Origin of the sequence: Maribacter sp., assembly GCF_039974175.1 — a bacterium.
Lineage (GTDB): Bacteria > Bacteroidota > Bacteroidia > Flavobacteriales > Flavobacteriaceae > Maribacter_C.
This window is the reverse complement of record NZ_JBDWJN010000009.1, coordinates 1-57,671: the sequence shown is the minus strand read 5'-3', so window position 1 is coordinate 57,671 and position 57,671 is coordinate 1. Positions and strand designations below refer to the sequence as shown.

51 protein-coding genes (1 of these 51 running past the window's edge) are annotated in these 57,671 nt (G+C 39.0%); 30 read left to right on the top strand and 21 right to left on the bottom strand.

Annotation, left to right across the window (positions count from 1 at the left end):
• Positions 1 to 20 carry the 5' portion of a hypothetical protein gene (locus ABJN95_RS06730; protein WP_348369537.1) on the bottom strand. The gene continues 115 nt to the left of window position 1, outside the view, so the window shows 20 of its 135 coding nt (coding positions 1-20); it begins with the start codon at positions 18 to 20; the stop codon falls past the left edge of the window.
• A gap of 495 nt (positions 21 to 515) precedes the next feature.
• On the opposite strand from ABJN95_RS06730, the gene ABJN95_RS06725 reads away from it, so the two are divergent.
• Positions 516 to 1,430, top strand: a complete 915-nt coding sequence (locus tag ABJN95_RS06725; protein ID WP_348369535.1) for an OmpA family protein — start codon at positions 516 to 518, stop codon at positions 1,428 to 1,430.
• 22 nt (positions 1,431 to 1,452) lie between these two features.
• A complete protein-coding gene (locus ABJN95_RS06720; RefSeq protein WP_348369533.1) occupies positions 1,453 to 2,025 on the top strand; it encodes a hypothetical protein in 573 nt (190 codons plus the stop codon).
• 82 nt (positions 2,026 to 2,107) lie between these two features.
• On the opposite strand, the gene ABJN95_RS06715 is transcribed toward ABJN95_RS06720, so the two are convergent.
• The 4 genes from ABJN95_RS06715 to ABJN95_RS06700 form a co-directional block, all read right to left on the bottom strand.
• A complete protein-coding gene (locus ABJN95_RS06715; RefSeq protein WP_348369531.1) occupies positions 2,108 to 3,103 on the bottom strand; it encodes an acyl-ACP desaturase in 996 nt (331 codons plus the stop codon).
• 62 nt (positions 3,104 to 3,165) lie between these two features.
• The gene (locus tag ABJN95_RS06710; protein WP_348369529.1) at positions 3,166 to 3,903 is read right to left on the bottom strand and encodes a metallophosphoesterase; all 738 of its coding nucleotides are present in this window, start codon (positions 3,901 to 3,903) and stop codon (positions 3,166 to 3,168) included.
• Positions 3,900 to 4,985, bottom strand: coding sequence for a DNA helicase PriA (locus ABJN95_RS06705; protein WP_348369527.1), 1,086 nt, complete (start codon positions 4,983 to 4,985; stop codon positions 3,900 to 3,902). Before ABJN95_RS06705 ends, ABJN95_RS06710 begins: the two co-directional genes overlap by 4 nt.
• Before the next feature lie 4 nt (positions 4,986 to 4,989).
• Positions 4,990 to 6,120, bottom strand: coding sequence for an SPFH domain-containing protein (locus tag ABJN95_RS06700; RefSeq protein WP_348369525.1), 1,131 nt, complete (start codon positions 6,118 to 6,120; stop codon positions 4,990 to 4,992).
• 180 nt (positions 6,121 to 6,300) lie between these two features.
• Between ABJN95_RS06700 and ABJN95_RS06695 the strand changes: the two genes are divergently transcribed.
• The 3 genes from ABJN95_RS06695 to ABJN95_RS06685 all read left to right on the top strand — a co-directional run bounded on the left by ABJN95_RS06695 (position 6,301) and on the right by ABJN95_RS06685 (position 11,617).
• Positions 6,301 to 9,975: a T9SS type A sorting domain-containing protein gene (locus ABJN95_RS06695; RefSeq protein ID WP_348369524.1), complete on the top strand. Its 3,675-nt coding sequence runs from the start codon at positions 6,301 to 6,303 to the stop codon at positions 9,973 to 9,975.
• Between the two features lie 188 nt (positions 9,976 to 10,163).
• Positions 10,164 to 10,607: a hypothetical protein gene (locus ABJN95_RS06690; protein ID WP_348369522.1), complete on the top strand. Its 444-nt coding sequence runs from the start codon at positions 10,164 to 10,166 to the stop codon at positions 10,605 to 10,607.
• A gap of 41 nt (positions 10,608 to 10,648) precedes the next feature.
• Positions 10,649 to 11,617 carry a carbohydrate kinase gene (locus ABJN95_RS06685; protein ID WP_348369520.1) on the top strand — a complete coding sequence of 323 codons (969 nt, stop codon included), beginning with the start codon at positions 10,649 to 10,651 and terminating at the stop codon, positions 11,615 to 11,617.
• Here ABJN95_RS06685 and ABJN95_RS06680 read toward each other — a convergent pair.
• Genes ABJN95_RS06680 through ABJN95_RS06670 form a run of 3 tightly spaced genes read right to left on the bottom strand, consistent with a single transcriptional unit; the run spans position 11,614 to position 14,393 of the window.
• Positions 11,614 to 12,750 carry an ATP-binding protein gene (locus ABJN95_RS06680; protein WP_348369519.1) on the bottom strand — a complete coding sequence of 379 codons (1,137 nt, stop codon included), beginning with the start codon at positions 12,748 to 12,750 and terminating at the stop codon, positions 11,614 to 11,616. The two genes, ABJN95_RS06685 and ABJN95_RS06680, sit on opposite strands and share 4 nt — an antisense overlap.
• The gene (locus tag ABJN95_RS06675) at positions 12,747 to 13,502 is read right to left on the bottom strand and encodes an SDR family NAD(P)-dependent oxidoreductase (RefSeq protein WP_348369517.1); all 756 of its coding nucleotides are present in this window, start codon (positions 13,500 to 13,502) and stop codon (positions 12,747 to 12,749) included. Before ABJN95_RS06675 ends, ABJN95_RS06680 begins: the two co-directional genes overlap by 4 nt.
• Before the next feature lie 15 nt (positions 13,503 to 13,517).
• Complete coding sequence (locus ABJN95_RS06670; RefSeq protein ID WP_348369515.1) at positions 13,518 to 14,393, bottom strand: aldo/keto reductase; 876 nt, start codon at positions 14,391 to 14,393, stop codon at positions 13,518 to 13,520.
• Between the two features lie 383 nt (positions 14,394 to 14,776).
• Between ABJN95_RS06670 and ABJN95_RS06665 the strand changes: the two genes are divergently transcribed.
• The 14 genes from ABJN95_RS06665 (at position 14,777) to ABJN95_RS06600 (ending at position 30,152) form a co-directional block, all read left to right on the top strand.
• The gene (locus tag ABJN95_RS06665; RefSeq protein ID WP_348369513.1) at positions 14,777 to 15,778 is read left to right on the top strand and encodes a MoxR family ATPase; all 1,002 of its coding nucleotides are present in this window, start codon (positions 14,777 to 14,779) and stop codon (positions 15,776 to 15,778) included.
• A 73-nt stretch (positions 15,779 to 15,851) separates the two neighbouring features.
• A complete protein-coding gene (locus ABJN95_RS06660; protein ID WP_348369512.1) occupies positions 15,852 to 16,718 on the top strand; it encodes a DUF58 domain-containing protein in 867 nt (288 codons plus the stop codon).
• Between the two features lie 2 nt (positions 16,719 to 16,720).
• Positions 16,721 to 18,382, top strand: coding sequence for a hypothetical protein (locus ABJN95_RS06655; RefSeq protein ID WP_348369510.1), 1,662 nt, complete (start codon positions 16,721 to 16,723; stop codon positions 18,380 to 18,382).
• Entirely contained in the window at positions 18,382 to 19,380 is a 999-nt protein-coding gene (locus ABJN95_RS06650) for a VWA domain-containing protein (RefSeq protein WP_348369508.1), read from the top strand. The genes ABJN95_RS06655 and ABJN95_RS06650 overlap by 1 nt, the downstream gene beginning before the upstream one ends.
• A gap of 3 nt (positions 19,381 to 19,383) precedes the next feature.
• Positions 19,384 to 20,427, top strand: a complete 1,044-nt coding sequence (locus ABJN95_RS06645) for a VWA domain-containing protein (protein WP_348369506.1) — start codon at positions 19,384 to 19,386, stop codon at positions 20,425 to 20,427.
• Positions 20,428 to 20,540: 113 nt separating this feature from the next.
• Positions 20,541 to 21,386: a tetratricopeptide repeat protein gene (locus ABJN95_RS06640; protein WP_348369505.1), complete on the top strand. Its 846-nt coding sequence runs from the start codon at positions 20,541 to 20,543 to the stop codon at positions 21,384 to 21,386.
• A gap of 5 nt (positions 21,387 to 21,391) precedes the next feature.
• A complete protein-coding gene (locus tag ABJN95_RS06635; protein ID WP_348369503.1) occupies positions 21,392 to 23,170 on the top strand; it encodes a BatD family protein in 1,779 nt (592 codons plus the stop codon).
• A gap of 42 nt (positions 23,171 to 23,212) precedes the next feature.
• Complete coding sequence (locus ABJN95_RS06630; protein WP_348369501.1) at positions 23,213 to 23,971, top strand: tetratricopeptide repeat protein; 759 nt, start codon at positions 23,213 to 23,215, stop codon at positions 23,969 to 23,971.
• Positions 23,972 to 24,033: 62 nt separating this feature from the next.
• On the top strand, positions 24,034 to 24,327 hold the full coding sequence (locus ABJN95_RS06625) for a hypothetical protein (protein ID WP_348369499.1): 294 nt from the start codon (positions 24,034 to 24,036) through the stop codon (positions 24,325 to 24,327).
• Between the two features lie 69 nt (positions 24,328 to 24,396).
• Positions 24,397 to 25,971, top strand: coding sequence for a SulP family inorganic anion transporter (locus ABJN95_RS06620; protein WP_348369497.1), 1,575 nt, complete (start codon positions 24,397 to 24,399; stop codon positions 25,969 to 25,971).
• Between the two features lie 45 nt (positions 25,972 to 26,016).
• Positions 26,017 to 26,643 (top strand): carbonic anhydrase family protein, encoded by a 627-nt coding sequence (locus ABJN95_RS06615; protein ID WP_348369495.1) that lies wholly within the window; start codon positions 26,017 to 26,019, stop codon positions 26,641 to 26,643.
• A 106-nt stretch (positions 26,644 to 26,749) separates the two neighbouring features.
• Positions 26,750 to 28,615, top strand: a complete 1,866-nt coding sequence (locus tag ABJN95_RS06610; protein WP_348369493.1) for a SulP family inorganic anion transporter — start codon at positions 26,750 to 26,752, stop codon at positions 28,613 to 28,615.
• Positions 28,616 to 28,729: 114 nt separating this feature from the next.
• Positions 28,730 to 29,749 (top strand): phenylalanine--tRNA ligase subunit alpha, encoded by a 1,020-nt coding sequence (locus ABJN95_RS06605; protein WP_348369491.1) that lies wholly within the window; start codon positions 28,730 to 28,732, stop codon positions 29,747 to 29,749.
• Between the two features lie 7 nt (positions 29,750 to 29,756).
• Positions 29,757 to 30,152 (top strand): hypothetical protein, encoded by a 396-nt coding sequence (locus ABJN95_RS06600; RefSeq protein WP_348369489.1) that lies wholly within the window; start codon positions 29,757 to 29,759, stop codon positions 30,150 to 30,152.
• Here the strand turns inward: ABJN95_RS06600 and ABJN95_RS06595 are convergent, their stop codons facing one another.
• Positions 30,153 to 30,647: a YciI family protein gene (locus ABJN95_RS06595; protein ID WP_348369487.1), complete on the bottom strand. Its 495-nt coding sequence runs from the start codon at positions 30,645 to 30,647 to the stop codon at positions 30,153 to 30,155.
• A gap of 3 nt (positions 30,648 to 30,650) precedes the next feature.
• Complete coding sequence (locus ABJN95_RS06590; RefSeq protein ID WP_348370074.1) at positions 30,651 to 31,118, bottom strand: CYTH domain-containing protein; 468 nt, start codon at positions 31,116 to 31,118, stop codon at positions 30,651 to 30,653.
• A 63-nt stretch (positions 31,119 to 31,181) separates the two neighbouring features.
• Between ABJN95_RS06590 and dinB the strand changes: the two genes are divergently transcribed.
• Positions 31,182 to 32,282 (top strand): DNA polymerase IV, encoded by a 1,101-nt coding sequence (gene dinB, locus ABJN95_RS06585; protein WP_348369485.1) that lies wholly within the window; start codon positions 31,182 to 31,184, stop codon positions 32,280 to 32,282.
• Between the two features lie 147 nt (positions 32,283 to 32,429).
• Entirely contained in the window at positions 32,430 to 32,573 is a 144-nt protein-coding gene (locus tag ABJN95_RS06580; RefSeq protein ID WP_348369483.1) for a hypothetical protein, read from the top strand.
• Between the two features lie 69 nt (positions 32,574 to 32,642).
• Here the strand turns inward: ABJN95_RS06580 and ABJN95_RS06575 are convergent, their stop codons facing one another.
• From ABJN95_RS06575 to ABJN95_RS06565, 3 genes are all read right to left on the bottom strand, one after another.
• Positions 32,643 to 33,047 carry a plastocyanin/azurin family copper-binding protein gene (locus ABJN95_RS06575; protein ID WP_348369482.1) on the bottom strand — a complete coding sequence of 135 codons (405 nt, stop codon included), beginning with the start codon at positions 33,045 to 33,047 and terminating at the stop codon, positions 32,643 to 32,645.
• Positions 33,048 to 33,146: 99 nt separating this feature from the next.
• Positions 33,147 to 33,695 (bottom strand): carboxymuconolactone decarboxylase family protein, encoded by a 549-nt coding sequence (locus tag ABJN95_RS06570; RefSeq protein WP_348369480.1) that lies wholly within the window; start codon positions 33,693 to 33,695, stop codon positions 33,147 to 33,149.
• A gap of 385 nt (positions 33,696 to 34,080) precedes the next feature.
• Positions 34,081 to 34,929 carry a helix-turn-helix domain-containing protein gene (locus ABJN95_RS06565; RefSeq protein ID WP_348369478.1) on the bottom strand — a complete coding sequence of 283 codons (849 nt, stop codon included), beginning with the start codon at positions 34,927 to 34,929 and terminating at the stop codon, positions 34,081 to 34,083.
• 248 nt (positions 34,930 to 35,177) lie between these two features.
• Here ABJN95_RS06565 and ABJN95_RS06560 point away from each other — a divergent pair, with 248 nt between their 5' ends.
• Entirely contained in the window at positions 35,178 to 35,699 is a 522-nt protein-coding gene (locus ABJN95_RS06560; protein ID WP_348369476.1) for a PAS domain-containing protein, read from the top strand.
• Positions 35,700 to 35,774: 75 nt separating this feature from the next.
• Here the strand turns inward: ABJN95_RS06560 and pyk are convergent, their stop codons facing one another.
• The 5 genes from pyk to ABJN95_RS06535 form a co-directional block, all read right to left on the bottom strand.
• The gene (gene pyk / locus ABJN95_RS06555) at positions 35,775 to 37,217 is read right to left on the bottom strand and encodes a pyruvate kinase (RefSeq protein WP_348369474.1); all 1,443 of its coding nucleotides are present in this window, start codon (positions 37,215 to 37,217) and stop codon (positions 35,775 to 35,777) included.
• A 2-nt stretch (positions 37,218 to 37,219) separates the two neighbouring features.
• The gene (locus ABJN95_RS06550; protein WP_348369472.1) at positions 37,220 to 37,684 is read right to left on the bottom strand and encodes an IPExxxVDY family protein; all 465 of its coding nucleotides are present in this window, start codon (positions 37,682 to 37,684) and stop codon (positions 37,220 to 37,222) included.
• A 109-nt stretch (positions 37,685 to 37,793) separates the two neighbouring features.
• Positions 37,794 to 38,531 carry a ribonuclease III gene (gene rnc / locus ABJN95_RS06545; protein ID WP_348369470.1) on the bottom strand — a complete coding sequence of 246 codons (738 nt, stop codon included), beginning with the start codon at positions 38,529 to 38,531 and terminating at the stop codon, positions 37,794 to 37,796.
• A gap of 7 nt (positions 38,532 to 38,538) precedes the next feature.
• On the bottom strand, positions 38,539 to 39,789 hold the full coding sequence (gene fabF, locus ABJN95_RS06540; RefSeq protein WP_348369468.1) for a beta-ketoacyl-ACP synthase II: 1,251 nt from the start codon (positions 39,787 to 39,789) through the stop codon (positions 38,539 to 38,541).
• Positions 39,790 to 39,891: 102 nt separating this feature from the next.
• Positions 39,892 to 40,125, bottom strand: coding sequence for an acyl carrier protein (locus tag ABJN95_RS06535; protein ID WP_008269813.1), 234 nt, complete (start codon positions 40,123 to 40,125; stop codon positions 39,892 to 39,894).
• Positions 40,126 to 40,418: 293 nt separating this feature from the next.
• Between ABJN95_RS06535 and ABJN95_RS06530 the strand changes: the two genes are divergently transcribed.
• The 4 genes from ABJN95_RS06530 to ABJN95_RS06515 all read left to right on the top strand — a co-directional run bounded on the left by ABJN95_RS06530 (position 40,419) and on the right by ABJN95_RS06515 (position 44,633).
• Positions 40,419 to 40,991 carry a phosphoribosylglycinamide formyltransferase gene (locus ABJN95_RS06530; protein ID WP_348369466.1) on the top strand — a complete coding sequence of 191 codons (573 nt, stop codon included), beginning with the start codon at positions 40,419 to 40,421 and terminating at the stop codon, positions 40,989 to 40,991.
• A gap of 28 nt (positions 40,992 to 41,019) precedes the next feature.
• The gene (locus ABJN95_RS06525) at positions 41,020 to 41,655 is read left to right on the top strand and encodes a ribonuclease H family protein (protein WP_348369464.1); all 636 of its coding nucleotides are present in this window, start codon (positions 41,020 to 41,022) and stop codon (positions 41,653 to 41,655) included.
• A gap of 108 nt (positions 41,656 to 41,763) precedes the next feature.
• Positions 41,764 to 42,690 (top strand): PfkB family carbohydrate kinase, encoded by a 927-nt coding sequence (locus ABJN95_RS06520; RefSeq protein ID WP_348369462.1) that lies wholly within the window; start codon positions 41,764 to 41,766, stop codon positions 42,688 to 42,690.
• A gap of 44 nt (positions 42,691 to 42,734) precedes the next feature.
• The gene (locus ABJN95_RS06515) at positions 42,735 to 44,633 is read left to right on the top strand and encodes an amidophosphoribosyltransferase (protein ID WP_348369460.1); all 1,899 of its coding nucleotides are present in this window, start codon (positions 42,735 to 42,737) and stop codon (positions 44,631 to 44,633) included.
• Between the two features lie 1,274 nt (positions 44,634 to 45,907).
• Here the strand turns inward: ABJN95_RS06515 and ABJN95_RS06510 are convergent.
• Positions 45,908 to 46,516: a superoxide dismutase gene (locus ABJN95_RS06510; protein WP_348369458.1), complete on the bottom strand. Its 609-nt coding sequence runs from the start codon at positions 46,514 to 46,516 to the stop codon at positions 45,908 to 45,910.
• Between the two features lie 132 nt (positions 46,517 to 46,648).
• Between ABJN95_RS06510 and ABJN95_RS06505 the strand changes: the two genes are divergently transcribed.
• From ABJN95_RS06505 to ABJN95_RS06490, 4 genes are all read left to right on the top strand, one after another.
• A complete protein-coding gene (locus ABJN95_RS06505) occupies positions 46,649 to 49,738 on the top strand; it encodes a UvrD-helicase domain-containing protein (protein ID WP_348369456.1) in 3,090 nt (1,029 codons plus the stop codon).
• Between the two features lie 7 nt (positions 49,739 to 49,745).
• Complete coding sequence (gene kbl / locus ABJN95_RS06500; RefSeq protein ID WP_348369454.1) at positions 49,746 to 50,939, top strand: glycine C-acetyltransferase; 1,194 nt, start codon at positions 49,746 to 49,748, stop codon at positions 50,937 to 50,939.
• A 113-nt stretch (positions 50,940 to 51,052) separates the two neighbouring features.
• Positions 51,053 to 52,393 (top strand): OmpA family protein, encoded by a 1,341-nt coding sequence (locus ABJN95_RS06495; RefSeq protein ID WP_348369452.1) that lies wholly within the window; start codon positions 51,053 to 51,055, stop codon positions 52,391 to 52,393.
• Between the two features lie 67 nt (positions 52,394 to 52,460).
• Positions 52,461 to 55,208 (top strand): PD-(D/E)XK nuclease family protein, encoded by a 2,748-nt coding sequence (locus tag ABJN95_RS06490; protein ID WP_348369450.1) that lies wholly within the window; start codon positions 52,461 to 52,463, stop codon positions 55,206 to 55,208.
• A 1-nt stretch (position 55,209) separates the two neighbouring features.
• On the opposite strand, the gene ABJN95_RS06485 is transcribed toward ABJN95_RS06490, so the two are convergent.
• Both ABJN95_RS06485 and ABJN95_RS06480 read right to left on the bottom strand, forming a co-directional pair.
• Positions 55,210 to 55,923 carry an SDR family oxidoreductase gene (locus ABJN95_RS06485; protein ID WP_348369448.1) on the bottom strand — a complete coding sequence of 238 codons (714 nt, stop codon included), beginning with the start codon at positions 55,921 to 55,923 and terminating at the stop codon, positions 55,210 to 55,212.
• 8 nt (positions 55,924 to 55,931) lie between these two features.
• A complete protein-coding gene (locus ABJN95_RS06480) occupies positions 55,932 to 57,260 on the bottom strand; it encodes a Gfo/Idh/MocA family oxidoreductase (protein ID WP_348369446.1) in 1,329 nt (442 codons plus the stop codon).
• Positions 57,261 to 57,671: the final 411 nt, after the last annotated feature.

Genomic DNA, 57,671 nt, shown 5'->3' with positions numbered 1-57,671 from the left:
TTTATTATCTCTGTTTTCATATCCATGCTGTTCTAGGTTCAAATCTTTTTCAAATATAGTGTGAAGGTGTATTTATCTTTTTCAACATTGTACTGTTGGACAGTTTTCTTGTGTAAATGGTAAATAATAGCTATTTGTTTCCTTTCTTATATATGAATGTCTTAAAAATTAAAAGGTAAACACCATTATTTAAAAACATTTTCCTTTTTCCAACATTTTCCTAAAGATGCACAAAAACAAAACCCTATCGCAATGCCGGATCTTTGTCGGGAGTGATAGGGCTTCATTAAATATTTTCATGCAATATCAAAAATTCTTAAAAAATCTGATACCCTAATTATATGAATGGTATCAAAAACTGTATAAATAACATAAAGATGACGGCTAAGCCATGTATTACTTACACAAATTCAAAATACTTACTTACCGATACATAAGATTTAATTCACATTTATTTAACATTTTAAGGATTTTTTTTAATACATTGTAGATTCAACACTTAATCATTTTTAACAATGACAAAAACAACAACAAACCTGTTGCTGATGCTCATTACCATTCTTGCTGGCACGTATTTCTATATTACGTGCTGCAGTTCATGCGGTGCTCCCGTAGAAAAGGAGCCTGTAAAGGAAGCGGTTACTCCAGCACCAGTAACTCCCGTAGCTACATCATATCCCTTCGCTTTTAGTGATGGCGATTATGCGTACAATGAAAACGACAATTACAACTTTAATATGTCGTCCTCATCGATTTTGATGCCAATTTCCTCAAAGGTCACTGATGGCATAGCAAGCTTAAAAACTTTCCTAGCAGAAAACGCAGGTAAGGTCATTAATCTAACTGGATATTACAAGAGCGATGAGACCAATGAATCTATGTTTCCGAATCTTGGCTTAGCACGTGCGAATGCGGTTAAGAACCACTTCGTAGATAACGGAATCCCATCAGCCCAAATCAACACTATGGGCCAGTTGATGGATGACATGGTTGCAAAAGACCAAATATTCTTAGGTCCTATTGCATACGGCCTTGCTGACAAAGCGGCTGATGCTGAGGATGCAATGAATGCGCTGTATGATAAAATAACGGCCAACCCTCTTGTACTTTATTTTGAAACAAATCAAGCTTCAATTAATCTTAGCGCGGAACAGCGTCAAAAAGTTGCCGATATTTCAAGATATCTAGATAAGGTAGAAGGCGCCATGTGTAGCGTTGTCGGCCATACAGACAATGTGGGTCGTCGTGCTCCAAATGTTCGCTTAGGTCAAGAGAGAGCCGATTTTGCAAAGTCTTATTTGGCACAAAATGGAATCGCCGAAGCAAAAATCAAAACCTCTTCTGAAGGCCCTGATTCACCTGTAGAGAGCAATTCAACTGAAGCCGGAAGAGCCAAGAACAGAAGAACTGTTGTCACATTAAACAAATAATTAACTTATAAAATAATAGAAAATGGATTTTGAAAATATGAACATTTGGTGCTGGTTAATTCCCCTACTTGTAGGTGCAATCTGTGGAATTCTTGGTTACCTCATTGGTAAAGGTTCAAGTACTACTATCGACAATTCAGCAGAACTCAACGCTTGGAAAGATAAGAATGCCAAGCTTCAAGCTGATCTCGACGCTTGTAATGGGAAGCTAAAAGCGGCTGGAACAGTAGCGGCAGCTGGTGCAGCAACGGCAGCGGCTTCGTTAGCGGCAAGTTCACCTGAGGAGGCGAAAATTCCTTTTGACGCCGCGGCAGCTAAGGCGGCAATGGGCAAGGCCATCAAAGAAGATGATCTTAAAGTAGTTGAAGGTATTGGACCCAAAATTGCAGGTATGTTCCATGACGGAGGTATCACAACTTGGAAAGCCCTATCTGAAACAGCAGTAGCCAGATGTCAAGAAATTCTTGACGGCGGTGGCGATCGCTACAAGGTTCACGACCCTGCTTCTTGGCCAATGCAAGCCAAAATGTGTTATGAAGGCAAATGGGCCGAACTTGCAAAATGGCAAGACGAGCACGACCATGGAAAATTATAATCAAATCATTCTTCCATAATCGAAAAGGTGGGCCGCAGAAACTTCTGTGGCCCACCTTTTTTAGTGAAACTTTATTCGGTTTTTAAATCATTCCGTTGGCTTCTACCCATTTGAAGCGATATTGATCTTCTGGAAATTGCATACGTTCCGAGATGCGCAATAGTCTCGAAGGTAGTTTCATCAAATAGTCTCTAGCTTTTTCGGCTTCATCAGTTAAACCGCGTAAAGCATCTAGCTCCCAATAGGAGTTTAGTTTGCTTAATATATCTATATAGTCTTGAGCGGTATATACCCCCAAACGCTGTGCACAATTCGAAAAATTCTCAAAAGCAGTACCTATGCTTCCTCCAGATTCGCGTAAGAAGTGAGCTGGCATAACAATTTTCTTTTTCATCATATCGGCAAAGGCCAACATCATTCCAGAGGGATCTTCTCCAATTATTGTTTTTACAAACTCGCGATATGCCAAATGATGGCGCATTTCATCACCAGCGATAATGGTGCACATTTTTCCAAGTAGCGCATTGCCTTTTTTCTTAGCCATTTGGCCCACTCTTTTATGCGATATATTTGTTGCCAATTCTTGAAAGGAGGTATAAACGAAATTCTTGTATGGGTCTCTATCTGTACCGATATCAAATCCATCAGAAATTAAATGCTGGGTTGTAATTTCCACTTCACGCATATTCACTCTTCCCGATAGGTATAAATACTTATTCAGAACATCACCGTGACGATTTTCTTCTCCGGTCCAGGCACGTACCCATTTAGACCAACCATTTTTCTTGCCATCATGCTGATTGATACCTTCAACATCCATCAACCAAGATTCATAGGTTGGCAGCGCTTCCTCAGTAATTGTGTCAGCAACCATGGTGACCCAGAAGTCATAACCCAATTCTTTTGATTCTCCGCGAAGTGTTTCAACGGCATCTAAAAATCCGTCACTTTGAGAATCTGGTAAAAAATCGGTCGGCTGCCATATGTCTTCAATTGGGATAAGGAAAGAGTCTATAAACCCTTCAACCTTATGCTCAATTGCTTGCATAACCTCTAACCTTATATTCTTTTCTACCATTCTTTAAGTTTTTACAAAGTTCGTAAATTATAAGTCGTTATTCACAGAACCTCATAGCTATTTTAATTTCTTCCTCTTTCATTTTGATATAAGGTATGCACTGGGTCACTTTGCCATACTTCTTTCGTATTGACATCCATAATGGAAAGCGGCCCTTTAAACGCGGCACCGGTATCCATGTTCCAGACATTAGCACCCTTTTTCGGAACCAGCTCAGAACGTACTTTTGATATGGGTGTATGCCCGATATAAATTTCCTTATAATGCGTTAGCCTACTCGGATAGTACTGGTCATCTTTCGACAAATTTGGGTTAAGCGACTGTGCCAACTCCCAAAGTGTTCTATCCCAATACAAAGTTTTGGTAAAGTATTCGTGTTCTACTCCTTTAAGGTTGGTAAACCCAGCGTGCAAAAAAAGTCTGTTACTCGAATCTAGGAAATAGTTTTCAAGACCTTCGTAAAAAATCAAATGCGCTGCTATAGTTTTGGCATCTGCCTTTTCATAGGAGGCCCTTGTAGCTTCACCGCCATGCTTAAGCCAAACCGGATTGTCTTCCCCTGCTTTAAGCCAATCATAACCAAGTTCATCATGATTGCCCCTAATAAATATGCACTTATGGGTTTTCTTAAGTGCCAAGAGGAAATCGATTGTTTCAACAGCTGTACTCCACCCATCAATGTAATCTCCCAAAAAAATAAGGGTATCTTCAACGGTAACCTCAGCTCTTGTCAACACTTGCTCTAAAGCCTTTAATGCGGAATGGATATCGCCAATAACCAAGGTTCTGTGTTCGCTCATTCTGCAAAAATCGCAATTACCGCAATGATTACAATGATAAAAAGAACCAAAAAGAAAATCTTCCAAAAAGAATAGGGGCGAGTTCCGCTCAAAGCGCCTGTCTGCCCATTGATATAGAAGTGATATTCCTTGCCATTATACCGATAGGAACTTATATAAACTGGGAGTAAAATATGCTTAAAGGTTTCATCAGACAACTTGATATCTGAATGTGAGATACGCTGGGTATCGCCACCAATGTCTCGCCGAATCCAATTGTGGGCAATGTGTTTGGCTTCTTGAAAAGACTGATGATGACCTTCCTTTAAGGAGATCGTATACTTTTCAGTTACAAACCCTGAAAGGTACTTTGAATTAAACGTCACTAACTTATTGGTATCCCAAAAAGCTATTTTAGAAGGAATATCTCTTCTTTTCTTTTGGGATGCATTGATCAAAATATCGTCGACGAACCCTTTTACTGAACCCGATGCTTGCGACCACCTCGTTTTTTGAACCCGTTGGTTGCGGTATCCATTTTTTGTTCTTACCCGTCTATTCTCGTAATAATAGTCACCCCGTTGCCCTTGATAAGCCGCATACAGGTTGGCGTCAAAAGTCCAGTAGGGTACATAAAGTCCGTGTAAGCCTTCGGGGTCTAAAGCCGCTCGTTTTAAATTGGAGGGTGCAAACCAAATGCTGCTAACCCAGTTCTTGAAAATACCCCTTGCTTTTTTTGCATCTAACTGAAAAGGAACCAGTGCCCCAGGTAAGATCCAACCTTCTTTTTCAATATCTTCTCTTATCAGTGGCTCACCACAATACACACAGCTTAATGATTTGTAGTTTTCCTCTACATGTTGGTTGGCACCGCAATGTTTACAGTTGAGTAAATCAATGGTATTGGTATAGGCGTTCTCGCCAACGACCTTTAAATAGTGTTGTAGCTCAAGTTCTTCGAAACTACTTTTATTCTGCTCAATAAATTCCTCATACCCACAATACTCACATTTTAGTTGATGCGAGCCTGGTTTAAACTTCAGTTCTGCGCCGCAATTGGCACAGGCCTTTTTATGTTCGGAATTTAACTTTTCTTCCTGCATTGAATTATGCTGTAGGCAATGGTGGTGGTGCACTACCTCCTAAGAATGATTTTAGTTCTTCAACATCTTTTAAGGCTGCCCAATTTGGCATACCCTGCTTCCAGACCAGTGAATCTTTGTTGATAGCTCTGCTTGCAAATAACTCCTTTAACTTATCAATAGATACCGGACCCATTTGTTGCCCATTGCTAGCATAGTGGTACATTACCTGCATTGGCATGGGTGGAGGCGTGGCTTGTTGAGGAGCACCAAAACCTTGCTGTTGTCCTTGTGTATTCATCATACCTCCCATTTGTTGCGCCAACACAAAGCCCATTCCCATGCCCATACCAGCACCTGCTGTTCCACCTTCATTTTTTGCTGCGGCTTCCATAGCTTTGGCAGCTTTGAATTGTGCCAACTTAGTCATATCAAGTTTGTCTAATCGACTGTACTCGAAGATTTCTTTTTTTAGTTCCTCAGGCATTGATACATTTTCGATATAGAATTTTTCCAACTCAATACCTACCCTACCGAATTCAGGCTGCATAACCTCTTGACAAGTTTCTGAAAGTTCAGAAGTATTTGCAGCATACAATTCAACAGGAAGGTTCGCCTCTCCAACCGTATCTGTAAAACGAGTAACTATTAAACTTTTTAAATGTTCATTGACTTCATAGTTGGTAAAATTTCCATCTGTGCCAACTACGTCAACTACAAATTTGCCTGGATCGCTAATTCTAAAACTATAAGTCCCAAAAGCACGTATCTCTACCAATCCAAAACGCTCATCGCTAAGCATAAAAGGGTTTTTGGTTCCCCACTTCTCATCTGTAAACAATCTTGTATTTACAAAATACACCTCAGCTTTAAACGGGCTATCAAAACCGTACTTCCATCCCTTAAGGGTAGCTAATATTGGCAAGTTTTGGGTTGTCAAATCGTAGGTGCCAGGGGAAAAAACATCGGCAAGCGTTCCTTCGTTTATAAAAACGGCCGTTTGTCCTTCGCGAACGATTAATTTCGCATTGTTCTTTATTTCATTTTGATAGCGCTCAAAGCGGTGAACAATGGTGTCGTTGGTATTATCAAGCCACTCTACAATGTCAATAAATTCATGACTGAGTTTCTTTTTTATTTCATCAAATAAGCCCATTACTTTTCGTTTTTAATAGTTTCTGAAAAGGTATGAATTTCTTTGAAGGGGTGCAAAAAGGAGAATTTAACAGGAGGTGAAAAAATAAGTATGTATTTCATCGAAATTGAGGAAAACAGTTTAGTTCTTTAACATTTTATTCATACTTTCTTCCCAACTAATTAATTTAAAGAACTCTCTATGAAAACAAAATTACTCAAAAGCGTTTTTGGGTCTGTTTTGCTAGTTGGAATGCTAACTTTTTCTTTCCAAGGGCAAGCACAAGATTTGAAAACAACGCATGACGAAACCGCCAAAAATGGGCGAGCCGTCTACAAGCAAGGTAAAATTTATGATAGTAAAACGGGGCCGACCGATGCCAAAGCAAAACGAATTGCAGATCGCGCGCTAGATAGGTTGGAATACGAAAGACAACTGATTCAAAATCCGTTTACCAAAGAGATTCCGGAAAGCATTAAGTTGCTGGAAGCTGAATTCTCTGACAAGATTCTAGAAAGGAGTCTTGAATCGGAAGCTTCGAAGAAATCTTCCGAAATGTCAGCTAGAAGCAGGTATTCGTATTGGAAGAATAGAGGACCTGGTAATGTTGGTGGTCGTACGCGTGCATTAGCTCTTGATCGTCGAGACGAAAATATAGTATTCGCAGGTGGTGTTTCAGGGGGTCTTTGGAGATCTACGAATTTAGGTCAGAGCTGGAAAAAAGTAACACGGCTTAGTCAATCACCAAGTATTACGGCTATAGTTCAAGACCCTAGAAAAAACAGAAGTAATGTTTGGTACTATGCATCAGGAGAACGTTACGGAAATTCCGCAAGCGCTGGCGGCGCTTTTTACACGGGTACGGGTATTTACAAATCGGTCAACAAAGGACGTTCTTGGTTTCCACTACGCGATTCCAATGATAACGACTTAACGAGTATTACTTCTTTAGACATTATCAATAGCATAGCTATTGACCCTGCTACCGGTGACTTATATGCTGCTACCTTTGATGGCTTGTTTAGATCGAAAAAGGCAAGAGGTGAGTTTGAGCAAATACTTCCAAGTGCTTTCGATAGTCAAACCGAGGTGATGATTACCCCAAATGGGAAAATCTACGCCACAGTAGACATTTTTGGAGCTGAAAATGCAGGTTTCTATGTGCTAGGTGACGATGATGTATTTGTTAATATAACTCCAGAAAATATCGTACCTGCTTTCGGTAGAACGGTAATGGCTTATGACCCATCTGATGAGAATCGTATATACTTTTTCTCTTACAACGCTGCTGATTTTTCCGAAGCGTTCTTATGGAGGTATCAAGCAGACGCCGAAACTCCTGAAGAACAATGGGTTGATTTAAGCGCAAATTTACCAACAACAATTGGTGGGCCTGTTGGAAATTTAAACCTCCAAGGTGCTTACAACATGGTAATCAAAGTGCATCCGACAAATCCTGATTTGATCTTCCTAGGCGGAACAAACCTATATCGATCGACAGACGGGTTTACGACGCCTATTGGTGCTGAGAGTTGGATAGGAGGCTATAACACTACAAACGACATCACACTTTATCCGAACCAACATCCTGATCAACACAACTTGGTATTTTTACCTTCTGACCCAAACAGGGCAGTTTCATCTCATGACGGTGGGTTGTCTTTGACAGATGATATTACCAATACCGATCGCGTGGAGTGGACTTCACTGAACAACAAGTATATTACCACACAACCTTATGCAATTTCTTTTGATCCGGAAGCTAACAGTGATGATTTGTTAGCCGGTTTTCAAGATAACAGTACTTGGTTTACCAATTCGAAAAGTATTGATGAACCTTGGGTAGATCAATTCAGCGGTGACGGAGCTTATAATGCTATTGCTGATGGAGGATTAACGCAATACGTTTCTGCTCAGGGCGGCTTTGTATACCGACTTAATTTTGATGAAGCTGGCGCTTTTGTTTCCTTTACTAGGGTACAACCAGCAGGGGCTACAGGATTTAGCTTTATTGCCCCATTCATACTAGATCCGGTAAATGATAATATTATGTACATGCCAGCTGGTGACCGTATGTGGCGCAACAGTAATTTGGACGAAATTCCATTGTTTTCGAATGCTCCGGCATCTGTAAATTGGTCAGAACTTACACAGACTGCAACACCCGATCAATCTCAGATCACAGCTTTGGATGTTTCCAAATTTCCAATCGCTAATCGTTTGTATTACGGCACATCTTCAGGAATGATCTTTAAGATGGAAAACGCCAATATAGATGATCAAGAAGCTATTGACATCTCTACAGGCAAAGGATTGCCTCCAGGAAACGTCAATAATATTTATGTAGACCCTAAAAATCCAGATCGTGTTTTCGCTGTGTTCTCTAACTATGGAATTCCTAGTGTATTCGTCACTAGAAATGCAGGAGATACCTGGAAAGATATTAGTGGAAATTTAGAAGAAAACAAAGACGGTACAGGAAACGGACCTTCTGTTCGCTGGTTTGCTATGAACGGTAATAACGATGGTTATTTCGTAGGAACCAGTACTGGGCTTTATTTTACCTATAAACTTCAAGGTAAAAACACACGTTGGTATCGCGAACCATTGCGTATTGGCAACGGCGTGGTCACACAAGTTAAGACCCGGTCAGATGGTTTCGTCGCAGCGGGAGTTCATGGTAACGGAGTTTATAGTGCGAACTTTTATGTTCGTGAAAGGCCAGAGCCGAACTTGAGTGTTGCCTATTTATTGGCTGATAGAACAGTGCCTATTAACAGTGATCCTTTCGAAGTAGATATTACTGGTTTGTTTGTAAACGAGAGGAAAAGAAGAGAAATCAACATCGAGCTTACGAACAGCAATCCTGAGCTTATTGCTGCAGAATTGGATGGCAATACCTTAAAAATTTCAATTATTGCTGCCGATACGGAAGGAAGTGCAGCCATAGGATTGATTGCAACTTCTGGGAAAGAGCAGGTATCAGAAGGGTTTACAGTAAATGTGCTTGAATCTGCAATTTATCAGCAAGTTGATCCGATTTCAAGTTCAAGTCCCTCTCAATTCTTTACTGATTTTGGAGCATTGGCGCAATCAGCCGATGATTTCATTGTTCCCGAAGGAAGTTCGTGGAAGGTTAGAGAGATTGTTGCTTACGGAGCGGCCAACAATGGCCCTCAATTAACAGATGCCACAGTGGTTATTTACGCTGATAACAACGGTGCACCAGGTCAAGAGATTTACAATAGCGGTTCAATAGTTCCTACCTCTGAACCTTTAGATACCAACCTGCAATTAGAATTGCCGGAGGTGGTTGAACTATCAAGTGGGTCATATTGGCTTTCTGTATACACGAATTTGGCCTTTGGGGCTAACCAAGAACAGTGGTTTTGGTTTACCCAGGCTAATGTTATCGGAAACGAAGCTGCTTTTAAAGATGAATTTGATCTATTTGGAACAGGGGCAACGGATTGGACAGCTCAATCGGTAGCTTTCGTGGCACCACCTGAGGATATGGTATTCCAGATTTTCGGGATGGTGAATCAAGCTGGGGAAGAAGAAACTGTAGCTGAAACGGCCCGTGTACTAGACGCTCCTTTGGGAAGTGAAAATCTGGCCGAGGTTGAAACCAATATTATTACCACAGTTTGGCCTAATCCTTCTTCATCTGAATTCTTCTTTTCATTAAAGGATAATCCAGATGCCCGGGTTTCCACCAGAGTTTATAACATCATAGGGCAGCTGGTATATGAAAAGTCAGACATTGATGCCACGCGAACCTTCTCATGGGATGCTTCCGGTAATCCTACTGGATTGTATCTAGTGAAAATTAGCGGTGCAAATACCAATAAAAGTTTTAGTATCGTAAAACGTTAATCAAAAAGGTTAATCAATAACTAAAAAGGTCTGGAAATTCCAGACCTTTTTTAATTGGTTATCATCCGAAATCATTAAAAATTACGTATCTATGGTTAGAAGGCCAAGACAACATTTGATTTTTTGCTGTTAAAATTTCAGTTCGTCGACAATCAATTTCTTATTTTAAATACTATAAATCCGTACCAATGAAAGCTTTAATCGTAGTGTTACTATTTCTTGTCGGAAATAGCTGTGACCCAGTTACCAAAGAAGCCCCTCTTGAGGGTGGTGAAAATCCTGTTGAGTCTGTTGATCATACCGAGACAAATACCACTCCTCCTATACAAGAAAGTATGAATCCGGGAGAGATTACCTTAAAAGTCAAAGTAATGGAGGTATATGATTCTGGAAAGGATATTTGTGGTTTATCAAAAACAAATGTCATGAAAATGCAAATTCAGGAGGTCGTGGAAAGAGGCTCAAGCATAGTTAACTCACCTAACAAAGACGATGAGGCTCTGATGAATTTTATGTTGGCTCCCAAAGATTTATCCGCAGACAATCACATTGAAGTCAAAGCTAAAGAATCGCTTTGTAGAGATGCTTCAAAAACCTACTTCACCATAATTTCATATAAGATTTTAGAGTAAGCTTATTTTTGTCATTATCTTGCCGCATCTAAATAATTGACATGAGCATGCGGAATGTGTATTGCATTGGTGAACTTCTAATTGACTTTGTAGCAGAAAAACAAGGCAACAACCTTTCAAAAGCAATGGAATTTACCAAAAAAGCAGGCGGGGCACCGGCAAATGTAGCTTGTGCCATTGCCAAATTGGGTGGTAAAAGCAAGTTTGTTGGCTGCGTGGGTAACGATCCTTTTGGAGACTTTTTACTTGATGTTTTAGAGGAAAATAAAGTCGATATTTCATTAGCTCAGCGGTCTAAAACCTTTACAACACTTGCATTTGTTTCTTTGGCAGAAGATGGTGAGCGTGATTTTGTGTTTAGTAGAGGTGCTGATAGAGAACTGGTGTATGATTCGTCTTTAAAAAACGATTTTAAAGATAGCATAGTTCATCTAGGGGCCGCAACAGCTTTACTGGGCGGTGACTTAGAAAAAGCATACGGGCGTTACTTTTTCGATGCGCTTACCCAAGGTACGTTTATTAGTTTTGATCCCAACTTTCGGGGTGATCTGTGGCGCGATGAAGAGGAATCGTTTGTAAAAAAGTGTATGCCATTTGTTGAAAAAGCACATTTGTGCAAGTTCAGTCAAGAAGAGGCAGCACTGCTTTCAGGAAAGTCAGATCTTTATGAGGCCAGTGATTTTCTTCATGAGGTAGGTGCAAAAATCATTGCCATTACGCTCGGTGGCGAAGGTACTTTTGTCAGTACTCCCGAATTCAAAGAAACTGTCGCAAGTATTGCCGTAAAACCCGTAGATACGACAGGGGCAGGCGATGCATTTATCGGTTGTTTGTTGCAGCAAATAGCTAGTCTTCAAAACCCATACGAAATATTGGAAAACACAGATCTTTTGGTGAAAATGGTCGGAAATGCCAATAAAGCAGGGGCAATAACCACCACAAATTACGGAGCTATCCCTTCATTACCATCACGAGAAGCTGTTTTCGATTCTTCCGAACCTCACCTTTAATTATATTTTACCTTTCTCAAAATGCGCAATGACTCTTTAAGGGTTTGATAAATCGTTTTATCCTGCTTTTTAAGAAGTGTTCTCGCATTTTCCATTTGCTCTTTAGCATCTTCGAATCCATTCAAATAACAGATTAAATACGTATCTGGAAGGTGTTTCAAATCGGCAAGTTCAGATCTATTCAGCGCGATTTTTTTCTCCAATTTTCGCAATAGTGCGTTGTTCGAATTCAATATATGATGTAATGTTTTCTTATCGTATTGAGGTGGTTCAAAAATCAAATCACTTTGAATTTGATAGGTGCCATTATCAGAAAAAGTAATGACCACTTTTTCCAATGGATAGTATTTCTGCTTACCCCCTAAACCCAGTTGTACATATTCTTTTGTTGTAAAGGAATGTTCATCATAACATATAGTAACTTCATCTAAGGCAGAATAAAACAGCTTGACCTGCTCATTGATCAACTCAATATCAACTCTAGAAAAATAGATATCACCCTTAACCTTCTTTTGATTTCCAGCCCAGCAAACCACAAACTGCTCTTTAAAGACTTTATAACTACTCTCTAAATCTCGATGCCTGTTATTAATAAAGTCAATTACGCCATCTAATGTCAATTGAATATTGTTTCGGGCGTGGAGTTCTATCGTGGCAACGGCATCACTATTAATATCCTTCAGTTCGATATCATAGGCCTTTGGCATACTAATGCTTCCTTCACGAAAGAAAACCATGCCTCCGTAGTATTTCCAAATATTCTTGCGCAGAGCGCATACTTTTCCATTAGACTTAATCGTAACCAACCCGACTACTCTACCCTCCGCAAGATGCGGAAATGGAATGTTTTCGTACGAAATCAAAGGGGCATTTTCCAAATACGCATTTACGAGGTTTTGAATCTTACTATCATCAAAAAAGTCAACTCCTACAATTTTGTTATCCTCATCTTCAACACCAACAACTATGAAAGAGTTGTTTTTCGGATTGCTGTTCGCCAAGGCGCAAACATGTTTCAAAAACTTGGCTTTACCCTCTTTTTGCCCAATGGCTATAAAACGCTTTTTGTCATAAAAACTGTTCTCGTCATTGTGCGCGAGCAGGTTTTTGACCAAAAGGCGTTTATTTATCATAGTTTTTTATTGATTATTGTAGATGATGCCTGAGCCGTTGGCATAACCACCAAATCTGCGATATTTACATGCCGGCGCCGGGTAACCACAAAATGAATAATATCGGCTATATCTTCTGCTAGCAAGGCTTGAAAACCTTTGTAAACGGTATCGGCTCGCGCTTCATCGCCTTTAAAACGAACATTGCTAAACTCCGTTTCAACTAAACCCGGATTAACCGCACCTACCCGAATTCCATGGGCATTCAAATCGATACGCATACCCTGGTTTATGGCATCTACCGCATGTTTACTAGCGCAGTACACATTCCCCCTAGGATATACTTCCTTACCTGCAGTGGATCCAATATTGATAATGTGTCCAGCTTTTTTTGACACCATTTGTGGAATAATAGCTTTTGAAATATATAGCAATCCCTTCACATTGATGTCTAGCATGGCGTCCCAATCTTCTAGGTTTCCTTCATCAATAGTATCTAGACCATGGGCGTTTCCGGCATTGTTAATCAGAATATCAATATTTGAAAATTCATCAGGTAAAGAATCTATGGCATTTGCAACCGCCGCTTTATCTCTAACGTCAAAATTCAGAGTGTAGATTTTTGTTTTCGCACCAAGTGTAATACGAAGTTCATCTAACCGTTTCTGCCTTCTTCCACAGAGAATTAAATGCATGCCGTGCTCAGCAAATAGTTCTGCCGTAGCCTTTCCAATTCCACTTGTAGCTCCTGTTATTAATGCTGTTTTATTCATCTTGTTAAATTTCTATTATGGAACTTCATGCCCTGTACTTGCTTCTAATAATACAAACCAATCTTCCAATTCTAAGTCTATCTTGGTGGCTTCCATCGATGCGCTTAAGCGTTTTCTTGATGATGTGCCCACTACTGGATATACCTTCGCCGGATGTTTTAATACCCAAGCCAAAAGTAACTGATCAGAAGTAGCATTATATTTTATAAGCATCGGTTCCATAGCTTGTTGAATACGCTTGGTTTGCGATGTATCTTCTCGAAAATAAGATCCCAGCGGACTCCATGACATTGCCATTCGATCTCTTGCCGAGCAATCATCTAAAGAACCATCATACATAACCTGATTTGCGGTCAAGGAAAACTCCACTTGATTTCCAGCAACAGGAACAGCGGCCTCTAGGAATGCTATTTGTGCAGGACTAAAGTTGGATACTCCAAACGATTTGATTTTACCCCCCTCCAAAAGCGTTGAAATAGCTTCAGCGATAGGTTCAGCTTGCATCAATGGACTTGGCCTATGTAGTAGAAAAAGATCTATATAGTCTGTTTTTAGGTTTTTTAGCGATTGTTCTGCTGACCAGACTATATATTCCTTAGAATAGTCATAATGCTTTACCCTATTTGATCTGGACTCATCCACCATTTGAATACCACATTTTGTGATCAACTGAATCTCATCTCTGTTTACTTCACTTTCGACATAAGCTTTACCAAAAGCTGCTTCGGTTGAATATCCCCCATAAATATCGGCATGGTCAAAGGTAGTAATACCCTCCTGCACACAATAGCGCATAAGCGCTGTCATTTCTTGGCGTGAAAAATTCTTCCCCCAGCTACCCCAAGTCATTGTACCAGCGATAATCTTTGAAAATTTTTTTTTGTTTTGCATAGGTTGGTGAAATTAAAAAATAATTATGTCAATTTTAGGTAGGAATTCATTGATTTCAAGCTTCCTGATTTTTTCCTATCTTTCGCCAGAACGGTTAAAGACAAATCTATTCTTGAATGGTTAAAAAAGCAAAGTTGAATCAACAGCATGTTTGTCAATTTGGAAAGTATATTTTAAACGTTATTGATGGTCATCATGAGTGCCCACCTGAAGGATAAGGTCGGGCAGGTAGTCGATGGGCTAGAAATCACTTAAAAACTTCATAAAAATAGGGCCTTGAACAATTTTTTAACCAATCGTTAACAGCTACTCAGTGAATAAATTTTCAATTTGCACCACCATTAATATATAAACCAACCAGTACCGAAATTTTAAAAGAATATATGGAAGAAAATACTACTGTTGACATTAGTGCAGTAAACGAAAAAATAGAGCAAGAAAGCGCTTTTATCGATTTATTGATGCTAGAGATAAACAAGGTTATTGTAGGCCAAAAACATATGGTCGAACGATTGCTTATCGGGCTCTTGGGTCAAGGACATATCCTATTGGAAGGCGTGCCTGGTCTTGCAAAAACGTTAGCAATCAACACGCTTTCAAAAGCAGTGAAAGGTGACTTCAGCCGTATTCAATTTACGCCTGATCTTTTACCGGCTGATGTTGTAGGTACGATGATATACAATATGAAAGTCAATGACTTTTCTATTAAAAAAGGACCTATTTTTGCCAACTTTGTTTTAGCTGATGAGATTAACCGTGCCCCTGCTAAAGTACAATCTGCTTTGCTTGAAGCGATGCAGGAAAAGCAAGTTACCATTGGTGATGAAACTTTTATTTTAGATAGGCCGTTTTTAGTTATGGCAACGCAAAACCCTGTAGAACAAGAGGGCACCTATCCATTGCCAGAAGCACAAGTAGACCGATTCATGCTAAAAACTGTTATTGATTACCCTAAAATGAATGAAGAGCAGTTAATTATGCGACAAAACCTTTTGGGAAACTATGATGAGGTAAAGCCGGTGGTAACCTTGAAGCAAATTCTTAGTGCGCAACAGGCCGTCCGCGACGTATACATGGATGAAAAAATAGAAAAATACATATTGGACTTGATTTTCGCCACCCGTTATCCTGAAAAGTATAATCTTGAACATCTAAAGCCGCTAATTAGTTTTGGAGCTTCCCCACGTGGAAGTATTAATCTAGGTACAGCTGCCAAGTGTTATGCGTTTATCAAAAGAAGAGGTTATGTTGTACCTGAAGATGTTCGTGCTGTTGTGCATGATGTGCTGCGACATAGAATAGGTATAACCTATGAAGCGGAGGCGGAAAATATCACTTCAGAAGAGATTATCAACAAGATAGTAAACGAGATCGAAGTACCTTAAAAAGGTTCGAGGTTTAAGGTTAGAAGGTTCAAGGTTAATCCTCTGAATTTTGAGCTTTACACTTTAAATACCCATGGATACCAAAGAATTACTTAAGAAAGTTCGTAAAATCGAGATAAAGACGCGCCGTCTTTCCGACCATATTTTTGGTGGGGAGTACCACTCTACTTTTAAGGGCCGTGGAATGACTTTTAGTGAGGTTCGGCAGTATCAGTTTGGTGATGACGTGCGCAGTATCGATTGGAATGTTACTGCACGCTATAATGAACCTTTTGTAAAAGTTTTTGAAGAAGAACGCGAACTCACCATGATGTTGATGGTTGATGTTAGTGGTTCAGAACTCTTCGGAACTTCCAATCAGTTCAAAAAAGAAATCATTACGGAGATATCTGCTACTTTGGCTTTTTCAGCACTTCAAAATAACGATAAAGCGGGGCTAATTCTATTCTCTGATGAGGTAGAACTTTTCATTCCACCGAAAAAGGGAAAAAGTCATGTGCTGCGCATAATTCGTGAACTATTGGAATTTAAACCAAAAAGCAACAAAACCGATATCGCAGGTGCCTTGAAGTATCTGACCAACGTGATGAAGAAGAAGGCAATTGTATTCGTCCTTTCTGATTTTATTGCCGAAGATTATGAGCGTACGATGAAAATAATTGGTAATAAACACGATGTTACCGGTATTCGTGTTTACGACGAACGTGAAGAATCAATCCCCAACTTAGGAGTGGTTCAAATGCAGGATTTTGAAACGGGAACGATTCAACTCGTAAACACAAAATCTAAAAGGGTTAGAAATGCTTACGCCAAATACCATCGCGAGAGAGTTGATTATTTCAAAGAAACTTTTACCAAATCGGGTTCTGGCGTTCTTGATTGCCGTGTAGATGAAAGTTATGTGAGAAAGTTACTGGGTTACTTTAAGCGAAGAGGATAATAATGATAGTTAAGACTTATGCATTAAGAGTTACGAGTGACACGCTAAGGAAGCGTGTTTTTCTGTTGCTCTTACTTTGTTTTGCTTTCGTAGGATATGCCCAAACCTCCCCTACGGTTACTTCTGAAGTCGACACCACATTTATCAAAATCGGTGAGCAAATTATATGGACAGTTACCGTAGATGTTGATACTACTGCCAATGTAATATTTCCTGAGGGCCAGACGTTTTCCCCCTTGGAAACCGTTGAGTCATTCAAGACAGACACCACACGAAAAAAAGACCGGCTACTGCTAGAAAAATCATACGCGCTTACACAGTTTGATTCGGGTTCTTACAAATTACCGAAACAGTTTATTGACATTAACGGGCAAGGTTTTTATACAGATTCATTGCGAATCGATGTGGCAACGGTTGCTGTTGACACTATCAACCAAAAAATGTACGACATCAAAGATTTGATTTCCGTAGAAAAAAGCCACTCGGGCTGGTGGAAAATAGTGCTTGGGGTGTTGTTGGCACTAGCGGTTTTAGGAGGATTGCTGTATTGGTTCGTATTACGCAAAAAACCCTTAACGGAAGAAGAGAAAGAGGCCTTACTTGCTCCATATGACCGTGCTTTACTAGAGTTGAAAAAACTTGAAAATTCCAAATACCTCATTCAAGACGAATACAAAAAATACTATTCCGAATTAACCGATATTGTGCGTTCCTATTTGGAAGAAGATGTTCATGTTTCCGCTCTGGAAAGCACTACTGATCAGTTGATCGATAAGTTAGAATTAATGACCGATTCTGGAGAATTGGAGCTTGATAAAGACACGATTTCCCAATTCAAAAGAATTTTGCAAACTGCCGATTTGGTAAAATTCGCCAAATCAAAACCAGAGACTTCGGTGGCCGAACAGGACCGAAAATCGATAGAACAAATCGTTGTAAAAACACATGATGCGCTGCCCGAGCCCACAGAAGAGGAGCTAATGCAGCAAGCTGAATATCTTGAAGAATTAGAACGCAAAAAACAGAAAAAACGAATCGTTATTGCGGCCGTAAGCTTGGCCGGGTTCTTATTGATATCGGCCGTTGCAGCAACTGCTTATTATGGTTTTCAATATACCAAGGACACCATTTTCGGTCACCCTACCAAAGCACTTTTAGAAGGCGAATGGGTAAGAAGTTCATACGGTTACCCGCCTATTATTTTAGAAACACCCCAAGTTTTGGTCCGTCAAGAATTCAAACTTCCGCCCGAAGCGCAAGCCAATATCAAAGAGCTACAAATGTTTACTTATCGAAGCTCTGAAGGGCTTTTTACCATAGCCTCATCTTCAACTACCCTAGCGAACCCTGAGCAAGAACCTGAATTTGAACAATCCATTGAGGCTGGCATCAAGCAATTTGAGCAGAAGGGGGCAAAAAACATTATCACTAAGCAAGAAGAATTTACAACCATCTCTGGCGTCTCAGGAATTAAGGTATTCGGAAGTGGTAAGTTCGCGGTTCCGGAATCTGATGAACTTGTTCGCGGAAAATATACCTTTATTATGTTTGGTGGTAAAGGTTTTCAACAACAAGTAATTCTTTCGTGGTTGGAAGATGATACTTATGCCCAAGAAATAGTTGACCGAATTTTAACAAGCCTCGAAGTTAAAACAGATGTATAATGTTTAGAGATATCCAATTTGCGAATCCAGATTTTTTTTGGTTGCTATTCCTGCTTCCGATGGCCGCACTATGGTATTTTTTTAAACGCAAAGAGCAAATTCCGTCTCTTAAAATATCAAGTATTAAAGGCTTCTCTTCGCAAGGATTTCTTCCAAGACTAAAACCACTTTTATTCCTATTACGCTTGTTTGCATTGGGCGCTATAATTGTCGCCATGGCTAGACCACAAACCAAAGATGTATCTACAAGAACCAAAACCACCAAAGGAATAGATATTGTTATGGCTATTGATGTATCATCGAGTATGTTGGCCCGCGATTTGAAACCAAACCGCTTGTCGGCCTTGAAAAAGGTAGCCGCAGATTTTATTAGAAAACGTCCAAATGACAGAATCGGATTGGTCGCTTATGCAGGTGAGGGTTATACAAAAACTCCGATTACAAGCGATAAATCAATTGTTTTAAGCGCATTAAGAGAAATTACATACGGGCAATTGAATGACGGTACGGCCATCGGAATGGGCCTAGCTACTTCTGTAAACCGCCTTAAAGAAAGCAAGGCTATTAGTAAGATTATCATTTTATTAACGGACGGAGTCAACAATTCTGGCTTTATTGAACCCCAAACGGCAGCAGATCTAGCGATTGAATTCGATATTAAGACCTACACCATAGGTCTTGGAACTAATGGAAATGCACTATCTCCCGTCGCTTACAATGCAGATGGGTCGTTTAGATATGGCATGCGCCAAGTGGAAATTGATGAAGTTTTGTTGCAAGATATTGCGAAAGTAACAGGAGGAAAATATTTTAGGGCAACCAACAATGAAAAGCTCGAAGAGATTTATGACGAAATCAACAAATTGGAGAAAACAGAAATCGAGGAGTTCAGATACACCAGATACGAAGAAAAATTTCGGCCCTGGGTACTTTTAGCAGGGGCATTTTTGATCTTAGAATGGATCTTAAGGAGTACGTTGTTCCGAAGTTTTATATAGATTATGATTCAGTTAGACGAGAAAATATATTTTTATTTACTGGGCATCATTCCTGTATTGATGGTCCTTTTCATACTGCTACAAATCTGGAAAAAGCGGACTCAGAAAAAGTTTGCCAATCTTTCGTTGCTAAAGCAACTTACCCCTGATAAATCAGATTATAAAGCCAGTTTAAAGTTGATTTTATTACTGTTCGGGCTGGCATTTTTAACACTCGGATTGGTCAACCCTAAAATTGGCACAAAATTAGAGACGGTAAAACGGGAAGGTGTTGATATCGTTTTTGCGGTTGATGTTTCTAAAAGTATGCTAGCGGAGGACATTGCGCCCAACCGCCTAGAAAAGTCAAAACGACTGGTTTCAGAAATTATTAACCAATTGGCGAGTGATCGCATTGGAATCATCGCCTATGCCGGACAGGCTTTTCCGCAACTTCCCATCACTACCGACTATGGGGCGGCGAAGATGTTCTTGCAAAGTATGAATACCGACATGCTAACCTCACAAGGAACAGCTATCGATCAAGCTATTGAATTGGCAACTACTTACTATGACGATGAAGATCAAACAAACCGAGTATTGTTCATTATATCAGATGGGGAAGACCATTCTGAAGGAAATACTTTAAAAGCTGTTGAAGCTGCCAGAGAGGAAGGAATTAGAATCTTCACCATTGGTGTGGGAAAGGAGAAAGGAGCCCCTATCCCCATAAAAAGAAAAGGGGTTGTTGAAAGTTTGAAAAAAGATGCACAGGGAGAAGTCGTCATTACCAAGTTGAATGAGGAGGTTCTTCGAGATATTGCTGACGATGGAGACGGAGAATATATTGATGGCACGAATACCGACGATGCTGTAGAATATATCAAAGAACAGCTCAATCAAATGGATAAAACAGAATTCGAGGCCAAACAATTTGCAGAGTATAAAGACCAGTTTCAGTGGTTTTTGGGCGGAGGCCTATTATTGCTATTTTTAGACGTCTTTGTTTTAGATAGAAAAACGCAATGGTTGCGAAAGTTGAATTTGTTTAACGAAAAAAGAAGTTGATTACATAGAGAAAGGAACAGGGGAAAAAGAGAAAAGATGAAATACGTTGCTGCAAAAGCCTGTTTTTCTTTACGCTATTCCATTCATTTTCTTCTTTGAAAAACATGTCACATATGAAAAAGGTAGTCATAGCATATATTTTCCTATTTCTAGGATGCCTTACCTATGCCCAAGATGAGGAAAAAGAAAAGACCAAGGCTTTAGAAGCTTCCACAAATCTAACTTGGGATGCCAATAAATCGCTATCTGAATCGAAGTTTATAGATGCCGAAGTAGATTATAGAAAGGCAATTGCCAAAAGTGATGAGAATGTGGCAGCCCCTTACAATTTAGGTAACGCATATTATAATAAAGAAACTTATAGCGAGGCTTTTGGACGTTTTAAGGAAGCAGGCGAAACAGCAACCGATAAAAACAGTAAACACAAAGCCTACCATAACATGGGTAATGTTTTTATGAAGCGCAAAGAATATGAAAAAGCAGTCGAAGCCTATAAAGAAGCACTGCGCAATGACCCAACTGATGAGGAAACGCGGTACAATCTGGCATTGGCAAAAGAGCTATTGAAAAAACAACAAGACGAGCAGAAGAACGACAAAAACGACGAGAATAAAGACAGCAAAGACCAAGATAAGAAGGAGAACGAGAATAAAGACAAAAACGAGGGCGACGACGATAATAAAGACAATAAGGATCAAGACGAGAAGGACCAAGGCGATAAAGGTGATGAAGAGAAAGAGGATAACAAGGAAGGTGAGGGCGATCAAAAAGAAAAAGAAGAAAAGAAGCCTGAAGATCAAAAAGAAGGAGAACAAAAACAGCCTAGACCCAATCAACTATCGAAACAGCAAATTCAAAATTTGCTAGAAGCCATGCAGAACGAGGAAAAAAAAGTACAGCAGAAAATTGACGCCCAAAAAGTTAAAGGGGTTAAAGTCAAAAACGAAAAAGATTGGTAATACCCATGATGCTTAAAAAATACATACTAATAACACCCTTGTTGTTGCTCGCTTTTTTATCAAAAGCGCAAGACGCAGAAGAGGTGACTTTTGAAATGTTGGTAAGCAAAGAAAAATTAGGTATCAATGAACGGCTCCGCGTTGATTTCACCATGAACAAAGATGGTGACGATTTTAACCCCCCAGATTTTTCAGGTTTTCGAGTTTTAATGGGCCCTTCACAATCGATTAGTTCTTCTTGGGTAAACGGAGTACGTAGTTATTCTAAGACCTATTCCTATACATTAGCTCCTACGGCCCGCGGTAAATTTACCCTTAAGCAAGCATCTATTGTAATCGCTGGAAAAACCTATAAGTCGCTTGCAAAACAAATTGAAGTTACTGCTGCTGTTGATAAGCCCAACAGCCAGAAAACGGTTGATGATGTTGCTGATGAGAGCCTACATTTGGTAGCAGAAGTTTCCAAGACTAACCCTTATATGAATGAGGCTATTAGTGTGGTTTATAAGCTTTATGTGAGTCCGTCTATAAGTGTATCCAATTATCGCCCTTTAGACAATCCGAAATACAATAATTTCTGGAGTCAAGATATTCCCGTTTCGGTCAGAAATGCCAAAAATGGCACCTACAAGGGCAAGCAATATCGCTATGTCATTTTAAAGCGGGTTGTGCTCTATCCTCAGAAATCTGGAAAACTAGATATCGAGCCACTTTCATTGGATGTTACGGTTGATGTTCCTACCAGTAAACGTGATTTTTTCGGTGGTCGAATTTATTCTCAAACCAATAAAACTGTATCCGCAGGAAAACGAACCATTAACGTAAAAAGTTTGCCGATTCAAGGAAAGCCAGCAGATTTCAGCGGTGCTGTCGGAAATTTTGATTTTTCGGTAACGGCTAGCAAAACCAGTTTGAATGCTTCTGAATCGTTGCAAGCAAGAGTCGAAGTTAGTGGAAAGGGGAATTTGAAATTGTTCCAGTTGCCTGAGCCAAACCTTCCTGGTTCGTTGGAAGTTTATGAACCGGAGTTCGATGAAAAAGTAAGGACTACCTTATCAGGAATGCAAGGGAAAGTGGCCAATAGCTATACCATAGTTCCGTCGTTTCGTGGAAAATATCCAATTCAACCTATTTCTTTTAGTTATTTCGATCCTAAGGAAGGTAGTTATAAAACACTCTCTTCCGATGAAATTCTTATCAACGTTCTAGAAGGACCAACCAGTGCAGATGGAAGAAGTACAAGCTCTCCCTTAGGAAATCGACAAACCGTAATAGCCACTGGCGACCAGTTCAACTTCATTAAATTAAAACCTAATTTAACCAACATTGGCACTAGGTATTTTCTAGGCTCTACGCGTTTTTATCTTTGGTTGTTATTGCCCTTGCTTTTAATTCCTTCGGCCATCATTTTTGGAAAAAAACGCGATGCGATAGCCAGCGATGTTGCAGGAAATAAAATTAGAAGAGCCAATAAATTAGCCAGAAAATATCTCTCAGCCTCCAAAAAGGCTTTGGGCAACAAAGAAGCGTTTTACATTGCCTTGGAAAAAGGTTTACACAACTATTTAAAGGCAAAATTGAAAATAGAAACCTCGGAATTCAGTAAAGACAAAATTGCCACCTTACTAATTGAAAAACAGGTAGACGAAGGCACCAAAGACGGATTTGTTGCTCTACTTAAAAATTGTGAAATGGCGCGTTACAGTCCGTTTTCAGATGTTCAAATGCAACAAGATTATGACAAAGCCAGTGAAGTAATTTCGTATTTAGACAAACAATTGTAAAAAGAGAATCAAGAAAATAGCGTCTAGATGTTAGACTTAAACATGAAAAAAATTGCATTTCTATTCGCATTGCTAGTGGGGTTCACAATCTCAGCCCAAAACGACGCTTTGTTTAGCAGGGCTACAGATGCTTATAACGAAGGTGATTACAACAAAGCAATAGAAAACTACCTTGAGATTATAGCATCAGGGCAGCACTCTGCAGCGCTATACTTTAATTTGGGTAATTCGTATTATAAATTAAATCAAGTAGCGCCGAGCATTTACTATTATGAAAAAGCGCTTTTACTAAAACCAAATGATGCTGAAATAAAAAACAACTTGGCGTACGCTCAAAATATGACCTTAGATGCAATTGAGACCATGCCAGAAACGGGTTTATCGAAGATTTACAAAGACATAACGGGTTTCTTGTCTTTTGACCAATGGGGGTATGCGGCAGTTGCATTTATGATACTGTTTGTCGTACTGTACATCTGCTTCTATTACTTGAAATTTGCGACACATAAACGAGTTGCCTTTATTGTAAGTATGATATCAATACTTTTGGCCGTGATTTCGGTTGTTTTTGCTTTTCTACAATATGCTGACTTCAAGGCAGATCAGCCAGCTATCGTCTTTGACAATGAAGTGAAAGTTACTTCGGAGCCCAATGAGAGAAGCCAAGCTGTTTTTACTTTACACGAGGGTACAAAGCTTAAGGTATTGGAAGAGCTGAAAGACTACAAAAAAATTCGTATCGCAGACGGACAAACGGGTTGGTTGACCTCAGAAAGCATAAAACTGTTGAAAGATTTTTAAAACTTCATTAACAGAAATATGATATTTTTAACATTATATTCGCGTTTCATTTCATAATACTTATGAAGTCATCAGTCCTCATCATTTTAGCAACCTTATTAGCAACGGCTATTTTGGCCCCGTCGGTTATTACGCTGGCAAATATTGAAGAGCAAGTGATTTCAATAGATTTAAATGAGGAGGAAAAAAATGAAGAAAAAAAGGAAGCGAAAGAAAAAGACTTTTTTCTCGACTTTAACCGCATTTATGTGGCGCAGCTTGAAGGGGGAAAAGCCTTGACTTCATGTTTTCATATCGAAAGCGATTACAGCGCTTCGATAGCTGTTTTACTCCCGCCTCCTGAACTTATTTTCTAGTTACCTTCCATTCCCATATTTAATTAACTAATCGATCTTCAATATTGAAGACCTAACAACAATTGTTTTATGTTCAAATATTTAAAAAGCGACTTGCCTGCAAGTATCGTTGTGTTTTTTGTTGCTTTACCCCTGTGTTTGGGTATAGCGCTCGCGAGTGGAGCCCCCTTATTTTCAGGATTAATAGCAGGTATTGTAGGCGGCATATTCGTGGGAGCAATAAGTGGATCACATATTGGGGTTAGTGGCCCTGCAGCTGGTCTTGCAGCTATTGTTTTGGCCGCAATTGACCAACTTGGTTTTCAGATATTTCTTTCAGCCGTAGTAATCGGTGGGGTAATTCAAATCATCTTTGGTATTGCTCGACTGGGAATCATCGGATATTATTTTCCAAGTTCGGTCATACGTGGTATGCTTACCGGTATTGGTATCATTATAATTTTAAAGCAGATACCCCACTTTTTAGGAGATGATGAAGATCCGGAAGGAGATTTTGCCTTCTTTCAAATTGATGGTGAAAATACATTTTCTGAAATCGTAAATGCAATTGGAGATCCGAGTTTAGGTCCCACCATTATTGGTTTTATCGCATTGGCAATATTAATCCTCTGGGGTAATGTACTATCTAAAAAAGGGAAATTCTTTGAGTTAGTTCAAGGACCATTGGTAGCTGTTGTCATTGGTATCGTTTACTACCTGACCACCCAAGGCACAGATTATGGAATAGCAGAACAGCATTTAGTGTCTTTAAGCGAAGATAGGTCTACTTCTGGTTTGCTAACACAATTTGTAACTCCAGATTGGAGTCAGGCATTTACCACACCCGTCTTAATTACCGCTTTTACTATTGCCCTAGTTGCAAGTCTTGAAACACTGCTCTGTGTTGAGGCTACAGATAAACTAGATCCAGATAAACGTGTTACTCCAACCAACAGGGAATTGCTTGCACAAGGCGCTGGAAACGTAATCTCAGGTTTTATTGGTGGCTTACCTATTACACAAGTTATTGTGCGTTCGTCTGCAAATGTGCAATCGGGTGGTAAGACCAAAATCTCAGCAATAGTTCATGGTTTTTTACTAGTAGCTTCGGTAGCAGCAATTCCGTTTCTGCTACAAATGATTCCACTTTCTGTGCTAGCTGCGGTACTCTTTATAGTTGGATACAAACTAGCTAAACCGTCTACCTTTAAAGCGATGTATGATGGTGGCTGGACACAATTTGTACCGTATATGGTAACTGTATTAGGCATCGTGCTTACCGATCTACTAAAAGGTCTCGCCCTTGGTTTGATTGTAGGAATCGTAATTGTACTCTATAAAAGCTATAAAAACTCCCATTTTCTTCACAAGGAGAATGATGATCCTACAGACGGAAAAGTAAAAATGACCTTGGCAGAAGAAGTAACCTTCATCAACAAAGGCGCCATTTTAAAAGAGCTTGATGCCCTTCCTGAAAATTCTTATTTAGAGTTAGACGTGCGCAAAACACGTTATTTAGACTATGATATTATTGAAATTCTTGAAGACTTTGCACATAAAGCCAAACAACGAAATATCGATATCAAATTGATTTCGGAAAGAGGGGTAATTGAAAACCCTCCGAGCTATATTGAGTTTTTCAAACTCCGCCCAAAATTAAACTAGTGGGTATTCAAACACTTAAATTTTTGACCTAAAACCTTATATTATATGAAAGCACTTACGAAAGAAACTCAGGCTGCAATTACGCCTGACAAAGCCATTCAACTTTTGAAAGAGGGAAACCAAAGGTTCGTAGAGAACAACAAAGCCTCTCGTGATTTGTTAGATCAAGTTAAGGATACCGCCTCTGGGCAGTTTCCCTTTGCTACAGTGCTAAGCTGTATCGATTCAAGAGTATCTGCAGAACTTGTTTTTGACCAAGGTGTTGGCGATATTTTTAGCGCGAGAGTGGCTGGCAATATTGTAAACGAAGACCTTCTAGGAAGTGTCGAATTTGCCTGTAAATTAGCCGGAACCAAGGTCTTTGTAATACTAGGCCACACGGCATGTGGTGCAGTCAAAGGCGCCTGTGACGATGCCAAAATGGGGAATTTAACCACCTTATTGCATAAAATTAAGCCTGCGGTAAGAGCAACAGCTGAACCTTCAGACCCCAGTCAGAGAAATTCTAAAAACACCGATTTTGTGAATGAGGTTGTACATAAGAATGTGCTTTTGACCATTGAAGACACTCGGAGTCTAAGCCCTGTATTAAAGGAGATGGAAGACAAAGGTGAAATCAAAATAGTGGGAGCTATTTATGATATCAGCAACGGTAAAGTCAATTTTTTATAGGCTGTACCGGCAACCGTACTGAAAAGCCAATGCTATCGCGTTGGCTTTTTCTTTTATTAAAATATAGTACCTTTCAATGAATCAAAAATACACTTAAATACTACCTATGAAAAATCTCTTTTCTAACCTTCGTGGTGACCTCTTTGGCGGTATTACAGCCGGTATCGTCGCATTACCATTAGCACTTGCCTTTGGAGTAAGTTCAGGACTCGGACCTAGTGCAGGGTTATATGGAGCAATTTTTATTAGTTTTTTCGCGGCTCTTTTTGGAGGAACCCCCACCCAAATCTCTGGCCCCACGGCACCCATGACAGCCGTAAGTATGGTGGTCATTGCCGGAATTATTGCGGCTAATGACGGAAGTGTGGCGCAAGCCCTCCCTACAATTTTAATCGTTTTTCTTGTAGCAGGGTTGATACAAATTGTGCTAGGTCTAACAGGTATTGGTATGTATATAAAATATATACCCTATCCGGTAGTTTCAGGATTCATGACAGCAATTGGTATTATCATTTTAGTAACTCAATTACTTCCGGCAATTGGTTATTATCCGAAAGAGGATGCCGAATATGTCGCTCAATTTCAACCAGAAGCACAAGAAGTAATTCTAAAAAATATTTTGAAAGAAGAGGTAGGTGACGATGTATTGGGTATTCAAGATTTTATCGGCACCGTTGATAGGCAAAATGAAATCGACGTACAACGTCTGACTAAAGAAGCAAGAACCCTAGCACAAAAAGAGGCTTCGGGCGTCATAGGTACCATTAAAATACTACCACGAGCCTTAAAAAATATACAATGGCTTGAACTCCTTCTTGCACTGGCAACCATTATCATAATATATGGCTTCAAGCGCATTACAACCACAATACCAAGCACACTCGTGGGCTTATTGTTGGTGTCAGGGGTGGCCTATGCGTTTAATCTTAACTATAAATCTATCGAAGAAATTCCTTCAAGCTTTCCCACCCCCAACTTCGACATGTTTACCCAAATCGATCTCAATTCAATTTCGCCTTATTTGGTAGCTGCTTTAGCACTTGCACTTCTAGGGTCTATAGATTCCTTGTTGACATCGGTCATTGCCGATAACATGACCAAAACAAAACACAAACCAAACAAAGAATTAATAGGGCAAGGTATTGGAAACAGTATTGCGGCTATTTTCGGTGGAATTCCCGGAGCGGGCGCCACTATTCGAACGGTAGTGAACATTAACGCCGGTGGTAAAACAAAGTTATCTGGCATGATTGCGAGTATTATTCTACTTATTGTTATGCTTTCGTTGGCCCCAGTCGCTTCACAAATTCCTGCTGCTGTGTTAGCTGGTATTTTAATAACCGTTGGTATTGGCGTTATGGATTACAAAGGCCTTAAAGCGATACCAAATATGCCTAAAGATGTCAAAATAGGCCCCATTCGATTAAGCTCAGAGGTTATTATTATGCTTGTCGTTCTCGTATTATCATCGGTATGGGATTTGGTTTATGCGGTTGGCGTAGGATTAGTTATTGCCTCCTTGATGTTTATGAAAAAAATGGGTGATCTTACCGCAAAACGTTCTGATGTCAAGTCTTTGGCCGAAGAGGAAGCTTGGGACGATGAAATGGCGTTTCCCGAAAATCTTCGTGATCAAGTGTTCATTAAACACCTTAAAGGGCCTTTGTTTTTTGGTTCTACCACTGAATTTCAGGCTTTGGCTGATCAAATACCCGACAATGCAGATGCTGCTATTATTCGCTTGGGGCGAACACCATATATGGACCAATCAGGGCTATATGCTATGGAGGAAGTTCTGCATGAGTTGACACAAAATAAAGTAACGGTCTTATTCGTAGACGTTTTGAAGCAACCCCGATATATGATGGAACGTATTGATATTATTCCCGATTTGATTCCTGAAGAACATATTTTCAAAAACTTTGGCGATTGCCTAAAATGGGTCAAGGAAAATGTGAAAGACGTCGTTTAACTATAGTGACTAGCCAATAGAGCCGCAGTCTAAAATTTGGAAATGCGGTTTTTTATGAGCTTCCAATCACATACTCCCTATAAAGTTTTAAATTTGTCGCTTTAGTTGATTCCTATGATCGATAAGATAAAAGAACATATTGCCGAAGTTGAACAGTTTACAGCAGATTCACCAGAAGCCGTGGAGGCATTTCGCGTGAAATATTTAAGTAAGAAAGGTTTAATGGGGAAGTTTGCCAGCGAGCTGCGCAATGTTCCAAACGAGCAAAAAAGAGAGTTTGGTCAAACCGTGAACAAGCTAAAAACGGTTGCCACTGAAAAAGTAGCTGCTTTAAAAGCTTCCTTGGAAAACGCCTCAGAGGAAAAGGGAATCTATGATGACCTAACACGACCTGGTGAACCTATCGAGCTTGGTGCGAGACACCCCATTTCAATTGTGAAAAATCAAATCACTGAGATATTTTCAAGAATTGGTTTCAACGTTTCCGAAGGGCCTGAAATCGAAGATGATTGGCATAACTTTACGGCCCTAAATTTACCAGAGTACCACCCTGCGCGCGATATGCAGGATACATTTTTCATTCAAACCAATCCGGATATCTTATTGCGAACACATACTTCATCGGTTCAGGTACGATACATGGAAAATAACAAGCCTCCGATTCGAACGATTTCTCCGGGGAGGGTATATCGGAATGAGGCCATTTCGGCGCGTTCACATTGTTTCTTTCATCAGGTGGAAGGCCTATATATCGATAAGAATGTTTCCTTTGCCGATTTAAAACAGACGTTGCAATTCTTCACAACGGAGCTATTTGGGAAGTCTAAAATACGCCTACGACCCTCGTATTTTCCGTTTACCGAACCTAGTGCTGAAGTCGATGTGTATTGGGGCCTAGAAACCGAAACTGATTATCGAATGACCAAAGGAACCGGTTGGCTCGAAATTATGGGTTGCGGTATGGTAGACCCCAATGTGCTTACGAATTGCGGTATTGATCCTGAAGCATATTCCGGTTTTGCCTTTGGTATGGGAATTGATCGTATTGCGCTGCTCTTGCATCAAATCTCTGATATTCGCTTGTTAAGTGAAAATGACGTTCGCTTTTTGGAACAATTCAGAAGCGCTCTATAAACTTCCTGTGAAAAAAGACATTGAAATCCCAATCGCCAAAGACGTATATGTCGCTGCCATTCATGAATGGAACGATGAATTTTTATCTAAAGACTGGAACGCTTATATCATAAACAATAGAACCACGCAAATTGACATGGTCTTGATTGTATCAAAGGGATATGATGGCGAAAGAAAAACTTCGTTAATGCGGCATGGCATCGGAGTGGTTGATGCCAAATCGTTCGCAAAAATAGAATTGATCCAAGAAGATGTACTTGCCCTGAATAATGAGTTCTTTGTCACCTATTATGCCGACAACAAAATTTATGAAAGACGTTTTCTGTTTGAAAAGAATACGGTAAATGAAAGTAATCTTTTAGAAATTCCACTAATTGAAAAAGAAGGAATTTTTGCTAAATAATCAGCGTAAGGGAAACCCTTTTGCCGCCCACCAAGGGTGTATTTCAATCTCAAGTCTACCCGCCTTTACCATTGGATCTGAATTAGCCAAACTGTCTGCAATTTCCAATGTAGGTGTGTTGTATATCGTAATTCCACGAATGTCACCATCATCTCCAAAAGGTCCTGAAATATCGGCATAGCCCTCATCATACATTTTTCCCAAATGTGCCATGTGTAGCGCTTGCAGGCTATCAGCCTCTTCTTTGTTTTGTGAACGATTCGGCCCTTTTTTTAGGAACGCTATAAAATACTGTTGCATTAAAACGGTGTCTTTCGTTTTCTCATCGACATAATCAAAGATTTCAAAACCTTTTGCCGTCAACTCTTCCTTGAGTTTTTTAACGGTTTTCACTTCTTCATGAAGTATATCAGTTATCACTTCCTTCTGCTTTTCGCCTTCTTGACAGCAGGTCAAGACAAGAGCAACAATAATAATAATGCTATTTCTTTTCATAGTTTACCAGTTTTTATAGGGTTGCTTGCTAAGTTGTGAATTGTAATATTTGATGTTTCCCGTAACTTCTTTACCAAGCCAATCAGGTTTTAGGAAGGTTTCCTTCTCAGAAGACAGCTCGATTTCGGCCACGCATAATCCCTTATTAACTCCATGGAATTCATCTACTTCAAATGTATGCTTCCCCACAGGAATTTCATATCTCATTTTTTCTAAAACCGCTTCTTCGCATAAGTCTAAAAGCGATTCCGCATCAAGCACATCAATCTGTTTCTCCCATTCGAATCTAGTAGTGCCAGATAGGTTTGATTTCCCCTTTACGGTTAAGAATCCTAAGTCTCCCTTAACGCGAATGCGAACTGTGCGTTCAGGATGGGTATTGAGAAACCCTTGAACTATTTTTGTTATAGAAGTTGCTTCCTTTTTGAAAGCATCTGATAACACCAAGAATTTCCGTTCAATTTCTACCAATTTTGACAAGTTTTAAACTTAAAGCATTTTAATACCTCTAACAAGTTATAGTAAATTTACAATATGGAGCCCATTTCCACATTGCGAAAAATCATTCATGTTGACATGGATGCTTTCTATGCTTCTGTAGAACAACTTGACAATCCTGATCTTAGGGGCAAACCTATTGCGGTTGGTGGAAGTTCTCAACGAGGTGTGGTGTCAGCAGCAAGTTATGAGGCTCGTAAATACGGTGTTCGAAGTGCCATGAGCAGTGTTATTGCCAAACGCAACTGTCCTGAGTTGATTTTTGTAAAGGCGCGTTTTGATCGTTATAAGGAAATCTCAAAAGCAATCCGGAAAATCTTTTATGACTATACCGATCTTGTTGAACCCCTTTCCTTAGACGAAGCTTATTTAGACGTTACCATTAACAAAAAAGGAAATCCGTCGGCAACATTGATAGCTCAAGAAATCAGGGCGCGTATATTTAATGAATTGCATCTAACCGCTTCAGCAGGAATTTCAATTAACAAGTTTATTGCCAAGGTTGCCAGCGATTACAACAAACCCAATGGTCAGAAAACCGTAAACCCTGAAGAAGTTATTCAATTTTTGGAAGATTTGGAAATTCGAAAATTCTATGGTGTCGGAAAGGTAACTGCCGAGAAAATGTATAAGCTGGGAATTTTTACCGGGAAAGACCTCAAAACAAAGTCACTCGAATTTCTTGATGAAAAATTCGGCAAGAGCGGAAGTTATTACTACCATGTTGTGCGGGGCATACACAATAGCGAGGTAAAACCGCACCGAATTCCGAAATCTGTAGGCGCAGAGCGCACATTCAGCGAGAACCTTAGTAGTGAGATTTTTATGCTAGAACGCTTAGATCATATAGCCCAAGAGTTAGAACGGCGCCTTAAAAAGTCTAAAATCGCTGGGAAAACCATTACTTTAAAAATTAAATTCAGCGACTTCACGCTGCAAACAAGAAGCAAAACGCTTCCCTATTTCATATCTGACAAAGGTTTGATACTTGAAACAGCCAAAAATTTGTTGTATCAACAAAATCTTGAAAACTCAGTTCGTTTGTTGGGTATTTCTTTAGCCAATCTCAATACCGACCTAAAAAAAACTGTTGAAGAGGAAAAAGAGGTTTTAGTTCAGTTAAAGTTTGATTTTTAGCTCTGAAGCCTCGCCAAACCTAAGATTTGCTTCATAAATGGGCATAAATACCGCTATGCATTTCATCGAATAAATTTATTATTGGCAATAATCTTAACATTTGGCGGTTTTAGATAGACAATTTTTAATAACCTAAATCATAAAACCATGAAAATTTCATTCAGCAAACCAAAAATGTTAGCTTTAGTAGCCGTTTCTTTATTCGCTGTTTCTTGCAGTGTTAAAGGCGAAATCGAAGATCTTGTAGAAGAAATAGAAGAGACAACGGAGACTACAGCTGTTAGCGAGTAAGCACTAGTTGTTTTAACATATAAAAAAACCCGAGCAAAAGCTCGGGTTTTTTTATGCCTTTGATTAACACTAATTCACTATTAAGGTATTATCTGTTGCTGTAGGGTTCAATGGACAGAAATACACATAGGTTCCCTTTACTAATTTTGTCGGTTTAGAAGTTTGTGTTTTTCCTGTTCCAACAACTTCGGTTACATAGGCCGTTTGAATATGATTTTCCGACTTGCTGATATCCTTTCCTTTGGGTACCAAAACAAAGCCTACATCATGACCTACGGCATTGTTCGTAATTTCAAAAACATAAGTACCCTCTGCAACCGTGATTTGCTTTTGTGTAAACTCACCTGGAGTTTGCTCTAAAGAAATTGTGCTTGCCATTTCGTTCATTTTGTCCTTTTTCATCATCTTGTCTTGTGCATTCATTGAAAATACTAGACCGAACACTAATGCTACTACTGTGATTATTTTTTTCATACTAATTGATTTTATACTCCCGCTTCGCGGAAAATTTGTTCTTATTCTATTTTTTTGACCATCCCATCTATTGGGGATGGTCTTAGTTGTTATATGGTACTATATTGTTGCTACTTCTAAAGGTTGTGCAACTGGAAAATCTACTGGAACGTTTGTTGTCTTATGTAGGTAATTGGATATGGTTTTATCACCTACTAAAACTATAGTATCGATTAGGTTTTCCTTCGTCCACCCTTCATTAAAGAAGTTTTCAACAACCCTATCATCAGCTGCTCCTCTATTCTCTGTTAGGTTTTTTGCTAGGCTCGCTAGTGCATTTAACTTTGAATCGAAAGATGCCTGCCCACTTCTTAATTCTAAAATTTGTCCTTCTGTAAATCCGTTCATTTTTCCAATGGCGGTATGGGCTGATAAACAATAGATACAATTATTTACCTCACTAACGGCAAGGTTCACTACTTCCTTTTGTTTCGCATTCAAAGACGTTTTTGCATTGCTAAGATTGAGATAATTCTCTAATGCATTTTCAGAATGGGCGTAGGTCGCAAATAAATTTGGAACAAAGCCCACAGCTTTTTCTAGACTATCGAAAATCGATTGATTTTTTTCGCTTACTTCTTCTCTTTTAGGTACATTAAATGTGCTCATGTTTAAATCTGTTATATATTAATATTAGTTGCTTTCTAAATGGATATAAATGGTTTTTCAGTATCACAATAAAAATCATGATGGTGTTTTTGCTCACAGTGTTTTGCTGCATTTAAAGGTTTACTATGCGCTTTATTCGATCGATTAAAAACCGAGATCAAATTAAAAATGGATATTATTTTTGTCTTCATCTTGTATTATTTTTTAATTACAAGGCAAAGATGCGGTACAAAAGAGGGCTAGTGTTATGCTTAATTGCCCGGCGGCTTGCAGAAATTTCCCGTTATCCGTTATTGGGCTTAAAACGTACGAGGAAAACAAAGCTGCTTTAAGTTTTTAGCAGCTGCTATTTGATTTGATTAGCTATTTTTTGGTCGATAGGGTATTAGGCAGAAATCGAGGGCAATTCACGATATTGCGATGGAGAATAATCAGTCATTTTCTTAAAAAATCGACTGAAGTGTGCAGGATCATTAAAGCCAAGTTCATAAGCTATTTCTTGATTCTGTTTATCTGTAAAACGGATAAGACGCTTGGCCTCTAGCGCCAAGCGCTCCAAAATAATTTGTTGTGGAGATTTTTGATTGTAGCGCGCAAATAGATTAGAAAGCGTTTTTGGGCTTTTAAAAAGTAATTCTGCGTAATCGCTGACTTTGCGTTTGGTCTTATAGTGTGTATCGACCAAAACATTGAATTTACGTACTACATCAATTTGTTCATTGTTCAGTTTTTTAACGATCAATTGCTCCTTGGCCAAACGTGTGCAAATGATTATCAGTCGTTTTAAAAGCATTTGAAGCATATCGCCCTGAATTTTATCAGGTGTGGTAAACTCGTCTTCGAATACTTCGTACAAGGTGTTAAATTTTCGTTCCTGATTTTTAGGAACCGTTACAATTGGAAGATCTTGGGTTCCGAAAAACAAAATCCCGTTACAAGACACCTCGCTGTCGTGATCGGAGATACAATAAAATTCTCTGTTAAACAAAAAGGCCGTTAAGGGGAGTTTTGTATTCTCGTAGGATATATGCTGTAAATAGGTTGTAGTCATCAGCTGATTGGGGAGCAGTCTAATGCGCAAACCATCGACCTCCAATTCAGTAGCGGTCTCATTTCTATTCCACAAAATAGTTATGTTCGCCGAGTTAATGGAAATGCGATTTTCATTTTTTTTGATATCATTTGTAAAGGCAAATAACGACCCTATCTTATGATCATGGAATTCAAATTTCATATATCGATTGCTTGTAAGAGCTTAATAACAGGAAATTAGTCTGTTTTTTTGTTCATCCTTACGGGTACAAAACGCCTGATTAATAGCTATTTATTAAACAAGACTGTTAATCATTGCTTTAAATTTTAACACTATACGGGCTTTTTCTAATTTTAGTAAAAATTGCTATGGAAAAGAAAAAATATTCTTTCTTTAACTTGATTGTAGATTACAATTTGACCCCAACAATTTAAACCGGGACTTAAATAATGAAGGAAATTAAGAATTACGATCTTGCCGCCTATAGATTTTATAGTGCACTTGATATAAAGAGTTTACCCTTAAACTCATGGGATCTATACGCGACGTTTTTCGACAAAGTTTGCCAAAACAATAAAGATATCTTTTTGTTGAAGAATTTATCCTTAAACAATAAATGGTGCTATGCCGAAAAATTTGAAGAGGAATTGTTGCAGAATGAACATGTCATCTTGGTTACTGACCCCCAACTTAGAATTGTTCATGCCACTGGAAATATTTTAAATATGAATGGTTATAAACCAGAAGAAATTCTGGGTAAAAAACCAAAAATGTTTCAAGGTGCCGACACCTGTAAGGAAACCTCAAGAAGTATCGGAATTGCCGTTAAGAACAGACAGTCTTTTGAAGCGGTTATAGTAAATTACAGAAAAGACGGAAGTACGTACAAGTGTTGGATAAAAGGAGAACCCGTATTAAATAAATCTGGTGAGGTGGTTAACTTTATTGCTTATGAAAAAGAAGTAGCTTAAGCGTTACATGTTTAATGGAAAAGAGCCATTCGGTTAAATCGACTGGCTCTTTTTTTTTGCTATACATTGCTTTGTTTAGAAATTGCAAGTTTCGATTTCGGTAACCCTTAAAGTATTTACCATACCTTTATCTTTAATTGGCATTGCAGCCAAGCTGATCAGCATATCACCTACATCTAAGAATCCTTTTTTACACGCTATCTGGTTTACATCTTCAATGGTTTCGTCTGTTGAAACATATTTGTCATAGTAGAATGCTTTTACACCCCACAAGAGATTGAGCTGGGTAAGTATTCTTTTATTGGATGTAAAGACCAAAATATGAGCACTTGGCCGCCAAGCTGATATTTGAAAAGCGGTATACCCACTATTTGTTAAGGTGGAAATTGCTTTAGCCTTAATCTCATTAGCCATAATCGCCGCATGATAACAAACAGATTTTGTAATATATCTGTTGGTACGTATGTGGGGAGGGTCATGAGGCACATTTATTAATTCTGAACCTTCAACGCTCTTAAGAATACTTGCCATTTTTTCTATTACCTGTACAGGATAATTCCCCACCGAGGTTTCACCTGAAAGCATTACGGCATCAGCACCATCCATAACGGAATTGGCCACATCGTTTACTTCAGCTCTTGTTGGCGTAAGACTGGTAATCATAGTTTCCATCATTTGAGTGGCGATAATTACAGGTATTCTTGCCTTTTTAGCGCGAAGCACGAGTTGTTTTTGAATCAAAGGAACTTCTTGTGCTGGCACTTCAACCCCCAAATCGCCACGGGCTACCATGAGTCCGTCACAATAAGCAACAATTTTATCGATATTCTCAACCGCCTCCGGTTTTTCAATTTTTGCTATAATCGGAATTTTATGTTCCGAGTGTTCTTTAATGATACTTTGAAGATCAATAAGGTCTTGACTGAATCGAACAAACGAAAGTGCTATCCAATCAACATCCAAAGAAATTGCAAAAATGGCGTCCTTAACATCTTTCTCCGTTAAAGCAGGTAATGAAATATTCGTGTTGGGCAGGTTTACCCCTTTCTTTGATTTCAGGGGCCCTCCCTGAATTACCTTAGCCTTAACCTGATCCTTACCATTGGTAGAAACCACTTCGAACATCAACTTTCCATCGTCTAATAAAATATGCTCTCCCGTTTTTACATCCTTTGGAAAGTTCGTATAGTTCATATATACCTTGTCGGCAGTTCCTTCGAAAGGCTCGCCCGTAACAAAAGTAATTTCATCACCAGGTGCTACCACAACTTCTCCTGCCATTACACCCACCCGAAGTTTTGGGCCTTGTAAATCTGCTAGAATTGAAGTATAAACTTGCATCTCGTCATTAAGCTCTCGAATCATCTTAACACGGGCCTTTACGTCTTCATAATCAGCATGGGAAAAATTGATTCGAAAGACGTCTACTCCGGCCTGAATCATTTTTTTCAGCACTTCTCTCTTACTGGTAGCCGGTCCTAAAGTTGCTACTATCTTGGTTTTTTTCTTACTCGGCATTTTCAAAAAATTAGGTTGTTCTTAGATTTTAGATTATCAACTTCTAAAATGTAAGCGGTTATTATTTTGGGTATGGTCTGCAACTGCTTTACCGTACGCTCTTCTAAATTATCATCATCGTGTTCAATCTTTAAAAGATAGTCTGCATCTCTAAATTCTGGCACCAAATGATATTTGGTATAGGAGGGTTCATTTGCAAACAAGTTACTTCCAACTACATTTTCTTCCTGTGAACTTTTATTGCTAATAAGCGTCCAATAACTATCGTTCTGTTGATCTCTCCATTCAAAAATCGGAAAGGAAATATGTTCCGATAAGTCTAAATCCTTAGCGGATCTTTTAAAGTTTGATTTAAGGCACAAATTCAGGGCATATACCATGGCGTAATCTTCCATACTACTGTGCAAGGCTAGCAGTGTGAATGCATCTTCATAAAAATCATCTGTGATTTTATGTATGGCCATCATGTAAGTGCGAACTTCAAAGATAAAACTAAAAACGAAAATAGCCTAGAGTACCCAAATAGAATGCCATTATTTGACAAACTATAACGGTTTAGTTACATTAAATTTATAATCAAGATTTTTGCATCTTGTCTTGGAGTGCAAAATAGGCTCTTTTTGATGCCCGCTCTTCAGCTTTCTTTTTAGAAGTAGCTCTGGCTTTTGCCACAACATGGTTGCCGATTGAAAGTTTTACCGCAAAGTGTTTAAGACTATCATTACCGGTATCTTCATACACGTTGTAATTGAAGGTTTTCTTCTGCTTTTGACACCACTCGATTACCAAACTTTTATAACTGATTACCTTGCCTTCGAGTTGTTCAATATCTACGTAAGGCGCAATAACCCGTTCGTTTATAAATTTTTCACAATAGTTGTAGCCTCTATCGAGGTAGATTGCGCCTACCAAGGCTTCAAAAACATTACCATGAATATTATCTCCAAAGTGTGATTTCGGAATTCGGCTCTCAACATACTTAATAAGGTTCAAGTCCTTACCTAATTCATTAAGGTGTTCGCGGCTTACAATTTTAGACCTCATTTTTGTTAAATACCCTTCATCACCTAAAGGAACTTCATTGTACAAATGCCTAGAAATTATGGTGCCTAGCATGGAATCTCCTAAAAACTCCAAACGCTCATAATTCATCGGATTTCCCTCATTATCTCTTTTGTTAGCAGATCGGTGTAAAAACGCCTTCCGATATATTTTGAGCTTCTTGGGTTTAAAGCCCAAGATTTTGGTTATTCCCAAAAAAAAATTCCCATCTTCTTTAGAATGGGAATTAAATAAATTAGATGGGAAGTTCATGTGTTAACTAGCTGATTTTCTTAAAAATTACACATGCGTTATGACCTCCAAATCCAAAAGTATTACTTAGTGCAACATTAACCTCTCGTTTCTGAGCCTTGTTCAATGTCAAGTTCAGTTTCGGGTCTATATTTTCGTCAACCGTAGTATGATTAATTGTCGGAGGTACTATGCTGTGTTTCATCGCCAGAATTGATGCAATTGCTTCAATGGCCCCAGCTGCACCTAACAAGTGCCCGGTCATTGACTTGGTTGAATTTATGTTGATGTTTGGTGCATGATCACCAAAGACTTCTGAAATCGCTTTCAATTCGGCAACATCTCCCAGTGGAGTTGAAGTACCATGCGTATTGATGGCATCAACATCTTCAGGTTTTAAGCCAGCATCGTTCAGGCAGTTTTTCATTACTTGAACAACTCCTATTCCTTCAGGATGCGGTGCCGTCATATGATAAGCATCACTTGACAATCCGCCACCAACCACCTCGGCATAAATTTTTGCGCCTCGTGCTTTTGCGTGTTCGTATTCTTCTAAGATCAAGGCTCCCGCTCCTTCTCCCAAGACGAAACCGTCACGGGTACCATCAAAGGGTCTTGAAGCCGTTTCAGGACTATCGTTTCTTGTTGAAAGCGCATGCATAGCACCAAATCCGCCCATACCTGCTATGGTAACAGCAGCTTCACTTCCTCCGGAAACAACAACATCACAGTACCCTAATCGTATATAGTTTAAGGCATCGATCATGGCATTTGCAGATGAGGCACAGGCCGACACTGTGGTGTAATTTGGCCCCATAAAACCATGTTTGATAGAAATATTACCTGGAGCAATATCAGCTATCATCTTTGGAATAAAGAAAGGGTTGAACCTTGGGGTACCGTCTCCTTCGGCGAAATTCATCACCTCGTTCTGAAACGTTTCTAAACCACCAATGCCGGCCCCCCAGATAACTCCTACTCGAAATTTATCGATGGCGTCTAAATCCAAGCCAGAATCTTCAATAGCTTCATCTGAAGCAACAAGCGCATATTGTGCAAACTTATCTAGTTTACGGGCTTGTTTTCTGTCAAAAAAATCCTCGGGATTGTAGTTCTTTAATTCACAGGCGAACTTAACCTTAAATTTTTCGGTATCGTAGTACGTGACCGGAGCTGAACCGCTCTTGCCGTTTACTAGTCCTTCCCAATATTCCTCAATGTTGTTTCCTATGGGAGTAAGTGCCCCCAATCCGGTAACTACAACTCGCTTTATCTGCATTGAACCAAATTTTACACGCTTACTAAGCAAATTAAAAAAAATATCCATGCGATATGGTTACCGCATGGATAATTTCAAATCTTGTTCAAGAAATCATAAAGATTACTTCGCTTCTTCTATATAACTTATGGCTTGGCCAACTGTTGCAATATTTTCAGCTTGATCGTCTGGGATCTGAATATCGAATTCTTTCTCGAATTCCATAATCAACTCAACTGTATCTAGTGAGTCCGCCCCTAGGTCGTTAGTAAAGCTAGCTTCTGTTACCACTTCGTTTTCATCAACTCCTAATTTATCAACGATGATAGCTTTAACTCTTGATGCAATGTCTGACATAATAATATTTGGTTTTAAAAATTTAAATTGTTGGCAAAAATAAAAAACTTTGGATTAATAACACGTTTTGTCGTTAAAATGTCTCGTAATTTAAGAAAATTAAATGCAAGAGTGCTATTTTAGCTCCAAATAATTCTTCTTCGGTAACGTGAAAAGAGAAGAGGGTAAAGACAAAAGAAAATAGACTTTAAAATGTTTGTGCCAGCCACTTCTGTATTCTGTTTCCGCTGTTCTTTTTTCTTGGCGCGATTCTGAAAACAACGAATATAATTCTCCTAATTAAAACCACTTTATTGAAAACCAAACGACTTATTCTTTTTGCCTCTGGTTCTGGTTCAAATGTTGAAAACATCGTGCATCATTTTCACAACAATCCAAACGTTACTGTTGCCGCTGTGCTAACTAACAAAAGGGATGCCAAAGTCCTAGATAGATGTAACAAATTGAAAATCAATGGTTTGTATTTTAACAAAACGGCGTTCTATGATACCGATTGCGTTCTAAATATACTTAAAAGCCTTCAACCAGATTTAATCATACTTGCAGGTTTTCTTTGGAAAATACCCTCGAATCTTATTGAGAACTATCCGAATAGCATTGTGAATATTCATCCGGCCTTACTTCCCAAATATGGGGGTAAGGGCATGTATGGAATGCATGTACACCAAGCCGTAAAAGACAATCAAGAGACCGAAACCGGAATCACTATTCACTATGTGAACGAAAACTATGACGAGGGAGCAATAATTCATCAGTCTAAAACTAAAGTGTCGCTCGAAGACAGTGTTGAAGAAATAGCGCAAAAGGTACATATGTTGGAGTATGAACATTTTCCGAAAGTGATCGCGAAATTGTTAGAAAAGTAAGATTGTAAAATAGACCTGTCGCATCGCAATGGCAAAAAAAGCAAAATTCTATACGGTTTGGAAAGGTAAACGACCCGGTGTCTATGATAGCTGGGCTGACTGCAAAGCCGCCATTGAGGGTTATAAAGGCGCCCAGTACAAATCGTTCGCGACTTTTGAACTGGCCAAAAAAGCCTACAATGGAAGCTACGAAGAATACAAGGGTAAGAAAAAAGGAGAAGCTTCCCTTACGCAAGAACAGTTGTTAAAAATTGGCCAACCCAGTTACCACTCGATTTCGGTAGATGCAGCTTCAAGCGGAAATCCTGGCGTGATGGAATACCAAGGTGTAGATACCAAAACGAAAAAAAGACTTTTTAAACAAGGTCCGTTTCCTGAAGGAACTAACAATATCGGAGAGTTTTTGGCCATTGTACATGGTCTTGCCTACCTAAAAGAACGCAATAGCAATCGTGTCATCTATACCGATTCGCGAACGGCCATAAGTTGGGTACGCAAAAAGAATTGCAATACAAAACTAAAAGAAACTTCGAAAAACAAAGCCTTGTTTGATTTGATTCGTCGCGCTGTAGACTGGCTGAAACAGAACGCTTATCATACGCCCATAGTGAAATGGGAGACCAAGGCTTGGGGTGAAATTCCTGCAGATTTTGGAAGGAAGTAATTCAAAATTCATGCTCAACTATTTTTTATTATTTGATATAAACACCCCTATCAAATACCTCAACAAAACCGTATATTTGCAGCTTAATTTTTACGCCACAACGTGAATATGGGCAAATTAGTAATTGTAGGTACGGTAGCTTTCGATGAAATTGAAAGCCCTTTCGGCAAAACCGACAAAATCTTAGGTGGTGCAGCAACCTTTATCGGCCTTGCGGCATCTCAATTCAATATTGATTCGACCATTGTGTCGATCGTAGGTGATGATCTACCCCAAACCTACCTTGATCTTTTGACTAGCAAGGGAATTGATATTTCAGGTATTGAAATCGTTCAAGGCGGTAAGACGTTTTACTGGAAAGGAAAATATCACAATGATTTGAACTCAAGGGATACCTTGATTACCGACTTGAATACTCTGGCAGATTTCAATCCAGTAGTACCACAAAACTATACAGACGCCAATGTAGTGATGTTAGGCAATTTGCACCCACTGGTTCAGATGAGCGTAATTCAACAAATGGAAAAACGACCAAAATTAATTGTACTTGATACAATGAACTTTTGGATGGATAATGCGTTGCAAGATCTACTTGAAGTTATCAAACATATTGATGTGATCACCATTAATGACGAAGAGGCCAGACAATTGACCAGTGAATATTCTTTGGTAAAGGCAGCTGCAAAAATTCAAACCATGGGGCCCAAATATGTAGTGATAAAAAAAGGAGAACACGGAGCATTTTTATTTCATCGAGGTAATATTTTCTTTGCACCGGCGCTACCGCTTGAAGAGGTTTTCGACCCTACGGGTGCTGGTGACACTTTTGCAGGTGGTTTTACCGGATATCTGGCGGCAACAGAAAATATCTCTTTTGAGAATATGAAAAATGCGGTAATTCACGGTTCAAATCTAGCATCATTTTGTGTGGAACGTTTCGGCACGGAACGTATGGAAACCCTTGAAAGAGATGAAGTCAATAAACGCTTGCATCAATTTAAAGCATTGACACAATTCGATATCGAACTAAAATAAAAACGCGCCCTGAATATTCGGGGCTTTTTTAATGTAAACATCTAATGAGCGACGCAATTAAGCACGAATGTGGTATATCGGTAATACGATTGTTAAAGCCTCTGGAGTACTATAAAGAGAAATATGGTACTGCCTTCTACGGGGTGAACAAAATGTATTTGATGATGGAAAAGCAGCACAATCGCGGACAGGATGGCGCCGGTTTCGCAAGTATCAAATTAGATATGAATGCCGGGGAAAGATATATGAGCCGAGTACGTTCAAGTCAACAACAACCCATTCAAGATATTTTTGCGCAGATCAATGACCGTATCAATACCGAATTGGAACAACATCCTGAGTATGCCGATGATGTGGCTTTACAAAAACGGAACATACCCTATATCGGGGAGTTATTATTGGGCCATGTTCGCTATGGCACTTTTGGAAAAAATAGTATTGAGAGCGTGCATCCATTTATTCGGCAAAACAATTGGATGCATAGAAACCTCATCATGGCAGGGAACTTTAATATGACCAACGTGAATGAGCTCTTCGACAATTTGGTGCAGTTGGGGCAGCACCCTAAGGAGATGGCTGATACCGTTACGGTGATGGAAAAAATTGGCCATTTTTTAGATGATGCCGTTGCCAAATTGTATAAGCAGATTAAAAAAGAAGGCTATAACAAACAAGAAGCCTCTCCTTTGATTGCTGAGCGGCTAAAAGTTTCTAAAATACTTAGAAGGGCCGCCAAAAACTTTGATGGTGGTTATGCTATGGCAGGCTTATTGGGTCATGGTGATGCTTTTGTTTTGCGAGATCCTGCGGGTATTCGACCAGCTTACTACTACCAAGATGATGAAGTGGTCGTTGTGGCATCTGAAAGACCAGCAATTCAAACTGTTTTTAATATTTCTTATGATGATGTGCAAGAACTAGATCCGGGTCATGCCTTCATCATTAAAAAAGACGGAAGCACTTCATTAAAGCAAGTTTTGGAACCTACAGAGCGAAAAGCTTGTTCATTTGAGCGCATTTATTTTTCTCGAGGAAGCGACAAAGAAATTTATCAAGAGCGTAAAGAATTAGGTAAACTTATTTTTCCAAAAATATTGACCGCAATTGATAATGATATTAAGAGAACGGTCTTCTCTTATATTCCGAATACGGCAGAGACCTCATTCTTCGGCATGGTGAAGGAGGCACAAAACTATTTGAATAAAAAAAAGGAGGAACAAATACTTTCCATTGGAGCAAAAATTACAAGGGAAGAGCTTCATGAGATCTTAGAAGTTCGGCCAAGAATAGAAAAAGTAGCCATTAAAGATGCCAAGTTAAGAACCTTCATAACGCAAGATAGTAGCCGCGACGATCTGGTTGCCCATGTTTACGACATTTCTTATGGCTCAGTTGATGAAGGTGATAACTTAGTAATTATCGATGATAGTATCGTTAGAGGTACTACGCTGAAGAAAAGTATTCTTCGAATTCTTGATCGTTTATCTCCCAAGAAGATAATCGTAGTTTCATCCGCACCTCAAATTCGCTTTCCTGATTGTTATGGAATTGACATGGCGAAGCTTGAAGATTTTATAGCTTTCAGAGCCGCATTAGCATTGCACAAAGACAGAGGTACAATGCATATTGTGGAAGACATTTATAAAAAATGCTTAACACAGGTTAACAATCATGATACTGATGTGATCAACTATGTAAAAGAGTTCTACGCGCCCTTTACCGCAGATGAAATTTCTCTAAAAAGTGGAGAACTCTTAAGTCCACCAGATATCAAAGCCGAAGTTCAAATAATCTATCAAACCATTGAAAATCTGCATCAAGCTTGTCCAAAGAATTTAGGGGATTGGTATTTCACCGGAAACTACCCAACCGCAGGTGGAAATCGCGTGGTCAACAGGGCATTTATCAATTTTTATGAAGGTAAAAACGAACGGGCATATTAATAAAATAATCGATGAAATGCACAAATTCGTGTAGTTCGTCGATAATTCACGCTATTCAGCGTGTTTTTAGTCGCTATGGAAGTCAGCTCGTCTATTTTAGATTCGCCATAGCATAAGTAGGTTAAGTTCATGGTAAGATTTGGGGCAAAAAAGGTGGAGACTTCTCCACCTTTTTTATGTTTGTACATTTACATTCTTCCCAATTGATGTTATAAAGTTGTCGAAAACTGACATGATTTATCGTTGGTCCGCAGCTTGTTCTATTAGCCCATTATGAGCATTCATTTTCAGTCTAAATCTGCAAAAATTACACTTCATCCGAATTATACGAACTTCAACAAAGAAGTTTTATAGACTGACGAACAGGTTATACTTTTGGAGGACCATAGCATAAGTAGGTTAAGTTCATGGTAAGATTTGGGGAAAAGGCGGAGCATTGCTCCGCCTTTTTATTTTCCAATATTTCTAGTATAGGATCTTGATAAAGCTAAATGAATCTGCCCCTAATCCAAGGTAGATACCTCAGCTCCATGATACCATTTGGGGAAAAGGCGGAGCATTGTTCAGCCATTTTATTTTCCAATGTTTCTAGTAAAGGATCTTGATAAAGCTAAGTGAATGTACTCAGTTGATGCAATTGTAAATCAAGAAATTTCTAAAGCAAAAAAGCCGCAATCGCTACTTCTTTTGATTTAAGCACCAAATCAAAGGTTGATACGGCAGTTTTATGCTACTCATGTGGGGAACAGTCGAAACCCTGCACCAGCCTTTTATTTTCATAAGAATAACGAAAATGATACTCCGTTTACATCGATTTGTAGGACTCTTATCGATAAAATGCATTTCAACCCAACTTCTTGGAAGTTCATCTAAAACCTTTTAAAAGATCAAAAAATCACTATATTTTTGGAGAACCATAGCATAAGTAGGTTAAGTTCATGGTAAGATTTGGGGAAAAAAGGTAGAGCATTGCTCTGCCTTTTTTATTTGGAAACCCCAGTAATTGACAAGGCTAGCCTAGATTATGGGAAAATTCTTACCCTTTTGTTGAAAAACAAAGCTCTTAAAAAATACCAAAATTTCTTTTTTATTTAACACAATACCAGTAATTTAGTACTGCCATAGCATAAGTAGGTTAAGTTTATGGTAAGATTTGGGACGAAAAGGGTAGAGACTTCTCTGCCCTTTTCTATTTTTATGAAGACAAAAAAATCTCTCCTTCGTCATCGCGAAGGAGAGATTTTTCTTATTTAATCTACCGTTTAAATAACGTGCTATTTGTGTGCAGCGTATAACTCCGCTACCTTATCCCAATTGATTAGATTGAAAAAAGCACTCACGTAGTCAGGTCTCCTGTTCTGATAGTTAAGATAGTATGCGTGCTCCCAGACATCTAAGCCTAAAATCGGGCGACCACCACAGTCAACTCCTGGCATCAGTGGGTTATCTTGGTTCGGCGTAGAACAAACTTCCACCTTGCCTCCGGGATGAACACATAACCACGCCCAACCCGAACCAAATCTAGTTCCTGCGGCAGCACTGAATTTACTTTTAAACTCATCAAAAGAACCAAAGGCACCATTAATGGCGTCAGCCAATTCACCAGAAGGAGCACCACCACCATTGGGTGACAGAACTTCCCAAAACAGCGCATGGTTGAAGAATCCGCCTCCATTATTTCTAACTGCTCCGTTTGACATATCTAAATTCGATAAAATAGCTTCAATCGACTGTCCAGCCAATTCACTACCATCTATTGCAGCATTTAACTTTGTCGTATATCCGTTATGATGTTTGGTATGGTGAATTTCCATAGTTCTCGCATCAATATGTGGTTCCAGTGCATCGTAGGCATAGGGTAATTTTGGTAGTTCAAAAGCCATAATTTCTATATTTTATTTTTAAAATTCGATTTCCTCAAATTTACATATTTTAACAAACATATTCGAATAAATCTTTGTTAAGAAGCGCGCGGTATATAGAAGAGTTCTACGTAATTTGCAGCTAAAAAGTAGGTGCCTACGAATTCGTTCAAAATATATAATGCTTCTGCAGGATCGGGCAAGACCTACACCCTTACTAAAGAGTATCTTAAAATTATTCTTTCCACTAATGAGGGTTATCGTCAAATTTTGGCCATCACCTTTACCAATAAGGCGGTTAACGAGATGAAAGAACGTATTCTTGAAAGCCTTTTCACTTTTAGCAGAATAAGTACCCTTAAAGATGCTCCGCCCCTATTTATTGATCTCTTAAAAGAATTACAACTTGAGGTTTTGGTATTGCAAAAAAAGGCAAAGACGATCTTAAAAAAGATTCTTCATAATTATGCTTTTTTCGATGTTTCCACAATTGATAAATTCACGCATCGCTTGATAAGAACCTTTGCCAAAGACCTAAAAATTCCTCAGAATTTTGAGGTGGTTTTGGAAACCGATTTACTTTTAGATGAAGCAGTATCTAAACTCATCAATAAGGCTGGAACTGATTCAAAACTCACCAAAATACTCCTTGATTTTGCCTTAGAGAAGATCGATGATGATAAAAGCTGGGATATAGCAATAGACCTAAATAAAGTAGGTAAGCTTATCTTCAACGAGACCAATGCACAACATTTAAAAAAGTTCGAAAACAAAACGATTGATGATTTTTTGGAGCTGCAGAATACCATCAATAAAAAAATAACAGATTTAGAAAAAACGGCTATCACCTTGGCGGAAGAGACGCTACTTTTCATTAACGCATCTGGTTTGCAAACCACTGACTTTCCTAGAGAAACATTACCCAATCATTTTAAGAGGGTTCGCGATGGCATTTTTGAGCCCGCTAAACTTTATAAGAATAAATTGGAAGAAAACTTGATGCAGGCTAAGATATTGAAGTCTGGTATTGCACTCCCCACCAATGACTTTTCATCCAATTTATATCAATCTTATCTTCAACTTAAGGAGCTGATGTATACCCGCGCTATGCTAAAAAATGCATATAAGAACATTGTTCCACTAACCGTTTTAAATGCCATTCAGCACGAAGTGAAAGCCATTCAAAATGAACGTGATCAGCTATCTATCTCTGAATTCAATACCATCATATCAAACGAAATTAAAGAACAACCGGCCCCATTCATTTATGAACGTTTAGGAGAGAAATACCGACATTATTTTATCGATGAGTTTCAAGACACCTCAGAAATGCAATGGAACAATTTGATTCCGCTAATAGACAATGCCCTTTCGAGTGAAGTCGGCTCACTTTTCTTGGTAGGTGATGCCAAACAGGCAATTTACCGCTGGCGTGGTGGAAAAGCCGAACAGTTTTTGAATCTCGTGAATTCAAGCACCAATCCATTTGTGATACAGGCTCAAATTGAACCTCTCCCGTCAAACTACCGAAGTCATGAAGAAATTATAAAATTCAATAACGATTTTTTCACCTCTACAAGTCCGTTTTTAAATTCCCAGATCTATGAAACACTATTCACCGATGGCAACCAACAAAAAATCAACCATCTTAAAAATGGTTTTGTGCAACTCACCTTCTTAGAAGAAAATGATGCCTATACCCTAGACGAGCAATACTGCAATGAGCTTATAAAAACCATATATGAGCTTCGAGAAAAAGAATTCGAATACAAAGATATTTGTATTCTAGTTCGTGGAAACAAGGAAGGTGTGCTCTTGGCCAATTATTTAACCCAAGAGGGAATTCCGATAATTTCGTCTGAAAGCCTACTCCTAAAAAGCAGTCCGAAAGTTAGGTTTTTGCTGAACCTTTTACGCTTTCAAAACCAAGCTGATGATGTTGGAATCGCTTTTGAAATACTTACCTATTTATTTCAAGAAGAGCAAGAGCAACATCGTAAGATCGTGCTGCACTTAAAAGATTTGGAATTGCTGTTAAGAATAGAATATGATTTTGATATCGCAAAAATGCAACAGGTTTCGGTATATGACACTTTTGAATATGCCATCAAGCAATTTGACTTAGCGCCCCAATCAGATGCCTATATCAATTTTTTTATGGATACAGTATTTGATGTTGAACAAAGAGAAGGCACTGGTATTACCGTATTCTTGTCCTATTGGCAAAAGAAAGGAGAAAAATTGAGCGTTGCGGCGCCATCGGGCATTAATGCGATTCAGATTATGACCATACATAAATCAAAGGGATTGGAATTTGAAATCGTTATTTACCCATACGCACATTCAAAAATATACAATGACAAGGACGCTAAATTATGGCTTCCTTTTGAAGGGGAAGCTATTGCAGGTTTCGATGAGGTTCTAATAAACAAAAAGCAAGAAGTTATTAATTACAGCTCCACCGCCGAACATTTGTATCTAGCAGAAAACAACAAACTAGAACTAGATGCTTTTAACGTACTATATGTGGCTTTAACGCGGGCGGTGAAAGCGCTTTACGTAATTACGATAGCGGAAACTGCTTCTAAAAAATCGGATACTCCTAAAAACTACGGCGGCCTTTTTGTTCACTTTTTAGAGGAAAAAGGACTTTGGGAAGAGGGAAAAAGGCTTTATCAATTCGGCGCCTTAGACTTTCAGCAACAAAATATAATAACTAAAAGACAAGAAGGTATTGCATATCAATATTCTTATAAAGAAAGAGATAGTTTTAAAATTATAGCCAACTCAGGAGCCTTGTGGGATACTACTAAGGAAACCGCTTTATCTAAAGGGAATTTGATTCATGCTATTATGGGTTTGGTCGAATCGGAAAAAAACATTGAAAATGCATTGGCTACAGTGCAACGAAATGGCGATATTACCGAAGAAGAGATTGATCCATTGCGAAACATGGTATTGCAAATTATTTACCACCCGAGGCTACAGTCGTATTACGCAACAGGAAATACAATAAAAAATGAAAGCGATATCATCACCAAAAACGGAAGTATTTTAAGACCTGATAGAGTGGTTATCAATGGAAATAAAGCCACAATTATTGATTATAAGACGGGTAAGAGAGACGTTCGATACAAAGACCAAATCGATTCTTATGCCCTTGCTTTGGAGGAAATGGGCTATAGCATAAAAAATAAAATCATTATTTATATTAACGAAGAAATTACACCTGAATTCATTTAAGAGTATTATGTACGGAAAAATAAAAGAACATCTGCAAGCAGAACTAAATCAGATTAAGGAAGACGGACTTTACAAATCGGAACGCATCATTACCTCGCCTCAAGATGCGGTTATCAAAATTTCTTCAGGTGAAGAAGTCATTAATTTTTGTGCGAACAACTATTTGGGGTTGTCGTCGCATCCTGAAGTAATTCAAGCAGCAAAAGACACCATGGATTCGCATGGCTTCGGGATGTCATCTGTGCGTTTCATCTGTGGTACGCAAGATATTCATAAAGAACTGGAGCAAAACATTGCCGATTTCTACGGTACGGAAGATACCATATTGTACGCGGCTGCCTTCGATGCCAATGGTGGAGTATTCGAACCCTTGCTAACTGCCGAAGATGCTATCATTTCTGATTCGCTCAATCATGCTTCCATAATAGATGGGGTTCGATTGTGCAAGGCAAAACGCTATCGATATACCAATAGCGATATGGCAGATCTTGAAAAACAGTTGCAACAAGCCAATGCTGACGACGCGCGTTTCAAGATAATCGTAACCGATGGAGTTTTCTCTATGGACGGATTGGTGGCTCCACTTGACAAAATTTGCGATCTAGCAGACAAATATGACGCCATGGTTATGATAGACGAATGTCATGCTACCGGATTCATTGGTGAAACAGGGCGTGGTACCTTGGAAGAAAAGAACGTAATGAATCGCATTGATATCATCACGGGCACGCTTGGTAAGGCTTTGGGTGGTGCTATGGGAGGTTATACTACAGGTAAAAAAGAGATTGTAGAAATTCTTAGACAACGTTCGCGGCCTTATCTGTTTTCAAATTCGCTTGCCCCAGCCATTGTTGGGGCCTCCATTAAGGTATTTGAAATGTTAAAAACAGATACCAGCCTAAGAGATACCTTGCAGCGGAACACAGATTATTTTAAAAAAGGAATGAAAGAGGCAGGTTTCGATATCATTGACGGAGAATCGGCAATTGTTCCTGTAATGCTCTATGATGCTAAATTAGCCCAGAAGATGGCTAATATGCTATTAGAGCGAGGAATATATGTCATTGGTTTCTTTTACCCCGTAGTTCCTAAAGAAAAAGCGCGTATTCGCGTACAATTATCAGCCGCGCATAAAACGGAACATTTAGATAAGGCAATTCTTGCGTTTATTGAAGTAGGTAACATACTAAAAATCGTTTAAATGCGTTATTTCCCCTGTCAAATGCAACAAAAAAAATAAGAAATTGATTTTGTTAATAATTTTTAACAAGTTACATTTGCAGCTAATAAACACTTAAACTTAAAAATTTAAACATGAAACATCTTAGCAAATTAATGGCTGTTGCCCTATTATTCGTAGGTTTTAGCAGTATTCAAGCGCAAGACGAGAATAACCCTTGGCAAGTAAGTTTTGGGGTTAATGCCATTGACGTTTATCCTACTGGGGATGTAAGTTCTTTTGGTAATGAGCTCTTCAACGCTAATGATCACTGGAACATTCTTCCTTCAATTTCGTACATCGGCGTATCTAAGTCTGTTGGTGACGGATTTGCTGTTGGAGTTAGAGGTTCTTTGAATAAAATCAGCAAATTGGGTGATACCGCTGTTGATGATCTTTCTCACTACGCTTTAGATGGTACTATCAAATATAGTTTCCTAAAAAATACAACTATCGACCCATTCATCGAAGTAGGTGGTGGTTATACTTGGGTTGATGAAATTGGTGCCGGTACAGTAAACGGTGGTGTTGGTGTTAACCTTTGGTTTTCAGAAAACATCGGTCTTACTTTACAGACTAGCTACAAACATGCCTTCGAAGATTATGGGGTTAAGCACTGGCAACATTTAGCAGGTATTGCTGTTAAATTTGGCGGTACTGATACTGACGGTGATGGAATCTATGACAAAGATGATGCTTGTCCAGAAGTTGCTGGTTTAGAAGCTTTCAATGGTTGTCCTGACGCTGACGGTGATGGAATCGAAGATAGCAAAGATAGCTGTCCTAACGAAGCTGGATCTAAAGAAATGAATGGTTGTCCTGATGCTGACGGTGACGGGGTTGCTGACAAAGATGATGCTTGTCCTAATGAAGCAGGTCTTGCTGCTTTAGCAGGTTGTCCTGATGCTGACGGTGACGGAGTTGCCGATAAAGATGATGAGTGTCCTAACGAAGCAGGTCCTGCTGAAAACAAAGGATGTCCTTGGCCTGACAAAGATGGTGACAGTGTTTTAGACAAAGATGATCAGTGTCCAGATGTTGCAGGTACTGTTGCTAACAATGGTTGCCCAGAGGTAACTGAAGAAGTTCAAAAGCAATTGAACGACTATGCCCGTACCATCTTATTTGATACAGGTAAAGCTACTTTGAGCCCTGCTACAACTTCTGTATTTGTTGATATCATCAGAATTTTAGGTGAGTATCCAAATTCCAAGTTTACGGTTGAAGGTCATACTGATAGTGTTGGTAGCGAGAAATTGAACCAATCATTATCTGAAAAAAGAGCTAATTCAGTTAGAGATTTCTTAATCGCAGAAGGAATTGCTGCTGATAGATTAACTGCTATTGGATACGGTGAATCTAAACCAATTGCTTCTAACAAAACTAGAAGCGGTAGAAAAGAAAACAGAAGAACTGAAATCAACTTAGTTAAGTAAGAAGATTTAAACTTCTATTTCATACAAGAAAAGCCACGCAATTGCGTGGCTTTTTTTATTTTTAGCTATGCAGAGTTTTCTAGAAGAGGTTATCGATAAAATAACTAAAGAACATGAAAGTCTTGAAAAACTGATCTTTGTCTTGCCTAGCAAACGAGCTGGAACTTTCTTAAAAAACACCCTAGCCAAGACTTCAAAAAAAACGGCCTTCGCACCAGAAATCTACAGTATTGAAAGCTTCATCGAAAAGATATCGGGCCTTGGCTATATGTCAAATACCCAACAGCTTTTTGAGTTGTACGACACCTATTTAAAGCATACCCCAGATGAGAAGGATAGCTTCTTTGCCTTTTCTAAATGGGGACAAACCCTGCTTCAAGATTTTAATGAGATAGATCGCTATTTAATTGACGCCGAAAAGCTATTTTCAAATCTTTCGGCGATTCAGGAACTCAACCATTGGTCTGTACAGGCTGAGAAGACCAAATTGATGCAAGACTACCTTAATTTCTGGAACAATCTGCATCAACTATACAGCAGTTTCAATAACGCCTTACTGAAAAAAGGAGTGGGGCATCAAGGACTCGTATATCGCCAAGCCTGTGAGCTACTTCCGGCTTATCTCGAAAATGTGGAGCATAAAAAACATGTTTTCGTAGGTTTCAATGCGCTTAATACTGCGGAAAGTCAAATCATACAAACTATTCTAAAGCATTCTAACGCAGCGATTTATTGGGATTTAGATTCTTACTTTTTAGAAGATCCCGTGCACGCGGCGGGGTATTTTATAAGAACCCACAGAAAAACTTGGCCGCATTTTCATGAATATCCACTTCAGGGTATTAGTGACTATTACCTTTCTGATAAAAAAATTCTTATTACCGGAGTTCCAAAAAACGTTTCGCAAGCGAAATATGTGGGTGGGCTTCTGGCGAAGCTTAAATCGGAAAACGCTGAATCACTAAAAAACACGGCCGTTGTATTGGGAGATGAAAGCCTTTTGAACCCCATTCTAAATGCTGTGCCTAAAGAAATTGAGGCAGTCAATATTACCATGGGCTATCCTTTAAATAAAACTCCACTAGCCGGACTGTTCGCTCAGTTTATAGACTTGTATATTCATCGCGATTCCCAGGGTTGGTTTTACCAACATGTACTTGATTTCTTATCGCATCCATTCATTTCTACGCTTCTAAACCAAGAATCTCATTCCTATTCAGATTTACAAAACCTTATCAAGAGTAAAAACTGGACGCACATTAGCCCGTATAAAATACAAGATTTTATCGATGAAAATCCAACGATTAAATTGCTGTTTTTTGATGAACAACCTGCCCTTGAGGAATTTGTTAAAAAATGTCTGACAATTATTAAGCACCTAAAAATTAAGCTACAAGAAAATGAAAATGCTTTAGCATTAGAGTACCTCTATCGCTTTCATACCCTGTTCAACCAAATACTAGAATTGGTACAAAAGCACCCCTTTATTACTGATTTAAAATCGTTACAAAGCTTATACAAGGAATTGTTGTCTTCAGAGACTGTTGATTTTCAAGGCGACCCATTAGAAGGGTTACAAATAATGGGAATGCTCGAAAGCCGAAACCTAGATTTCGAAACCGTAATTATCAGTTCGGTGAACGAAGGGATATTGCCTTCTGGAAAATCAAATAATTCATTTATTCCATTCGATTTAAAAACGAGGCTAGGTTTACCCACCTATAAAGAAAAGGATGCTGTTTATACCTATCATTTTTACAGGTTACTACAGCGGGCCAAGAACATCCATATCATTTACAATACGGAACCTGATGTACTTGAGGGGGGTGAAAAAAGCAGGTTGATTTCACAATTGCTCACCGACCCCAACAAAGAAAAGAATATAGTATCTACAATTGCCACTCCAAGCATTGAACCCATACTACATAGCTTAAGCAACTTTAATAAAGACGACGAATTGCTACAGCTAATTCGAAATCATGCCCAAAACGGCTTCTCACCGACTTCCTTGAGCAATTATATTAGAAACCCGCTTGATTTTTACAAAAGAAGCTTACTAGGCATCGATGACACGCTTGAAGTAGAGGAGACGATTGCAGCAAATACCTTTGGAACCATTGTTCATGATAGCTTGGAAGATTTATATAGGCCCTTCTTAGGAACATTTTTATCGTCAGAGGCGCTAGCTACGGCAAGAGCTAAAATTAAGATAGTGGTGAAAAAACATTTTGCCAAAAGTTATATGGAGGGTGATATCAGTAGCGGTAGAAATCTTATTGCCTACAACGTAATTATTCGTTATTTAGAGAACTATATCGATTCTGAAATAGCCGAAACAAAAAACCACCAAATCAAGATTCTCGGTATCGAAGAAAAATTAAATATCAGCCTCAACTTCCCTGAAATGGATTTTCCCGTTGTTCTAAAAGGAAAACTTGATCGAATCGATGAGAAAGACGGAATGCTAAGAATTATCGATTACAAGACGGGTAAAGTAGAGTCAAGAAATGTGGAGATTGTAAACTGGCAAGAAATCACAGATGACTATACCTATAGCAAAGCATTTCAATTGCTGTGTTACGCGCTCATGTACAAAGATAAAAATCAGATTGACACCATTGAATCAGGAATTATTTCCTTTAAAAATCTAAATGCCGGACTCCTAAAATTTGCTACAAAAGACAAGCGAGGAAGTTGGGCCAAGAAAGAACATACGATCACCAATGAAACCCTTGACCTTTTCGTACAGGAATTAAAAAAGTTAATCTTAGAAATCTGTAACCCCAAAATTCCGATTACGGAAAAAGAAGTATAGCTTATTTTTTATCGGGCCTTGTGGGGCGCACTTCAATTTTGCTTGGCAAGGTTCTAGGGTGCATTTTGAGTAAATCTAAGACCAATTCGCCAATGTCTTCAGGCTGAATTTTCCAAGCATCTTTTTCAGAAGGTTCATTGTTATTAAAATGCGTTGCTACCGAGCCCGGCATTATCGTGGAGACTTTCACATCATACTTTCTTAAATCTAACATACTGGCTTGGGTAAAACCAACCACCCCAAATTTAGTTGCATTGTAGCCAGCGCCAGACGCAAAAAAATTAGCACCTGCTAAACTGGCCAGGGTTATATAATATCCTTTTGATTTTTTCAAGGCCTCTACCGACGCCTTTAACGTATGAAAGACGCCGGTTAAATTAGTATCTAACATTTGATGCCATTGTTCAGTAGACATTTCATCAACAGGGGCAAAATACCCTACCCCAGCATTTGCAAGAACCACATCTAATTGTCCCCAGGTAGCTAAAATCTTTTGAACAGCACCTTTCTCATCATCAAGTTGAACTACATTAGATTGTAATGCCAAAACATTCTCGGCACCTCCTAAATACTGGGCAGCGGTTTCTACCGATTTCAAAGTCCTGCCGCTTATGGCAACTTTCATTCCCGCCGCAATTAACTTTTCTGCAATGCCATAACCTATACCTTTAGAACCTCCTGTGATATAAGCTACTTTTCCTTTTAAATCGTGCATTTATACTATCATAATTTAGGTTCCCAACCGGGTTGGTATTCTCGTTTCCAGCTTTGCATTGCCTTTTCGTTGTTCAGAACCTTTCCTGTTGATGGGTCGATTTTAAGCATCTCACCAGCGTCTTGGGCCATGTTGCCTAGGTGGCAGAGCATGGTAGAGATACTGGCATCATTGATATCAGCATACAGGCTTTTGTCCTCCCTTATGGCATCAAAGAAATTGCCGACATGGGTAACGTCTAAACCTCCTTCGCCTCTGGTGTTGGTCGTTGCACTAGCTGATTTCTCAAATTCGTGTTTAATTGAATTACCTTGTAAATCATACAATTTATAAAAGTTACGATCCAATTGGATAGCGCCTTTGCTTCCGTAAATGGTAATACCTCTTCCAGGTCTTTGGGGTTTTAGAACGCCTCGGCTATGACCGGTCCAAGTTATGAATTTATTGTCAGCGAATTTAAAGGTTACTTGTTGGTTATCTACAAATTCCCAATCGTCATCATAGGTATATTTTCCGCCAAAAGAGGTCACACTTTCAGGCAGATCTACCCCTAGGGCCCATCTGCAGATATCGACCTCATGGGTGCCATTATTGTGCATTTCGCCCGTTCCCCAATTGCGAAACCAGTGCCAGTTATACGGATGAATGTTGTCTTTGAAATCTTTACGCGGGGCCGGACCTTGCCAAAGTTCCCAGTCTAAAGTTTTAGGCACGTCGATTTTATTTCCTCTACCTATAGAGCCGCGGTTGTTCGAATAATAGGCTTCCCCTTTGTACACTTCCCCGATGATGCCATTTCGAATATCATCTATCGCCATGATCGATGTGCGTGCAGAACGCTGTTGATTGCCCATCTGCACTTTCTTTCCATATTTATTTTGAGCAGCAACCAACAAATCGTTCTCATATGGGTTGTGACTACAGGGCTTCTCTACATACACATGTTTTCCGGCTTGCAAGGCGGCAATGGCCATTGGTGCGTGCCAATGTTCAGGGGTAGCGATAAAAACGGCATCTACATCTTTATCTTCTAAGACTTTTCTAAAATCCTTTTCTACTTTCGGTACATATCCCAAGTGCTTTTGACACCAGACATTATGCTCTTCAATAATAGTATCATCCACATCGCAGGTATACACAACTTTCGCATTGGCATCGGCATGGATTGCTCTATAATGTGCCTTTCCTCTACTACGCACTCCAATAACCGCACAGTTGATATGGTCATTTGCACCTAGGAAATTGGCATATGACGTACTTGGCAATACCAATCCGCCAAGGGTAACGGCCGCTGTACCCGCTGTGGTTTTCTTGATAAAATTTCTTCTTGTGGTCATGATGGTCTTTATGAATTCGTTAGTACCGCTGTAAGACAGTAAATTAAGAAAAAAAACGCTTGTTGAAAATTTAAGTAGTTTTTTAACCGTATTTGCTATCGCTTGTAGCTTTTGAAACAATAAAATAAAAGCGGAAAGTTTAGGAAAATGCCGTATACCTGCCTAAAATGCAAAAAAAATTCTCCAATAGATTTTTTGATCAAAAAGAATATAATAAATTGAATATCAATATTTTAAACCAAATTAATGGTTTCTTCCAGTCCTTGTATTTGTTAAATATTCTATAAAATAGTACCTTTTTATACATAGTACTGTAACAAAACAAAATATCGCTCGTCTATTAGTTGTAAGTCATTTAAAAAACAACATCAAAAAATATAGAAATTATGAAAGCAGCAATCAACAGAACAG

What these genes read in the sequence shown, in the direction of transcription:
- ABJN95_RS06490 (WP_348369450.1), top strand. Translation starts at nt 52,461, where the DNA reads ATGCAGAGTTTTCTAGAAGAGGTTATCGATAAAATAACTAAAGAACAT.
- ABJN95_RS06525 (WP_348369464.1), top strand. Translation starts at nt 41,020, where the DNA reads ATGGCAAAAAAAGCAAAATTCTATACGGTTTGGAAAGGTAAACGACCC.
- ABJN95_RS06725 (WP_348369535.1), top strand. Translation starts at nt 516, where the DNA reads ATGACAAAAACAACAACAAACCTGTTGCTGATGCTCATTACCATTCTT.
- ABJN95_RS06670 (WP_348369515.1), bottom strand. Translation starts at nt 14,393, where the DNA reads ATGCAAAACAAAAAAAAATTTTCAAAGATTATCGCTGGTACAATGACT.
- ABJN95_RS06625 (WP_348369499.1), top strand. Translation starts at nt 24,034, where the DNA reads ATGAAGTCATCAGTCCTCATCATTTTAGCAACCTTATTAGCAACGGCT.
- ABJN95_RS06485 (WP_348369448.1), bottom strand. Translation starts at nt 55,923, where the DNA reads ATGCACGATTTAAAAGGAAAAGTAGCTTATATCACAGGAGGTTCTAAA.
- ABJN95_RS06550 (WP_348369472.1), bottom strand. Translation starts at nt 37,684, where the DNA reads ATGATGGCCATACATAAAATCACAGATGATTTTTATGAAGATGCATTC.
- pyk (WP_348369474.1), bottom strand. Translation starts at nt 37,217, where the DNA reads ATGCCGAGTAAGAAAAAAACCAAGATAGTAGCAACTTTAGGACCGGCT.
- ABJN95_RS06640 (WP_348369505.1), top strand. Translation starts at nt 20,541, where the DNA reads ATGAAAAAGGTAGTCATAGCATATATTTTCCTATTTCTAGGATGCCTT.
- ABJN95_RS06660 (WP_348369512.1), top strand. Translation starts at nt 15,852, where the DNA reads ATGGATACCAAAGAATTACTTAAGAAAGTTCGTAAAATCGAGATAAAG.
- ABJN95_RS06570 (WP_348369480.1), bottom strand. Translation starts at nt 33,695, where the DNA reads ATGAGCACATTTAATGTACCTAAAAGAGAAGAAGTAAGCGAAAAAAAT.
- ABJN95_RS06535 (WP_008269813.1), bottom strand. Translation starts at nt 40,125, where the DNA reads ATGTCAGACATTGCATCAAGAGTTAAAGCTATCATCGTTGATAAATTA.
- ABJN95_RS06620 (WP_348369497.1), top strand. Translation starts at nt 24,397, where the DNA reads ATGTTCAAATATTTAAAAAGCGACTTGCCTGCAAGTATCGTTGTGTTT.
- ABJN95_RS06610 (WP_348369493.1), top strand. Translation starts at nt 26,750, where the DNA reads ATGAAAAATCTCTTTTCTAACCTTCGTGGTGACCTCTTTGGCGGTATT.
- kbl (WP_348369454.1), top strand. Translation starts at nt 49,746, where the DNA reads ATGTACGGAAAAATAAAAGAACATCTGCAAGCAGAACTAAATCAGATT.
- ABJN95_RS06715 (WP_348369531.1), bottom strand. Translation starts at nt 3,103, where the DNA reads ATGGTAGAAAAGAATATAAGGTTAGAGGTTATGCAAGCAATTGAGCAT.
- ABJN95_RS06685 (WP_348369520.1), top strand. Translation starts at nt 10,649, where the DNA reads ATGAGCATGCGGAATGTGTATTGCATTGGTGAACTTCTAATTGACTTT.
- ABJN95_RS06580 (WP_348369483.1), top strand. Translation starts at nt 32,430, where the DNA reads ATGAAAATTTCATTCAGCAAACCAAAAATGTTAGCTTTAGTAGCCGTT.
- ABJN95_RS06575 (WP_348369482.1), bottom strand. Translation starts at nt 33,047, where the DNA reads ATGAAAAAAATAATCACAGTAGTAGCATTAGTGTTCGGTCTAGTATTT.
- ABJN95_RS06710 (WP_348369529.1), bottom strand. Translation starts at nt 3,903, where the DNA reads ATGAGCGAACACAGAACCTTGGTTATTGGCGATATCCATTCCGCATTA.
- ABJN95_RS06700 (WP_348369525.1), bottom strand. Translation starts at nt 6,120, where the DNA reads ATGGGCTTATTTGATGAAATAAAAAAGAAACTCAGTCATGAATTTATT.
- ABJN95_RS06495 (WP_348369452.1), top strand. Translation starts at nt 51,053, where the DNA reads ATGAAACATCTTAGCAAATTAATGGCTGTTGCCCTATTATTCGTAGGT.
- ABJN95_RS06720 (WP_348369533.1), top strand. Translation starts at nt 1,453, where the DNA reads ATGGATTTTGAAAATATGAACATTTGGTGCTGGTTAATTCCCCTACTT.
- ABJN95_RS06705 (WP_348369527.1), bottom strand. Translation starts at nt 4,985, where the DNA reads ATGCAGGAAGAAAAGTTAAATTCCGAACATAAAAAGGCCTGTGCCAAT.
- ABJN95_RS06655 (WP_348369510.1), top strand. Translation starts at nt 16,721, where the DNA reads ATGATAGTTAAGACTTATGCATTAAGAGTTACGAGTGACACGCTAAGG.
- ABJN95_RS06520 (WP_348369462.1), top strand. Translation starts at nt 41,764, where the DNA reads ATGGGCAAATTAGTAATTGTAGGTACGGTAGCTTTCGATGAAATTGAA.
- ABJN95_RS06680 (WP_348369519.1), bottom strand. Translation starts at nt 12,750, where the DNA reads ATGATAAATAAACGCCTTTTGGTCAAAAACCTGCTCGCGCACAATGAC.
- ABJN95_RS06480 (WP_348369446.1), bottom strand. Translation starts at nt 57,260, where the DNA reads ATGACCACAAGAAGAAATTTTATCAAGAAAACCACAGCGGGTACAGCG.
- ABJN95_RS06635 (WP_348369503.1), top strand. Translation starts at nt 21,392, where the DNA reads ATGATGCTTAAAAAATACATACTAATAACACCCTTGTTGTTGCTCGCT.
- ABJN95_RS06515 (WP_348369460.1), top strand. Translation starts at nt 42,735, where the DNA reads ATGAGCGACGCAATTAAGCACGAATGTGGTATATCGGTAATACGATTG.
- ABJN95_RS06605 (WP_348369491.1), top strand. Translation starts at nt 28,730, where the DNA reads ATGATCGATAAGATAAAAGAACATATTGCCGAAGTTGAACAGTTTACA.
- ABJN95_RS06630 (WP_348369501.1), top strand. Translation starts at nt 23,213, where the DNA reads ATGAAAAAAATTGCATTTCTATTCGCATTGCTAGTGGGGTTCACAATC.
- ABJN95_RS06665 (WP_348369513.1), top strand. Translation starts at nt 14,777, where the DNA reads ATGGAAGAAAATACTACTGTTGACATTAGTGCAGTAAACGAAAAAATA.
- ABJN95_RS06675 (WP_348369517.1), bottom strand. Translation starts at nt 13,502, where the DNA reads ATGAATAAAACAGCATTAATAACAGGAGCTACAAGTGGAATTGGAAAG.
- rnc (WP_348369470.1), bottom strand. Translation starts at nt 38,531, where the DNA reads ATGAACTTCCCATCTAATTTATTTAATTCCCATTCTAAAGAAGATGGG.
- ABJN95_RS06690 (WP_348369522.1), top strand. Translation starts at nt 10,164, where the DNA reads ATGAAAGCTTTAATCGTAGTGTTACTATTTCTTGTCGGAAATAGCTGT.
- ABJN95_RS06595 (WP_348369487.1), bottom strand. Translation starts at nt 30,647, where the DNA reads ATGAAAAGAAATAGCATTATTATTATTGTTGCTCTTGTCTTGACCTGC.
- fabF (WP_348369468.1), bottom strand. Translation starts at nt 39,789, where the DNA reads ATGCAGATAAAGCGAGTTGTAGTTACCGGATTGGGGGCACTTACTCCC.
- dinB (WP_348369485.1), top strand. Translation starts at nt 31,182, where the DNA reads ATGGAGCCCATTTCCACATTGCGAAAAATCATTCATGTTGACATGGAT.
- ABJN95_RS06615 (WP_348369495.1), top strand. Translation starts at nt 26,017, where the DNA reads ATGAAAGCACTTACGAAAGAAACTCAGGCTGCAATTACGCCTGACAAA.
- ABJN95_RS06695 (WP_348369524.1), top strand. Translation starts at nt 6,301, where the DNA reads ATGAAAACAAAATTACTCAAAAGCGTTTTTGGGTCTGTTTTGCTAGTT.
- ABJN95_RS06560 (WP_348369476.1), top strand. Translation starts at nt 35,178, where the DNA reads ATGAAGGAAATTAAGAATTACGATCTTGCCGCCTATAGATTTTATAGT.
- ABJN95_RS06645 (WP_348369506.1), top strand. Translation starts at nt 19,384, where the DNA reads ATGATTCAGTTAGACGAGAAAATATATTTTTATTTACTGGGCATCATT.
- ABJN95_RS06510 (WP_348369458.1), bottom strand. Translation starts at nt 46,516, where the DNA reads ATGGCTTTTGAACTACCAAAATTACCCTATGCCTACGATGCACTGGAA.
- ABJN95_RS06565 (WP_348369478.1), bottom strand. Translation starts at nt 34,929, where the DNA reads ATGAAATTTGAATTCCATGATCATAAGATAGGGTCGTTATTTGCCTTT.
- ABJN95_RS06650 (WP_348369508.1), top strand. Translation starts at nt 18,382, where the DNA reads ATGTTTAGAGATATCCAATTTGCGAATCCAGATTTTTTTTGGTTGCTA.